The organism is Microcoleus sp. Pol12B5 (assembly GCF_036701335.1).
Lineage (GTDB): Bacteria > Cyanobacteriota > Cyanobacteriia > Cyanobacteriales > Microcoleaceae > Microcoleus.
The window spans coordinates 57672-115342 of the sequence record NZ_JAUBQQ010000005.1 but is presented as its reverse complement, the minus strand read 5'-3'; the positions used below and the strand labels follow the sequence as shown (position 1 = coordinate 115342).

Here is a 57671-nt window from a genome sequence, read left to right as displayed (position 1 = left end):
CGCTAGGGCTAGCCAAGCCGTACATTTTGAGATAAGCGTCGTTGGAATAAATACATTCTTTATTGTTATTAAAAATGGCGATGCCGTCATAAGCAGCGGCCATTGCTACTGATTGTCGCTGGAGTTGGGACTCTGCTTGTTTACGAGAGGTAATGTCGTGACCGACTGAGTAGATTAAACCTTCTTCGCTAAATGGCGATGCCGTCCACAGGAAGTATTTGTAAGAACCGTCTTTGCAGATGTAGCGGTTTTCAAAGGAGATACTGGACGTACCCGCAATTAGTTTGGCTCCTTCCGCTGCGGTAGCTTTTCGATCGTCTGGATGAACAAATTCGATCATTGGCTTGGCAAACAATTCACTAATACTGTAGCCTAAAGCTGTTGACCAAGCTGGGTTTAAACGTTTAAAATGACCGTCAAAACCTACAATACAAAGCAAGTCTAAGGATATGGTAAAAAAACGATCGCGCTCTGTTTGTGCCTGCTTTAATTCAGTGATATCCATCACTAAACCGTCCCAGAGAATATCGCCTGCGCTGCCAGATTTGCTCTCATTAGTGAGCCTTTCTGGTCTCGCAGCTCCTTGCAGCCACTTAACTTTTCCAGATGGTAAAGTCTGCCGCCACTGCTGCTGCCAAGGTTCCAGCGTAGTTGCTGAAATTGCGATCGATGCTTTTAAATCTAAGAGGTCGTCTGGGTGAATTCCGCTGGAAATCAGTTCCGCATTTTGCTCTATTGCTTCTGCCTCTAATTCGTAGAGTTGCCGGCTGCCTGAAGAGATGTAGGGGAAAGACATCTTTCCAGTGGCGGACATTCGTAATTGATAAATTATTCCCGGCAGATTAGCTACCAATTTTTGAAAGCGAGCTTCGCTTTGTTCCAGGGCTTTTTGTTGCTGCCTATATGCGGTAAAATCTCTAATTGTACCCACTATTACTTTACTACCATCTGCTATTTGGAAGACGCTTTTTTTTGTAGAAATTATGTGTTCTTTCCCTGCCGAATCTGTAAATTTTTCTTCGGTTTCCAAGCAGATACCAGTTGTCAATACTTCTTCATCTTTTGTCCAAAAAACAGCAGCTTCTGATTGGGGAAAAAAGTCATAATCTGATTTGCCGATCAGTTCTTGCCGGGATTGACCGACCAACTGACAAAAAGCATCATTTAATATCATCCAGCGGTGTTGCTCGTCTTTGACGAAAATTGGGTCTGGCGTAGCATTTATGGTGTGGTTTAAAAATTCTTCTGACGCTTTCAGTTTGGCTTCGTAGCGGTAACGATCGCTCACGTCCAACACTACTTCGATTATCCGGTCGATAGACCCGTCCAGGCGACGGATGCAGCGCCGGGAAACTCGCGTGTGAACTATTCCGCCGTTTTTTCTGAGCCACCTTTTGTCTAAAATGTAACCGTCGAGCCTACCTGCTAACATCTGAGAAAAATTTTCACAATTAGCCTCCAAATCTTCTGGATGAGTCAACTCTAGCCAATTCTTTTGCACGAGTTCGTAGCGCTCATAGCCCAGCAAATTGCACAGGGCATCGTTAACTTCTATCCAGTGGCAATTTAGAGGAATTTCGCTGTCAATAATTGGAGCGATGATGGCAATGCCGATCAGGGAATTTTCCACCACCGAGCGATATTTTTCTTCACTTTTTCGCAAAGCATCTTGACTGTTCTGGCGTTCTATGGCGTAACGGAGCGATCGAATTAACAGTTCGCTGTCAATTTTTCTTTTTACCAAATAATCCTGTACGCCGACCGCAATCAACCGCAGGGCAAGTTCTTCGTCGTTTTGGGCGGTCAGAACTACGATCGGCACATTTACCCCGTACTCTTGTACCCGAGCTACCGTCTCGATTCCCAGACTATCTGGCAATGAAAGGTCTAATAAAATTATGTCAAAAGTTTCTTGATTCAATCGCTGCTGCGCTTCGCTGAGACGCTCTACTTTCGTCAGCACTATACGCTGCGAGCCACCTATTTCTGACAGCAAATCTTCAATCAGCTCAGCTTCATGAGGGTTGTCTTCTACTAACAGAACTTTAAAGCAGATAGGAGGCAAAGCTAAGTTAAAAACTGCTTTCATAATATTTATTAATCCAGAAAATGTTAAACCAACTTGAATTCTACCTTTTATTTTCAGGGCAGTCATTCAATTGCACGTACACATACATTGACCGTCAGATTAGGGAGGGTAAGCAAGCGCTACAAAAATTTTGTTTAATAATTAAAATTATATCACGCACCAACTAGACTGTCAACGCAAAATAATTTTTATTATAACTGGGCATTTATACCAATTAAAAAAATGCAACTATAGCCCATATCCCCACCCCGATAGTCCCATTTTTTCCCAATTGTTTACTGCTTTCATCGGCTATATTCAATAGTATTACCTTCTAAATTATATCTTCTAGGTTAGGATTTAGAATATAGAAAGTAATTAATTTTACCTCCCTTATAGCTTATAGCTGTGGCCGAAGTTATGTCTCAATTAAGCGAGAGTAAAGTAAAATGTTGAACCTTGGTCTGGTTCCGATTTTACCCAGATACATCCGCCGTGAAGTTCCACAATTTTTTGACAAATTGCTAAACCAATACCTGTCCCAGAATATTCTCTTTGAGTGTGCAATCGCTGGAAAATTTGAAAGATACGTTTTTCATGCTGGGGAGCAATCCCAATTCCATTATCGGAGACATAAATTAACCAGTTTTCCTCCTGTTTACAAGCGGCAATATGAACCACAGGCGGTGCATCGTGGCGATATTTAATCGCATTGCTGACTAAATTTTGAAATAGCTGTACGAGTTGAGAACTATCCCCCATTACCGTTGGTAATTCGCTGTAGGTGACAACGGCTTTATTCTCGCGGATTGCCCCTTGCAGGTTCGCGAGTGCTTGCTCGACTGCATGATTGCAATCTGTCATTTCAAAAGGTTTCCGACTCCGGCCAACGCGCGAATATTCGAGTAAATCGTCAATTAAAGTTTGCATTCGGGTGCAGCCCTGAACGATATTGCCGATAAACTTACTACCTTGGCTGTCGAGTTGGTCTTTGTAGCGTTTTTCTAAAAGTTGAGCGTAACTAGCAATGGTTGCTAAAGGCGCTTGCAAGTCATGAGAAGCCACATAAGCAAATTGTTCTAGTTCTGCATTTGAACGCGCCAATTCTTGGTTAGATTTTAATAAAGCAGATTCGGCGCGCTGGCGGTGGGATATCTCTTGTTGGAGTACCAAATTTTGCTCTTGCAGAGCTTTTTCAACAGCACGACGGGTGCTGATTTCTTGTTGCAAGATTTGGTTTTTTTCCTGAAGAGTTTTTTCCACTGCTAAGCGGCTCGTGATTTCTTCTTGCAGCAGCATATTTTGTTCTTTTAGCTGCTTTTGTAAATTCCGCAGGCTAAGGTGACTTTCGATGCGGGCGAGCACTTCTTCAAACTGAAATGGCTTGCTGATATAGTCAACAGCTCCCACAGCAAATGCGTTTACTTTGTCGAAAACTTCATCTTTAGCGCTGATAAAAATTACCGGAATTTCGCGAGTTTTAGGCTCTACTTTTAAGTGCTGACAAACTTCATAACCGTTCATTTCCGGCATCATTATGTCGAGCAAAATCAAATCTGGTGGATTAGAATTGCAGGCTCTCAAAGCCATTTTTCCGTTAATCACGCAGCGGGGGGTGTATCCCCTCTGAGTCAACATCGTAGACAACAGACGCAGGTTTTCTGCTGTATCGTCTACTACTAAAATGTTTCCTAACGGCGTCCCTGGTTGCTGATTGTTCATTGATTATTTCCCAGTTCCTGTTTTATTCACAAAAGATGTTGGCAGCTATTTTATTTAGGACTTACGAAAAACACCCGGTTTCTAGTAGGAATATTGGGGAAATAAAACGAGGAATCCGCTCATAAACCGGGTGTTTAGCCGTTTGTGCACAAGCAAGTCCTCTTATTATTCGTTTAGCAATCCTCAAATCCCCAGCAGCAGAGTCAGAGCATTATTGCTCCAAGTCAATCCTTTGTCTAAAACTTTAAATCCCGCGACTTCGCACATAGCTTCTAAAGCAGTAGCTGTAGGCAGCCACCAGCACGCCGCAAAATTGTTCATGTCAAAAACTGCTTTCTCAGTTATCCCTATAAGTGGGTTGTTGTTGATGTATAGCTGCCAATAAGCTGTTAAAATAGCTCGTTCGGCGTCGTCCAAAGCGGGAATAAACATTACTCCAGAAGGGGGAAGTTCATAGCGTCCTAACTCATTCTCTATAACTTCTTGGGTAATAGCTGAAGTGAAAACTAAATGCTCGCGAGTTATCTGACGCAAGGCAACTAAAATCTGCAACGGATGGGGGTGATGGTACAAAACTCCTGCACAGTGAACTACATCGTAAGGTTCGCCAATGTCTGCAAGTTGAATCTGAGTGATATCTTGATTGATACAGTGATAATTAGCAATATTTAAACTGGTCATCCGATCGTGAAAATCTTGCCACCAGTTGAGGGATGCCGGCATGGCATCAATCATTGTCAGAGAAACTGCACCGTATTTGCTAGCTACGGATACTTTTTCGCTGACAGTTCCCCACAAGCCACCGACTTCTGCAAAAGTCTTGCCTTTGACTACTCGGGCAATGTAGCGATCTCGAATATCCTTAGCCTCTAACTCTAATAATAGAGTACATTCCCCTGTTTGACGCTGTTTTTCTAAAATCTCCTCTAATTTTGGGGATATTTCTGGATCTTTTGGTCTAATTTCTAATGCCATCAAGTACAACATTATGGCTTCGTTAAGCCGATCACTCTCGGCAAACTTTTGAGCGATTTCGCAGTAAAATTCAGGAGCGTGTGGCGGCTGCATTTCGTGGTGATAGTAGCTAGTTGCTACATCTGAATCTACCAGAGTTCTTTTAATTAGAGCCGCACCTAATTTTATGTAAATTCCCGGTAGAGACGGCTCGATTTGAATCGCACAAAGGTAGGCGGAAACAGCATCGTTCCATGCGTGACTTTCACTAAAAGCATCGCCTAAATTGTAATAAGACCAAGAAATAGTGGGATTAAGTTCTATAGCACGTTGGTAAGCGGTAGCTGCGGCTTTCCACTGTTGGGTTTTTAACAGCACTTCTCCTAAATTGTGGTAAGTCCAAGAGAATTCTGGATCGAGTGCGATCGCCCGCCGATAAGCGAGTGCTGCGTCTGCAAACTTTTGAAGTTTAACTAAAGTCAAAGCTAAGTTATAATGAGACCAAAATAAATCTGCATTTAGTGCGATCGCCCGTTCGTATGCAGCCTCAGCTTCTGACCACTTTTCTAGCTTAAAAAGTGCATCTCCTAACTTGTGAAAAGCTGCGAAAAAATTTGGGTCTACTTCAGTAGCGTGCTGGTAAGCTGCGGCGGATTCAGACCATTCTTCTAATCGATCGCAAGCTGCACCGATGCTGTAGTAAGACCAAGAAAAACCCGGGTTAATTTCAACAGCCGTGCGGTAGGCTATCGCAGCTTCTTCCCATTTTTCTAAATTGAGCAGCACGCTGCCTAAGTTGTAGTATGACAAAAAAGAATTGGGATTTAAATCAATACTTTTTCGGTAGGCAGCCTCCGCTTCGCGCCAGAGTTCCTTAGCTTGCAAAACATTGCCTAATTTGTAATGAAACTCCGAAATCTCCGGCTGGAGTTGAATAGCTTTGCGGTAGTTAACGATAGCTTCGTCCCACTGCTTTAGCTCGCTAGCCGCTTCGGCTATTTTGCAATAAGCTTCGCAAAAGCTGGGGTTTAAATAAATCGTGCGGTGGTAACAAGTCAGCGCTTTATCTGGCTTATTTTGGGCAAGCAAAGTATTACCTAAATCGAGATATTCTTCTGCTATTTCTATCGGTTCCACGATTAGTGCTTGATACCAACAGTCTGCTGCTTCTTCAGCTTGACCGACTTGGGTAAATATCCGGCTCAAATTACGGTAAAATCCTGCAAAGTTTGGTTGCAGGGAGATGGCTTTTTGGTAACAGGCGATCGCCTCTTGCCACTGTTCCAAAGTAGCGGAGAGAGTGCCGAGGTTAGCAAAAGCTTCGGCAAAATCGGGTTGATGGGCGATCGCAACTTTATACCAATACCTTGCGTCTTCTAGTTTACCCTGAGCTTGCAGCGCTTTCCCCAAGGTCTTGCAAGTCTCTGCAGAGTGGGGTTCAGATGCCAAAACTTGTTGGCAAAGTGCGATCGCCCGATCGAAGTTGCCTGTAGCTAAATAAAGTTCTGCCTGTTGCTGAAAATTCACCTGCGCCGTTTCCGAATTCATTTTTTATTTTCCTTTTGAGTTATCATTCCATGTAAAATTATATGCTACACTTTGCCAAAGTTCAAGTTTTTGTAAGTAGAGCAACCGAACACAGAATAATAATGAATGTCCGCCACATTAATCTAAACTAGATAATCATAGGTTAACAGCGAGCTAAATAATGTCAACAGCTACTCAAACACCGCAATTAAGCGTAATTATACCTGTATATAATGGCGATCGCTACATCGTACAAGCGGTGGAAAGCACCCTAGGTCAAACTTTTACTAATTTGGAGATTATAGTTGTAGACGATGGTTCCACAGATCGCACGCAGCAAGTATTGCAGCCTTATTTTGACAGAATTCGCTACATATACCAGGAAAATCAAGGAGTAGCAGCCGCTAGAAATATTGCTTGCCAACTAGCACAAGGGGAGTTTTTAGCCTTTCTAGATGCCGATGACTATTTCCGGCCATCCAAGCTAGAGAAACAACTAGCTTGCTTTGACGCTGACCCCACCTTAGATATCGTGCAAACAGGTTGGGTTATCGTCGATGAAACCGGGCGAGAGATTTCTGCTGTCAAGCCTTGGCAGCAAGCGTCTAAATTAGATTTAGAAAGCTTGATTCTATATAAATGCGTGCGACCGAGTGCGATGATGCTGCGCCGAAAGTGGTGGGAAAAATTGGGGGGTTTCGATTCTCAGTTGCCACTAGCAGAAGATTTAGACTTTGCCTTGCGTTTAGCTTTAAAGGGGTGCAAAGCCGTTTGGTTAGAAGAGACACTTACCTGTTATCGCCAGCACAATTCTAATCTCATGTCAAGCGGTTTTCGCGTAATGAAGAATATAGAAATTGTGATGAAAAAATTCTTCGCTCGACCCGATTTGCCTCAGTCAATCCGGCAGTTAAAAAACCCAGAACGCTATCAATGCTTAAAGTGGCTGGCATGGCGGATGTATCGCGACGGTCATCTAACAGAGATGGCCCAGTGTTTAGAAGAGTCATTGCAATATACGCATTTTTCGCCCACAGAAACAGTCTTGAATTGGCTGGAAAGTTTTCAGATGGCTTCTGAAGAATATGGTGAAAATTTTGACGCTTATTCGCTGAGTAAGTTAGCCCAATGGCAAGAAATAATTCAGATGGTGATGGCTAATCCACCCCAATCTCAACAGAGTTCTATTCCCACACCTTCAAAAAGGCAAGCCCACATTCTACTCTACAACACCGACGATCCGGGTGTGGGAGGATTAGCGCAATACAATCATGCCATTCTCTGTCAGTTAGCCTTATTAGGGTATCGAGTCACTTGCGTGCAAACCAAATATTCTAGCCCCTTGCTTGAGCGAGAACGAGAGTTAGGTATAGAGCACTTGTGGCTGGATTTTAGTGGCCATAAAGATTTACAACGGGTGTTAAGAAATACTCAGGATGCACGAGAGCTTTTTGCTAGCAATCAACCGGATATGATTATTTTTAGCGATGGTTGGCCATTTTCCAATTTTGCAGCTAAACAGGTAGTTATTGAAATGGGAATACCATACATGATGGTGATGGGATTAGTTATGCCAGAACACGCAACTTTTGCCTGCGGGGATGTAGTGCCTTATGTAGAAGGAGTGCTCTACCACTGCCTGCAAGCTAGAGCATTGATTGTTGGCGCTTACGAACATTTGAATTTATTGTGCCAACATTTCAAGTTGCCGAAAGAGCGAGGACAAGTGATTTACTTGGGGCGTTCTCCTGAATATTTTGCACCTCCTAATGCTGCGGCTCGTCAACGCCTGCGACAAGAAATAGGAATTCCTGAAGATGCGATTGTCTGTTTCACATCGGCTCGATTGGCATCGATTAAAGGACACCGATATCAGATCGAAGCAATCAAGCAGTTGCAGCAGTCTCCTGTGTGGTCTAAACTGTATTTTGTCTGGGCAGGAACGGGTGAGGGAAGCGCTGATAATGTAGAAATAGAATTGAGGCAAACTACTAAAGAGTTAGGAGTGAGCGATCGCGTGAAGGCGATCGGACAGCGCTGGGATATCCTAGATTGGCTGGATGCTAGCGACATATTCATTTTGACTTCTCTAGCAGATGCAGCACCTTCTCTTGCAGTTATGGAAGCGATGGCTAAGGGATTGCCGGTAGTTGCAACGGCTGTGGGCGGCATTCCTGAAGGGCTTGCCGAGACTGGGAAATTGTTGCCAGATCCGAATACCGATCCAGAGGGAACCGCGAGGGAATTGGCGCAAACTGTAGAAGCTTGGGCAATGAATCCAGAATTACGCCATCAAATCGGTCAAGCTTGCAAGCAGCGGGCCGAGCAAGTGTTTAAAGAGGAACGGATGTTGGCAGAGTCGATGGAGGCGATCGAAAAAGCTTTAGTTTGCGATGATCGCCAAACAGATCCCTTTGTTACTAAAAAAGAGGTGCAGAGGTCAATAGCGAAAATAGAAAACCTGGTCAACTACAGCTCTTTAGTATGGAAGGCTTGGCAGGCTTACTGTGAAAAAGATCAAAGCGAAATGCAGAAGTCGCTTAAAGAATCTTTAAAATACACACCTTTTTTGAATACAGAAACGCTATTAAACTGGGTAGAATATTTTGGCAATTTTTCGTCAGCTAAAGGGCATACTTTAGATACATATTCTCTAATTAATTCAGGAGAATGGCAACAATTAGTCGAGGAAGTACAGGGAATTGAATCTGTATTTTATGCAGGTTAAAATACCAGATTTACCTTCTTAACTTAGAATTCCTTCTTCTTTCTTTTTCCTTCTTCCTGACCTCTATTACATCCGTTTCAGAATCCGTTCCCGAACCATTCCTTATCACAGATAAAATTCATGTCAATTTCAAATCCGACAGCGCGAGTAAGTGTAATTATCCCAGCATATAATGGATCTCGCTATATCGCGCAAGCGGTAGAAAGCGTCATCAGCCAAACCTATAAAAACTGGGAAATTATCGTCGTAGACGACGGCTCAACCGACGACACCCGCCAAGCATTGCAGCCTTATTTTGACAAAATTCGCTATGTTTATCAGGAAAACCAAGGAGTAGCTGCCGCCCGCAACCGAGGAATTGAGGAATCCCGAGGCGAATTAATTGCTTTTTTAGATCAAGATGACTTTTTCTTGTCCGATAAGTTAGCTGGACAAGTTGCGTTATTTGACGCTCAGCCATCACTAGGAATTGTTAATAGTGGCTGGCGAATGGTTAAAGAGCAAGGCGAAAGTATTTTCGATGTCACACCCTGGGAATACTTGCCTCAGCTAGACTTAAAAACCTGGATTGTTTATATGCCCCTACTTCCCAGCGCCATGATGTTTTCGCGGCAGTGGCTGGAACGAGTTGGTGGCTTTGATTCTCAGTATGATTCAGTAGATGATGCCGACTTAATCTTGCGTTTAGCACTATCTGGCTGCGAAGCTGCTTGGTTGCCTCAAGTGACAGTATGCTACCGCCAGCACGGGCAAAATGTGTCCATCCAGAGAGCGCTAAAACAGGCTAACCTTAGTATTAAGTTAAAGCAAAATTTATTCAGTAGATCCGACTTGCCAGAGGACATCCGCCCATTAGAAAAGCAGGCTTTTTATGAAGCTCTGACATGGATGGCGTGGCAACTTTACTACAGCGGTTATCCGGCAGAAATGACTGAGTATTTGCAAAAATCTTTGGATTATACCCCGTCCTCGCTGACACTAACTATAATAGATTGGGTAAAGCGCCTTATCGGAATTTCTAACACCTACGGCTGCCCAATTGATGGCCTGGCTCTCAGAAAAATACCTGAATGGAAACAGTTAATGGCTAGGATAATTCCTCCCCAAAAAGTGCGTGTCAGTGTCATCATTCCGGCTTACAACTGCGAGCGCTACATTGTCAGAGCCGTAGAAAGTGTTCTCAGCCAGACTTATGAAAACTGGGAAATTATTGTCGTAGACGACGGCTCAACTGACAACACTCGCAAAGTTTTAGCACCTTACCTCGATTTAATTCAATATATCTATCAAGATAATCAAGGAGCAGCCATTGCTCGAAATCATGCTTGTAAGTTAGCCAAAGGGGAGTTTTTAGCTTTTCTAGATGCTGACGACTTCTTCTTACCAGAAAAACTAGAAAAACAAGTAGCTTGCTTTGACGCTGAACCCACATTAGATATGGTGCAAACAGGTTGGGTTATTGTTGACAAAAACGAGCAAGGCCTCTATGGAGTAAAGCCTTGGGAAGAAGCACCCAAATTAGATTTAGAAAGTTTTGTTTTGTACAAATCCGTGCGTCCCAGCGCCATGATGCTGCGGCGAGAGTGGTGGGAACGCTTGGGGGGTTTCGATCATCGCTTGCCGCCAACCGAAGATTTAGATTTTGTCCTACGTTTAGGTTTAAAAGGCTGCAAGTCAGTTTGGTTAAAAGAGATATTAACCTGCTATCGTCAGCACGAAAGCAATATCATGTCTAACGGCTCCAAATTAATGAAAAATACGGAAATTTTGATGGAGCAATTTTTCGCGCGGCCAGACTTACCTCCGCACATCCGTGACTTGAAACGCGCGGAACGTTACAAGTGTTTCGTATGGATAGCATGGCGGATGTACCGCGATGGATATTTGGCAGAAATGGTCGAATGTCTGGAAAAATCTCTGTATTATACTCATTTGACAGGCACTGAAACTGTTTTTAATTGGCTGGAAACTTTTAAGGGGGTTTCAGAACAGTACGGCTACAACTTTGATGCCTATGCCTTAACCAATTTACAGGAATGGCAAGACATAGTGGCGATCGCAGCGAACAATCCTTATCAGTTCCAATCGACCGCCAGTTCGCTTTCTCGGCAGCAGACAAAGCACGTACTCCTGTACACAGAAGACTCAGGAGTCGGCGGTTTGGCTCAGTTTAACCACTCCCTGATGTGTAAATTAGCTGCCGATGGCTACCGAGTAACCAGCGTTCAAAGTCAAGCTTCTAACCCTTTAATTACCGAACAAAAAAAACTAGGTATTGAACATATTTGGCTAGAGTTCGACACGATGAAGGAGTTTTTACGAATTGCTTACAACTTAGATGATGCTCAAAAGATTTACGCCCAGGCTCGACCGGATTTAATTATATTTAGTGACGGCTGGCCGATGGCTAACTTTGCAGCTAAACAAGTTGCGATCGAGCAAAATATACCGTACATAATCAGTCTGGGTTATATCAATCGCAATTATGAGACCTTCGATCGCGGCGATCAAATTCCCTATTTCGATGCAGTTGCCTACCAGTACATGGTAGCCAAAGCAGCAGTAGCAGTTTCCCACGAGAATTTAAACTTGTTTCAAAGTCTATTTAAAGCACGTCTCGAACGGGGAAAAGTAATCTATTATGGCAGACCAAATAGTTATTTTGAGCCGCAGAATCTTTCAAGTCGCCAACGCCTGCGTCAAGAACAAGGAATCCCCGAAAATGCTGTTGTTTGTTTTACGGCGGCGAGATTGACTCCAATCAAAGGATATCAGTATCAATTGCAGGCGATCGCCCAATTGAAAAATAGTCCGATTTGGTCGCAAATTTACTTTGTTTGGGCCGGGCCTGGGTCTACTACTCACGACAATATGGAACCTGAATTAAGAGCAACTGTGAGCCAATTAGGAGTAGAAGAACAGGTGAAATTCTTAGGACAGCGCTGGGATATTGCCGATTGGCTCGACGCCAGCGACATCTTTATTTTATCTTCCGAAGCTGAGGGAATGCCGCTAGCAATTATGGAAGCAATGGCGAAAGGATTGCCCGTAATTGCCACAGCCGTCAGCGGTATTCCCGAAGAATTGGGAGATACGGGAAAGCTACTACCCGATCCTACAATCCATCCAGCAGGAACAGTAAAAGAGTTGGTAGAAACGCTCGAAATATGGGCAGAAAATCCCGAAGCGCGCAGGCTGGCAGGACAAGCGTGCAAAGCGCGAGCCCAAGAACTATTCAAAGAAGAACGGATGCTTCGGGAATATGGAGAAATAATTGAACAGGCATTTGTAAGTGACGATGAGAGCGACAGTTTCTCTATTAGTCCGAAACTCAAAAAGCAGGTACAGCAAGTGGATAGCCTGGTGAAATACTATTATTTAGTGTGGAAAGCTTGGGAGGCTTACGATCGGGGACATATGTCCGAGATGGTGAATAATTTGCAATCTGCTTGGGCTTGCACACCTTATTTTACCACAGAAACTATCTTTGATTGGGTGAAAAATTTTGGTATTTTAGCTGCGGAAAAAGGAGTTACGTTCGATACCAACGAGCTGATTAACTCGCGTTCGTGGCAACAAGTGATAGAATCAATACAGGGTTTTGAAGTGTTGTCATCCGTTCGTTAAAACTGAGTTATTGCAGCATTCTTAGGAACGAGCAAGATGCCCATTCTATTAAACACCAACTACAGAAAAATATGCAACTTACATTCAAGTTCCCACGTATTAATAAACTGTTGCCAATTGGTTTAGCTATTGTCACTGTTCTGTTAATAGCCTATTTGGGACAGCCAAGAGCGATCGCCCAACTGCGATCGAACGTGACAGTAGATTTTGGACAGCCAGCCACCGGTACAATTTCCATGAGTGGCATCCTGCACGGAATCGACACTGCCAAACCACCGGATAGCTCGATAAAACCCTTGCAGCCGAAACTTTGGCGGGCGGGGAGACTCGATATTTACGATCGAGTCATCGCCAGCGGAGCCGAGTTTCAGTTAGTAGTCAGCGATTTGTGGGGCTACGGTAGCAATCCCAATGGGTGGCCTTATCAAAACTACCCTGCATGGGAAGCATTCATCCGACAGTTAGCCCAGCAAAATAAAGGCAAAAAAATTATTTGGGATGTATGGAATGAACCCGATTTAAAAAATCCGTTTTGGAATGGAAGCAGAGAACAATTCTTTGAAACTTACAAAAGAGCTTACAAAATATTGCGGGAAGAACTGGGGCCGTCAGCAATGATTGGCGGGCCAAGCCTCGGCCGCTACAGCAAAGAATATCTTGCCGCTTTTTTGAATTACTGCAAGGCTAACAAACTTGAAGTAAACTTCCTCTCATGGCACGAACTTAACGACACGATGATTTTATTTGTTGACGATCACGTAATTGAGGCTAAACGCAATTTTCAGCAAAGTCCATTTTACAATGAACTGAAATTGCAAAAAATTTACGTCAATGAAATTGTGGGGAACTTAGCGCAGTACCAGCCGGGGGAAATCTTAGGTTATTTGTATAACTTAGAGTATGCAAAAGCTGACGGTGCTTGCAGAGCTTGTTGGGAGAGTAAAGGGCCAAATAAAGTTAGCAATTGCTTCAACAATACGCTGAGTGGGATGGTCACGCCGAATACTTTTGAGCCAAGAGCAGCTTGGTGGACTTACAAAGCTTATGCTGAGGGAGTTAATTCGCGGGTGAGGAGTTGGTCAAATAACAATCGCCTTGTCGCTTTAGCCAGCAAGTCAAATCTTGAAGGTAAAGCACAGATACTTTTAGGTTATTTCGACCCCAATTTTTCCTCAGCAACAACGGTAACATTAAGCATCGGGAATTTGGAACAGCTAGGTATTCAAAGGGGTCAGAAAATCACTCTAAAATTAGAAAAAATTCCCAACAATGAAGAAGGAGCCGTGCAAAAGCTTGTCACCGTTAAAGAAGAACAAGTTTTGGTTGGTAGCGGCAGCTTAGCTTATGTTATCCCTAATTTCAACGTCCACGAAGGCTACTTATTGACGGTTAGCAAGTGAGCTAGCTATCCTATTGAATTGTGGATAACTTGTAGGACACGGCACTACCGTGTCCTTACAAATATATAGCCGCATTCTTACAAATATATAAAGTTTAGCTGGGACTTGTCAAAGACTTTTGAACGGATTCCAACCATTCTCTGACTGTTTGATTTTCGGATTGGGGGTCGTAGTAACACCCTAATTCATCGAGGATGAATGCTTCTAAATCGGCTGGGACGATCGGCATTTCTAACAATTGGCTGAGTTCTTGCGATGCAGCTTCAACACTTTCGGGCGGTTCGCTGCTGCGGTAGTTGTTCACTACATCGCTGGGAGTGTCAGCTTCTAACGGCCAGTCTTGGTGAAAGTATGAACTGAAAAATTGGGTTAAATGAGGAAATTGATTGATCATTGGGGATAGGCTGTGAGAATAAAGTATCCGGGAGGTAATTTGGCGCTGCGCTGAAGGACGATTCTCAGGCGAGATGTTGAAGTTGCTTTGGATGCGCGGCGACGTAGAGTAATGCCAATTATTCTGTTGGCGTTGTAGTCGATCGTATAACGATTGCCTCGACTTTTCACCCAGGAGTCGATCGCACTTTGATTTCTGTTCATTGCTTCTGCAATAGCCGCTTCGGCGACAGAACGATCAGTAAAAGAAGATGCTGCAGAAATTCTCGTTTCGCTTGCGAGTCGCTGTGCTAGTTGTGCTGCTGTTTTACCAACGTGTCTCTCTAAAGTGTGGCCTCCTGCTGATTCGTGAAAGTCTAATCCGCCGCCCGGTATGTTCGGAACAAAAGCTAGGGTGGTTGGTGCTATAGTTGAGCCTTCCGGTGCAACAACCGTGGCATAAACACCAGGTATTGCCGATTGGAATAATATAATTATTGAGGCGATCGCACAGAGGATACCTAAAAACTTTTTTAGGCGATCGAGTTGATTTTTCATTGCTTTTGAATCTATTTCTTATATTTAGTATAGGTATTTGCTGTTTTTTTGTCTATTTATTAATCGACTCTTAATAAGTTAAAAATTGCGCTGTATTCAAATATACTGTCCGCAGGACCCACCCTACTGTTAGTTAGAAATTGCGCGCAGCATTCAAATACGCGGTGCGGTCGCGCGTACCCTAGAATTATTTATAAGAGTTCGTGATTTCTGCGGTTTACAAAGCTTCACTCACTATGAGAAAATGTTAATAATTCTTTGAAAAAACTCCTGATGATTGATGATAAATTAATTTATCATCTTTAAAAATGTGACAAAATGCAAGTAGTTATCCTAGCCGGCGGTCTCGGTACTCGTCTCAGAGAAGAAACAGAATTTCGTCCCAAACCCTTAGTTGAGGTGGGGGGGCATCCGATTATTTGGCACATCATGAAAATCTATGCACACTACGGTTTCCAAAACTTTATTGTGTGCTTGGGCTATCGCGGCAACATGATTAAAGAATATTTCCTTAATTATGAAGCCATGAACAATGACTTTACTATCTGTCTGGGACGCCAAAATATCATCACTTATCACGAGGAACATCTCGAACAAGATTTTAAGGTGACACTGGCTGAAACTGGCGCAGCAAGCATGACAGGAGGCCGGGTCAAACGGATAGAAAAATATATCGATCGCGAGAATTTCATGGTGACATACGGCGATGGAGTAGCTGATGTCGATATTGACGCCTTGATGGATTTTCACAAGTCTCACGGGAAGCTGGCAACTGTCACTACATTTCGCCCGATTTCTCGCTTTGGAATTTTGGAGGTAGACAGCGATAGCCGCGTAGTTCAATTTACTGAAAAACCTCAAATCGACGGCTGGATCAGTGTTGGATATATGATATTTAACCGCCGGGTATTTGAGTATTTGGGGGGAGATGATTGTATTTTAGAACAAGAGCCGATGCAGCGTTTGGCCGCAGACGGGCAATTGATGGCTTACCGTCATGATGGGTTCTTCTTTGCGATGGATACTTTTCGAGAATACAAGTATTTAAACGAACTTTGGGATGAAGGCAAGGCTCCTTGGAAAGTGTGGAAATGAGTGAGTTTGGGAGCGAGACTTTAGGCTCGCTCCACAATAATTTGAAGAAAAATAAGGCAGATTCTACGTTTATTAAGCACACCCCGTGAGCGACGGAGTAGTAGGGACACGGCAGTGCCGTGTCCCTACCTCTGCTATAAAATAATTATAAAAAATGGATTCCCAAGATATTCTCAACAGTACAGAAACTTACCTACAAAAGTGCGTTGCACCTCACGCGGAAATTATCGACAGCGACTCGGAAGCGCTGAAAACCGCAGTTGCTGAATTGGAATATCGATCGCTCTTAGCATTGCGAGTTCCCCAAAAATGGGGAGGTGTCGAAGTTGAACCGGAGAGTTTTTACCAATATCAAGAATTGACGGCTCGATATTCCGGCGCTTTGTCTTTCCTGCAAACTCAGCACCACAGCGCAACTGCCATGCTTGCCAACAGCGAAAATGAAATGCTAAAAAGCAGATACTTGCCCGCGATCGCCCAAAAAGAGTTACGCTTGGGTATTGGGTTTTCGCATTTAAGGCGATCGGGCGATCCGGCTGTCACCGCAACTCCCACAAAATCGGGCTATTTACTGTCAGGAAAAGTTCCTTGGGTAACAGGTTTTCGCTTGTTTCAAAAGTTTATTGTAGCTGGGGTACTTCCTGACAATCGCGCAGTTTTCGGTTTAGTGCCTTTTGCCAATATTGAACGCGAATCGGGTAAAATAGTTTGTAGCGAAATCATGCAGTTAATCGCCATGAATTCGACTAATACTGTGACAGCCACTCTCGATAATTGGTTGCTGGATGAATCGGAAATAATTTCAATTAAACCTGTAGGCTGGATTTCGGAAAACGACAGCAAAAATATACTGAATTTTGTTCCGGCTACTTTTGGCTGTATTCGAGCCGGATTGGATGTAATTGCAGCAGCGGCGGCTGCTAAGAATTCACCTTTTATAACGGCGGCTTGCCAAAAACTAGAGCAAAAGCTCGATCGGCTAAAACAGAATTTCCCACAATCTCAACATAGCTCGAAAGCAGAACAATTAGCGCTGCGATCTCAAGCCATTGATTTAGCCGTGCGTTGCGGGCACGCGGCGGTTGCAGTTTCTAGCGGTGCTGCTAACGGTGTGCTACACCCGGCCGGGAGAGTTTATCGAGAAGCTTTGGTGTATACTGTTTCCGGGCAAACCAAGGATGTGATGGAAGCAACGCTCGATCGACTAATCGAATTTTAGATTTTAGATTTTAGATTGAGTTCGCAGAAGGTCAAAAACTCAACTGTGTTTAATAAATAATAAATATATTTAACCTAATGACAAACAACTTTAAGTCAAATAACTTAAAAACGATCGCCTACAGCAAAATTGTAGACTTAACCCATGCAATTCACCCAAATATTCCCATTTGGCCAGGAGATCCAGCGACAGAAATTGCCACAGTAGCTCAAATAGAAACAGACGGGTATTTCCTGCGAAAATTCTCGATGGGAGAACACAGCGGCACTCACATCAACGCACCCAACAGCTTTTATGTAGGAGGCGCCAGCATTGATAATTATTCCCCGCAGTCGCTCGTTGTGCCGGCAATTGCGATCGACATCCGAGAGCAAAGTCTTGCCAATCCCGACTACACTTTAACAATTGATGATATATTGGCTTGGGAACGGCAGCACAAACTTATAGAACCGGGACATCTAGTTTTATTGTATACTGGCTGGCAAAAAAAATGGGATAATCAGGGAGCATTTTTTAACCGAGACGATCGCGGAATTTGCCACTTTCCCGGATTTAGCAAAGCAGCAACTCAATTTTTGCTATATGAACGCTCGATAGCGGGAATTGGAACCGATACCCACGGAGTCGATACCGGGCAAGATGAAAGTTTTGCGGTTAACAGATTGGTATTGGAAAAGCAGCGAATAGTGCTGGAAAATCTGGCAAATCTTGACTTGTTACCTGCGGCTAACATCACTTTAGTTATCGGAATCTTACGTCTTTTGGGAGGTTCGGGCTCGCCTGTGTCGGTGTTAGCTTTTGTGGCTTAGTGCGGTCAAACTTACATCTTGTACCATTCTCAAGAACAGGCAAGATGCCTGTTCCACAAAGAGTGAATTTTCTTGTGGAACAGGCATCTTGCCTGTTCCTAAATAGGTAATTGAGAATGGTGCCATATTTCAGGTAAAATTAGATAGAGAGAAGTCGAGTAAAAACAATAAGATTAATGACAGAACTGCCCAAGGATCTCAACGAGGCGATCGCCCAATCCCGCATTGCCACCGCCGCTGCCCTCTCGGACGGCAAAAATCTACTGCAAGTCGAATTAGTATTTCCAGAAATCGCCCTGCAAGCACAGTCTATCACCCTCCAATTCCTCCCAGAATTTGAGGAAATCTACCCCGGAGTAAAAGTCTTTTTTCCCGACACCGGTGCGGCAGCCCTCGCGCGCCGCGACTGGGGAGAAACACCGTTTAAAGTCACTGATTTGGGTAGCAGTCGCACCCCTGTTGAAGATAAAATATCACCGGAAGATCAACTTTTCCTTTTGATCAATCCAGCAGCCGTAGAAGTTGCCCAAGTCGAAAAAATTTACATAGCTGCGGCCGGTCGCCCAGTAATTCTACTCAACCCGCGCTTGGAAGATGTTGCCACCATAGGTATAGGCTATGCGGGCCGCCAATTGCGCGATCGATTCCTCAGCAAAATTGAATCCTGCTACTATATCAGACCCCTAGACACTGCTGCTTTATTCCGCTGCTACCCCCAATCCTGGCAAGTGTGGCTGGAAACAAACGACGAATACGAACTAATTTCTGAAACCGCCCAAAAACCTGTCGGAGACGATTTAGAGCGGATTTTAGCCGGTTCTCTGCCAAGCGCCGATCCTGACTCCACCACACCTGCCAAACCCTTAAAAAAGAAAGGTTTTTTGGCAGAACTCCAGACATTTCTCAAAGCTTTGACTCAGTGACCATCGTTAAGGCTCGATCGTATTTTACGGTGTGTCAGCTAGGATTATTTTCGACTTAATCCGTCGGCTAATCGCTGATGCACCCTAAAGAGTCAAATAACTCAAATCTTTGTCTCAGTAACAGCAGTTGCAGAAGCAGAATTAGCAGCTTGCCTGTGTTTCTATCAGTAGCTACGCAAACAGCTACTGGTGAGCTTTACAGAATCTTTATAAAAAGCAGTATAATGGGTGAGACCCCTCCACCGTAAAAGAGGGGAGGCAAATAACAGCAAAATCAGATGCTATAAGCTAGAGATGGGGCTTTTGAGTCAGGGAAGCGGATAAACACAATGGAGCACCGGCGCATTGTTATCGGGGACGTACACGGGCATTACGACGGGTTAATGACCCTGCTAGAGGCACTTGCCCCCAGCTCGAACGATCGCGTCTATTTTTTGGGAGACTTAATCGATCGTGGCCCCAAAAGCGCTCAGGTATTAGATTTTGTGCAGCAAAGCCCCTACCAAACTCTGTTGGGCAACCACGAACAACTGATGCTGGAGGCTTTGTCGGGGACGCCGATGGATATGCGAGCGTGGCAATCTTGGCTCTACAGTGGCGGCGATGCGACAGTAGCAAGCTACAGAGATACAGGGATGATGCCGTACAAACACTTAGAGTGGCTGCGATCGCTCCCTACGTACCGGGACTTAGGGGACATCTGGCTGGTTCACGCGGGCGTTGACCCCCATCTGTCGATCGATGAACAGTCGATCGAACAACTGTGTTGGATTCGCAGGGAATTTCACACCATGTCGAAACCCTATTTTCCCAATAAATTAATTATCACGGGTCACACGATCACCTTTACCTTTCATGGGGTCAGACCGGGCGAATTAGTCAGGGGCGAAGGGTGGTTGGATATTGACACGGGTGCTTATCATCCCAAAAGCGGCTGGCTGACAGGATTTGACCTCAGCTACCGCAGAGTTTATCAAGTAAATGTATTTAACCATCAAGTCCGAATTTTGCCGTTTGACGAAGTTGTTCGGCAATTGAAGCCGCAGCCGATTCCACCCCCGCAAGCTGCGATCGATTATGTTGTTCAACAGCAGTGTTAAATCTATTTGTAGTTTTAGGGTATGTCCGCTTAAGTCCGATCTCTTAAACCGAAATTAACTTGCTGCTGACTTACCCTAGTAACTGGATTTATTTTTTAACGAACCGCGAAGACGCGTTAGCGAAGCGGCGCGTTAGCGAAGCGTCGCGAAGTAAGAAAAGAGAAGAGAAGAGATTGCCTGACTGATTTACATTTCTACGAGCCCAAAAGCCTGCGGATTTCTAGCCTGTAATCCTCATTATTCAAACCTTCGCCGCTAGCAAGATCCGGATCTATAGCCTGTGAAATAGCAGCAATACGATCGCCAGTTGCCGGGTGAGTGCTCAAAATGCTAGGAGGAGAAGGCTTGTTGAGCAACTTTTTCATAAAATCAACCATCCCAGATTGAGCGTAGCCCGCTCGCCCCATAGTTTGCAATCCCAACTGATCCGCTTCATACTCAGCTTGGCGACTGTGGGGGCGCCGCAAAGCCAATTCTACCCCAATCTGAACCGCCTGAGATCGATCGAGCCCTGTCGCCGAAGCTACACCAGAAGCTATGGCCATTTGACGCATTTGTTTAATTGCGTGGCGAGCATTAATGTGAGCGATTTCGTGGGCGATCACACTTGCCAATTCGGCCTCATTGTCCGCCGCCGCCATCAAACCTTTATTCACATAAACAAAACCGCCCATTGTCGCAAAAGCATTAATATTGTCGTCGTCAATCACTTGAAAAGTATAAGGAATATCGGGGCGAGTGCTTTCTTGAGCGAGTCGTTGACCGATGCGGTTGATATATTCTGTAGTGTCCCGATCGCGGTCAATCTTAAACTCGCTGTTCGTTAACTGCTGATTAATTTGTTGGCCAATAGCCACCTCTTGTCGATCGGACATATTCGACAATTGAATAACTTGAATGCCCCGAAAAATCAGTTCAGGCAAAGAAAATGCTTGAGTGGGTTCCGGGGAAACCACCCAGATACCTGCAGCCACAATCAGGGACAGAAACAGATAAATCCCCCGGCCACAAGTATGCCGGCAAGTCAACCAAAAACTTTTTAACATGAGTGATAGGTGCCAGAAGTTAGATAAAATTGTAGGAAAAACTCGAAAAGTCACTAAATAGGCAGACGTAATTTGAGGCTGCTTAGTTGCTATTCTAGCTTTTTGTCAATTTTTAACGGCGCCACCAGCTTATGGGCGATCGAGCCAAGGCCAACCAACCGCCGTCAACTGCCTTCTGGGTTAAGTGCCCCAGTCATGCGGATTTTGGGCGATCGTTGTGGTAATATCTTTTAGCTTCATGACTTACGAATCAATAAAGTATGTCATTGCCAGCGGTAGCTCAGCAATAGCAGCATCTGTTTTTCATCGATGTCTGCGTAAGTCCTGAGCTTGTAAACATACTCCTGTCGCTATCAGTATAATAGGCGATTATGAAAATTTTAGATTCTCAAGGCCGACTGTTCGGCAAACTCAGCATTCTAGACGTAGCTGCCGCTCTGATCGTACTGCTAGTTGCAGTCGGAATCTTCTTCTTTCCCGGCACTTCTGGCGGTTCCGTAGCCCAAGTCGGCACCAGTATCAAACCTGTAGAGATTGATGCAATTGCGATCGGTCTCAAAGGAACAAACGTTCAAGATTTGTTCAAACCAGGTGATAAAATCAATGTGGTGATCCGCAATCAACCCTCCGGTCAGATTACCATCAAATCTGTCAAAACTCTCACCAGAACCCTAGCAGTTCCTCAGCCCAACGGCACTCTGAAAGCTCTCCCCGATCCAAGAGAAGAAGAAGCTTTCAGCAAAAATATGATGTTTACCTTAGAGGGAAAAGGTCAACTTACTGAAAATGGCCCGGTTTTAGGTAATACGAAAGTCAAAATTGGCACTACGCTAGAGCTTGAAGGTAACAAGTACATTTTCAACGCCAGCGTTATCGACGTGCGAGTAAAAGAATAATTAGTAGTCAGTAGTCAGTAGTCAGTAGTCATTGCTAATGGGGAAGAGGGAATTCCTTCTTCCTTCTTGCTTTTTCCTGACATCCGTTACATCTTGTACATTGCTCGTTGCCGAACTTCTTTACCCTTCCGAAAGCAATTTTAAGTATTGCCGAATTAAGCCAATCGTGACAGCGGGAATTTCTAACTGCGGAGTCAAACCTACGTTTTCCAGAGGTTGAAAAACTTTGATTGCTTCGGGGTTGAGATTTGCCAACCGCTGGCCGATATCGGGCCCGGTAAACTGCGATTTTTCTCCCCAAATAATCGCTGTCGGCGTTGTTAGCTGAGTGATGTACAGCGACAAGTCAAAGCACAAATCTCCCCGCACAAAAGACAGGGCGGCATATTCTGCATTTGGTTCCAAAGCAGATGCGAGGTAAGCGTCAACAATTTCTTGGTAAACGCGGCGGGAATCGGCAAATTGACGTTGTTCTAGGAAGCTACGGATGCCGCCGTCTGTGGCGATTCCGGTACTGTAGAGCAAGCGATCTAATATCGGCGTGTTGACTAGCTTAGCGAAGAAACTTGTGCCGTAATCTTGTCCGAAATCCGACAAACCGCTGGGTATGGTCAAAATTAGGGATTTGAAGAGATCCGGCCGTGCGATCGCAGCTCGAATCGCGATCGCCCCTGTTAGCGAAGATGCAATCACCTCTGTCGGACTGCCGCAAGTTTTTTCGAGAAATTCGCTCAAAATTGTGATATAATCTTCAACCTGATAATTTCTTGCCGGATGTTCCGATCGCCCCCAACCGATTAAATCCGGTGCTAAAATTCGATATTCTGCCGCAAAAGCCGGATAAACTTTCGACCATTCGTAGGCACTCGACCCGCCACCAAAACCGTGAAAAAATACTAAGTTCGGCTTATTTTCCGAAGTTGAGGTCGGCAACCCCATCCAAGGCATTTTTTCAGCAGTGTAGTAGACCATTCTGCCGAGAGAAGTAACTATTGATCGCTGACCGAAGCCGAGGGGTACAAGCATAAACTAACCTTAATCGCTGTTATATTTTAGATTCTTTTCCATCGCCCCGTCTTTGTTTAAAAAACTTGCAAAGCTGGTGGCGTTTTTGTAAAGATTGAGTAATGATTTAAATCTATTTTAGTACAGGTGAAGCGTGAAACTACAGACAGCAAGTAAGTTTTGCGATTTGGGCAATTCGGCTGTGTAGTTATCCTTACCCTTGCAAACTAGCGCCGATCGGAGATAATAGCAAAATGATGGGTAAGACCCCTCACCAAAATAGAGTCTGTTCGCCAACCCCGAAAGCAGGCGCTCGGAAAGGAGGACTATTAGAACTCGCTTTCAGGCAGGCGGCAGGTTTGCCGACGCTCGCCAATCACCAATCATTAATCACGATATTTTGCGGAGCAGTGGCTTTTGAGGTCGAAAGTCTTTGTTGGAGGGCGGGCGATGGGGTTTCGATTCCTAATTGCAAGTTTGGCAATCACTGGCCTCGCCGTTATCAATTCCAAAACAGAAGAAACAACTAATCTCAGGGAGGTCTACTAAAATGCAACTGCTCAGAAAAAGGGATCGCGAGGGTTTTATGGTTGATGCGAAAAGTCTTCAATCAGACGGGTTTGCAGAATTTGACACAGCCTATCGAAGCATGGATTTAAACAGCAAAAAGTCTTTGGTCGCCACTCCAGAACGCTCAGGCGCGGCTTCAGATGTGCGATCGCGCGCCACGACGGTACCTGCGATCGTCCGCGTAGCTTTAGAAGACTTGAAATGCTTTGAAGTAGTAGAACACCAGTTTGCACATTGGGGGGTGACTTTTAGCAATGCCGTCGCCATCCAACCTTCAAACCCAGCATTTTTCACTGGTTCTGGGGCAACAGTGTTAATGGGAGCCCCCAAAAGCGGACTGATAGAAGTAACTTTTAAGTATCCAGTTCGCTGGGTGTCAGGACTTGTCACCAGTTCGCGACGAACTGTTTTATCTGCTTGTGACATTGACGGCAACCCAATTGTTCAGGATGAAATGCCGGCGCCCAATCTGGTCGGGTCTAATTCTCCGATCGCCCCTAGGGCTCCCCTGCGCGTAAAAGCTCCGAATATTTATCGAATTAGTTTTTACGCTTTTGACGGTCAGCTAATAGTCGATGACTTGATTTTTGGATTTTAAAGCCATGCCATAAGTAGCGTCCCAAGTCTGCAAACCTTCGAGAAGGGCATTGCGGACTACAGCTTCTGGTTCCCGACTCAGCATCAGGCGAAAGCACTCCGCAGCGCGGGAACGGGCGATCGAACTTTTGACAGATCTCACAGGACCCAACCCACCCTGATTCACCAAATCGGTCATTTGCCGCACAGCAATCAAACGCTTCACTGGGTCAGCATCAGTCAAATCCGCCAAGATGCGATCGAGCGCCACTTCATCTTTTGCGGCCCCCAGACTCAACCCTTGCCGCAGCAACAGCCCTGCAATCGCGATCGTCCCCAAATTCTGCAAAATTAGGCTCAAAGCCATCCAGTGGCTGCTTGAGTCAGCCCAAATCGCCAAACTCATGTAAGCGCCCAAGGTAGCAATCCCGCCGGTGCCGACGGCTAAAACGAACCGACGGTTCGGGCCATCCCAAAATTGCTTGCCTTTTGCCCGCAGCAATTGCCAGTCCCACGACTGCCCTCGGTAAACCAGCATCATTGCTGCTATCCCCAGGCCTGTGGAAAACAGTAACTGACTGTTCCACCACCCCCAAACTGCTGCCAGGGTGACAATTCCCAGCCAACCTTTTGAGCGAGTCAAACTCTCTAGCAGCCATTTGAGAAACGCAGTAGAAACCACAGGCGATCGGGCCCACTCGCTCTTGCCATCTACCCTCCGGCGTCTTGTTGCGGCAGTGCGGCCTGTGGCTGTTGGGGTTCCCGGCGGGCGATCGTCCAAACTAAATTCTCTCAAAGCTTGACCATCAGTTATTTCTAAAGACAGGTCGCTCAACGGAAGATTACCGAGTTCTAAAGTGCGATCGGACACTTTCACAGGCGATCTATTCAGCTTGGTTGTAGTTTTTTTAACTTGATTCATACTGACTTTTTGGAAAAATAACTTAAAGTTATCCAGGCTTTTTTAGCACTGATTTAGATTCTCGGCAAATAAGACTCTAAGGTTCTATGATACCGGAAATTCAACCCCGTGGCGAGTAGCGCAACTGCGCTGAATTCCGAGAAATCCTTACCAAAAATAGAGCAATTGAAGATTTTTGAGAAAATCACGAGAGGTTAACAGCGAATATTTCTGCCTCACTCTGGAGACAGAATGGCGATCGGAGTTGGCATGATGGCAAAAAATCGAAATTTTTTAATTTCCGAAAATAGGGGAATTTTGAGTGATTCAATTCGTCCGCCAAGAAATGCACGACGAAAATTTAGCCTTTTGCCAGCAGGCCCGGACTCTCGCTGCTACTCCGGTGTCAGATGAGGCTGGGTTCAGCTTGACCGCTTGCGGGACGAACCGCAGCCTCCGGGCGGGCCGAGAATCCAGACAGTATTAGTTGATAATTAATAGCAGAAGCATTCCTAAACTGCTAAGATTTTTGAATTAATGGGAGTTGAGTTAATTAAACCGGGTTCGGGTAAAAACGACTCCCTGATGCTCATGGGCAGCGGTTAAATGGCCGGAGCATCTCCAGTCGGGTAAATTAACCGTCATTCTTGTAGAGGCGCCTTTACGCCCGATCGGCAATATCAGCCAGATATCGGCGCAAAAAAGTCCCGACACCTGCATATTATGGTTGATCGACCGGACTAAATAGCAGGAAGCCCATCATCCGCGTTCTAACCCGTAAAGCAGCAAGGCAAACAACCGACCGCGCGAGCGTGTTCGGCAAGTGCGGAGGCTGGAAAAACAGCGGCTTTTGACCAAACTCAGACATAACTGCGGCCCCAAAGTGTGTCTGTGGAGGTTAGGCTAGTGAAGAGAAGAAAAGAATAGTTACGATCGAGACTTGATTAGTCTACCTTGTAATTTATTACTTAGTTGTCAAGCCCAACAGTTTTGCATTCTCGCGATGAGCGAGACTCTTGGCACTTCCAACAAATGGGGAACTCGACCGTCAAAGAGCTTGGGTTTGATGGTAAAGCCCTTAGTAATATGTAAACACCTTATCGATAACTCGCCGGAACAATCTTGCAAGAAAACCCATGTCTAGTATGCAAAACCAATTCACGGTTCACTTCTGGGGCGTTAGAGGTAGCATAGCGTCTCCCGGGGCAGAAACAGTACGTTACGGGGGCAACACGCCCTGTGTAGAAATGCGAGTGGGTGACAGTCGCCTAATTTTCGATGGCGGTACTGGATTGCGGGTTTTGGGACAAACTCTCCTGTCCCAGATGCCCGTAAAAGCTCATATGTTTTTTACTCACTCTCACTGGGATCACATTCAAGGATTCCCATTTTTTGTCCCAGCTTTTATTCCTGGGAACTGCTTTCACATCTATGGGGCTATTGCTCCTAATCAGGCTACTATCCAGCAGCGCCTCCATGACCAGATGCTGCACCCCAATTTTCCGGTACCCCTGCAAATTATGGGGGCAGACCTGAAATTTAACGATATAGAAGTGGGCAAACCGCTGGAAATTGGAGAGATTAAGGTGGAAACTGCTTTGCTGAACCATCCTGGGGAAGCTATAGGCTACCGCGTCAACTGGCGGGGGTATGCGGCTGCTTACGTGACTGATACCGAACATTTTCCCGATCGTTTAGACGAAAATGTGCTGTATTTAGCTCAAAATGCTGATGTGCTGATCTACGACGCTACTTATACCGATGAGGAGTATTATTCGGAGAAGAGCAGCAAGGTCGGCTGGGGACATTCGACTTGGCAGGAAGCTGTGAAGGTGGCAAAGGCTGCTAATGTCAAAAAGTTGGTGATTTTTCACCACGACCCGCTGCACAATGACGAGTTTTTAGACAGGGTGGGAGAACAAGTGGCTCAAAGGTTCCCGAACAGTTTGATGGCGCGGGAAGGTTTGTCGTTACAATTGCTGCCTCCTGATAACGATTTGTCTGAAGCGTCGGTGCAAGCGCCTCAAGTTCATGTCTGAGGGATGTGAGATTGCCAGATGGTTCTGAAGTCTTGATCTGTGAAATCGGAAATTTAAGCGAGGCCTGACCGAAAGCATCCAGGATACAAGCCCCCGGATTCATCCGTCCAGAAATAAAAAACCTGTATCCGATAGAGGAGTCCCCGAATTTATCTGTGGGGTCAATGCTTCAATTCTTTAATCTAAAATCGAAAATCGAAAATCGAAAATCGATTGACCTCACTCACAGATGGATACCGTGCCACGTACTCCTGTCGTGGAAAACCAAAAACTTTAGACCCAAGTTCAACCTTCCAGATTTATCTGTGGAGTAAAATCTAAAATCTAAAATCTAAAATCTAAAATCGACTGGCGATCGCAATCTGGCTAAGTATGTCAAAATTTTAAGCGTGTGGGTAACTTCTTCTTGTACCGCTGCTCTGACTCCAACTTCTGTTGCCTTGGGAAACTTTGATGGTTTGCACCTAGGGCATCGACAAGTCGTGCAGCCAATTTTAAATCGATCGCCTGAGCAAAATTCTGCGACGATTCTTGCGTCGGGGCCAAACTTGCGCTCCTACGCTGGCAGAGATGAAAATTTGGAAAGCGAACCTGCGGCGACCTGCTACAACGACTCAGCAGCACCGCCCGATCGAGCCGGCAGCAGCCATAATTTCGATAGTTTGATAGCCCCCAAGGCAGATGGCAACAGCCTCTCTGGGATCGATTCTGATGGGGTCGATCGGCTTTACAGCACTGTGGTGACATTCGATCCGCACCCGCAAGAATTCTTTACGGGTCAACCGAAAAAACTGCTGACGCCTCTGGCAGAAAAGGTAGAATTGCTCGCAGCAATGGGCGTCGAGCAACTTGTGCTGCTGCCGTTCGATCGAGAATTGGCGGCTTTGACTGCTTCTGAGTTTGTCGAGGAAATTCTGGTGCGACAACTAAAAGCGAGTCGAATTAGTGTGGGGGTGGATTTTCGGTTTGGACGGGGACGCGCTGGGACGGCTGTGGATTTGCAGTCGATCGCCTCTGGTTACGGTATTGATGTTGCTCTTGTACCCCTGCACAATTGCGGTGAGGGCGATCGGATCAGCAGTTCTGCAATCCGTGAAGGTTTGGCATCCGGCGAGCTCACAAGAGCGAACCAGTTGCTGGGGCGACCTTACAGTTTAGTCGGAACTGTGGTTGGGGGACAGCGGCTGGGTAGGACGATCGGATTTCCTACTGCTAATATCGAACTGCCGCCGGAAAAATTTTTGCCACGTTTTGGCGTGTACGCGGTGCGAGTCTCGGTGAAGCAGGGAGGGGAAAAGATGGAAGATGGAAGTTCTTCCTATCAGCCGGAAAATGCCAAATCTCTAATCCCCGGAATAGCACCAACTTTATTTTTTGTCAATGGGGTGATGAATGTTGGCTGCCGCCCGACAGTAGACGGCCTGCAACCCACTGTGGAAGTTCACCTGTTAGATTGGTCTGGGGATTTGTATGGTCAAACCTTGAGTGCGAGTTTGGTAGAGTTTTTGCGACCCGAACAAAAATTCGCTTCTCTGGAAGCTCTCAAAACTCAAATTCAGGCAGATTGCGATATTGCTAGAAGCCTCTTAACTGCTAAAGTCTAATAATTATGTGATCTAGAACAGGCGATCGCTTTTAAAAATGGTGCAAGATGAGTCAGACTAAATTCTAGTTGTACAAATACGAAGTCCGCAAGGCAAATACTCAAGATTTTGGCAATCTTGATATCTTTTCAACAATTAGCAATTAGCAATTCGCAATTAACAATTAGAAATCAGGGATATGAGACAACATATTGAGCGGCTCAAACAAAATCTAGGCAAAACTATTGTTGGCAAAGCCGATGCTATTCGCTTGGTGTTGGTAGCGGTGCTTTCGGGCGGACACGCGCTGCTGGAAGACGTGCCTGGTGTGGGAAAAACGCTGCTGGCGAAGTCTTTGGCGCGATCGATCGATGGGAAGTTTCAGCGGATTCAGTGCACTCCCGATTTGTTGCCGACGGATGTCACCGGTACTAATATTTGGAATCCGCGCAGCGGAGAGTTTGAGTTTTTGCCCGGGCCAGTTTTTGCTAATGTTTTGCTTGCCGATGAAATCAATCGGGCGACGCCGCGAACTCAGTCAGCTTTGCTGGAAGTGATGGAAGAAAAGCAGGTGACAGTAGATGGAGTTTCTCGAAATGTTCCCGCGCCGTTTTTTGTGATTGCGACTCAGAACCCGATCGAATATCAAGGCACTTTTCCGCTACCAGAAGCGCAAATGGATCGGTTTACTTTGTCTTTGACTTTGGGCTATCCCGCTGCTTTGGAAGAGTTGCAAATGTTGGAACGGCTTTCTGATAGTTTTGCTGTTGAAGATTTGCAGCCTTGTATTTCTTTGGAAGAAGTGCAGGAATTGCGCCGTTTGTGCGCTGGTGTGAAGGTGGAAGCCTCTTTGAAACAGTATATTGTAGATTTGGTGCGATCGACGCGGGAGGATGAGGAGATTACTCTGGGGGTGAGTCCCCGGGGTGCGGTGGCTTTGCACCGGGCATCCCAGGCTTTGGCATTTATGGAGGGCCGGGATTTTGCTACCCCGGATGATGTGAAATATTTGGCGCCGCACGTACTTTCTCACCGGTTGATTCCGGCGGGGGGAAGAAGGGCTAAGACGATTGTTGACAAGTTGTTGCGGTCGGTTCCTATTCCTTAAAAAGTTTGTAAGTAGGTTGTTTTATTTAAAGGAACAGGCAAGATGCCTGTTCCACAAACAATTACAGCTTAATTAAAGGAACAGGCAAGATGCCTGTTCCACAAACAATTAATTTTCCTGTGGGGTGGGCATTCTACCCGCCCTTGAAAGACTTATTAATAATGATGCAAGATGTCAGTTAATCAATAGGTTTTGCACCATTCTCAAGCACTCTTAAACAGCGCGACTAATTTTTTTGCCTCTAAATCAATATTGTGTTGTTGAGCAACCCGTTCAGCTCCTGTTTTCCCCATTTGTTCTAGCTTTTCTAAAGGTGCTTCCAATACCGCGCGCATCGCTACGGCTAATGCTTCTGCGGAACCGGGAGGAACTAACCAACCGCAAACACCGGGTTCTACGAGCTCCGGGATGCCAGCAACATAAGTGCTAATTACGGGTCGATTAAGAGCGAGGGCTTCCATAATTACGACGGGCAAACCTTCAGCAAAACTAGGCAATACCATTGCCCGTGAAGCTAAAATCTCTTGCTGAACTCGATCGCCACTGGCCCAGCCGGTAATTTCTATATGGTTTTGCAGGCCAAGTTGCTGAATCTGCTTCTCAATATCCGATCGCAGCGGCCCGTCTCCTACCAGTACCAACTTAAACTCTAAGCCTTGAACTGCTAACTTGCTAGCAGCCTCTAGCAATAACAAATGCCCTTTTTGTTCGCTGAGCCGCCCAATGCAAGCTAAGCGCGGTGCTGCGGGTATGGGGACGTAGGGTGCTGCTAAAAATGCAGCATCTACGCCGCAGTGTATGACGTGAATTTTTGACCAAAAAGTGCGATCGCACCATCGAAAAAGCTGACTTTTACCGAAGGAACTAACTGCTGCTACAAAGGTCGATCGTTTAATTTTTTCGTCTAAGGAAAGAAGAGTCGCTTTATCAAATTCTTCAGGGCCGTGAACGGTGAAACTGTAAGTCGGGCCGCCAAGCACGCGGCACAGCATTGCGACGGTTGTGGAATTTGTCCCGAAGTGAGCGTGAACGTGTGCGATACCCGATTCTGCAAACCAATTTAAAAGAATGCAAGCTTCTGCTAAATAAGCTAGATGCAGCAAAATCCCCCGTTCCGAGTGCCAGCCAACTTTGAACATTAACCGCACAGCTTCGATGAATCGAATTGGTCTAGTTGCGGCAACGCGCAGCAAACCCCACGCTAACCCCTGTACACCAACTCCTAAGATTACTTTAGTCAATTGTTGCTCTAGTTTGTCGGCCTCATCAACGAGTTCTGATTCGCAGGATCGGATCGAAAATCGTGCGACTTTCATGCCGCAATTTTCAACCGCTAGGACTTCTCTGCGGACAAAGCTGTGGCTGACTTTGGGATATTGGTTGACTAAATAAGCGATGTTCATGAACGGGGAGAAAATTTTATGGTAAAACTTAGATTAGTTTAGCCTTTGGCTGCATTCCCTGGGCAACAAATTTAGCTGATTTGTTGAGCTTATTTGAGCAGGGGCGGAGGGCGATCGCTTTTGACGGGATGGGGGAAGTGACAGCGGGGCGATCGCTATTTCGGTCAGAGCAAATCAATCCACACATTTTACATTTCAATACAATAGTCAGGACAGTTTTTAGGTAGTAGCCACAAACCCTTGATTGTAACGCAGGCAGCTCGATCGCCGAATCGTCATGAAAGCCTTTTTTACGGTTGGCAATCAAAAACTGTCTGAAGTATTTTCATATGCAAACCACTCCCAATCAGGTTTAACAGCCCCCAGATTGTCTCAATAATTGGTAATTATTTAACGTGCAATTCCATCTAATTTCCTATTGTCACCTAAATTTTCCCGAAAATCACCAGCCCGAAAAATAATCGCCCAAATCCCCAAAAAACCAGCAACTCTCGCAACTCTCACAACTCCCCCAACTCTCACCACCAAAGATTTTTCTGAGGCGACTTGCTCTGCATCTACCCAAGATGACAGCAAATAAGGTAAAGTAAACGGCACAAGAGTCTAGAACTCTCCAACGACCGCAACTCAGCAAACTCGCCCCTGACCAGCAAAACTGGCCGGTACAGGCGGCATTAACCGCTAACCGTCAACCTCTAACAACCGACAAAAATGCAAACCTACTACTACGTTTTAGCCAGCCAACGCTTTTTGCTAGAAGAAGAAGCCCTAGATGAAGTGTTTAAAGAAAGAACCCGCAACTACAACGAACAAGAAAAACAAATAGACTTCTGGTTGGTCAAACAGCCGGCTTTTATAGAAGCACCGACAATGGCAGAAGTTAAAGCAAAATGCCCTCAGCCAGCCGCCGCTATTATTTCTACCGATCCAGTCTTCATCACCTGGTTGAAACTGCGATTAGAATATGTACTGACAGGTGAATTTCAAGCACCGTCAGCAACTATTCCCGATGCCCTCGCATCCCTACAGACAGCATGAATAAAAGAGCAAAATATCCGACAAAACAACTAACAACAATTAGGGGTAAATTGTACAAATTTATTTTGTCTCTTCCCCTATTTTCTGCTACTTCGATCGCCCTTTTGGTATTGACAATTTTATCGAGTTCTGTTAAAGCTCAATCGAGCTGCCAACCGCCCCAGTCCGATGAATATCTACTGTTAATTGTCACCCCAACACCCGAACAGCAAGAAAGAGCAAAACGCTCTTTCCCTGGAAATACTAACAACACAGTTTGTCGGTACATCAATGACACGGTGACGCGAGTTGGTGGCTTTCGCGACTCGCAAATCGCCAGCGATTGGGTTAAATACATCGAAGATGTTGTCGGATTGCAAGCTTACGTAGTACGATCGCCCGCAGCGGCACTACCCCAAAATTTGCCAGTCTACAACCCTCAGCCAGCACCAGGTTCTGAACCAATCACCCATCTTTCAACAGGCAATCTTGCCTTCAATCCCCAACCCCTGGGCCCTGGTTATGCAGTGTTAGTAGATTACTTCAACCAACCTGAATTAGCCGCCCAAGTCAGGCAAGCATTAGGCACGCAAGTAGGCTTAGCTTCCTACGGCCAGCGTCCCTTTTTATTCGTCGCTTATACAACGGATCAAAACGCCGCTACTGCTGCAGTAAAAACATTGAGCGATCGAGGTTTTTGGCCGATGTTAGTAGACAGCCGCCGAGTTACCGTAATTGCTCCCGCTGTTCGCTAAAAGATAAGCTACTCCCACGATCGTTCGGATCGTGAAATCGCTACTACACTTGCCTCTCGTCCTAGCAGAGGGGGATTAATAACAATTATTGTGGTTGTTCGGACTCTAGCGGGCTGCTTCCTAGCTGACTTTCTGCCCGCTTTTTTGCTTCCATTGCCGCTCCGTAATCCGGTTTGTAGCGAATTGCTTTGTCATAGGAGGCGATCGCATCTTCGTATCTTTTTACCGCCACAAGTGCATTGCCGCGGCTGTACCAAGCTTCCGAATAGTCAGGTTTGACATAGACGGCTTCATTGTAAGAGACTAGCGCATCTTCGTACCGCTTTAAATTGTACTGAGCATTTCCTCTGTTGTACCACACTTGATGTTCTTTCGGGTTTAAATCTAAGGCTCTGCTGTAACACTCAATTGCTTGTTCGTACCTGCGCAGTTCGTGGTAAGACCAGCCTAAATTATACCAAGCTTGATAATAATCCGGTTTTAATTTAACAGCTTTTTCGTAAGCTTCTACCGCTTCTTCATGCCTCCGCATTTTTAGTAAAGCGATGCCTTTACTGTACCACGCTTGATAAAAATCTGGCTGAAACCGCACGGCTTTTTCGTAGGCTTCAAAAGCTTCTTGGTTTTTGTTCAATTCTAGGAATACATTGCCTAAATTGTACCAAGCTTCAGAATTATCGAATTTAATTTCAACTGCTTTTTGATAGGATTCTACGGCTCGATCGTACTGTTTTAATTTTTGGTAAGCTTGCCCGCGATTGTACCAGGCACGGTACAAGTTAGGCTGAAATTGTACAGCTTTTTCGTAGGAGGCGATCGCTTCTTCGTACCGCTGCGAATCTAAGAGAACATCGCCTCTGCCTTCCCACGCTGCGGCATAGTCGGGCTGGATTTTCAAAGCGTTATCAAAAGATGCGATCGCCTCTTGAGACTGTTGCAACTTATCCAAAGCATAACCGCGTCCCGTCCAAGCTTCCAAGTATTCCGGCTTTAATTCTATTGCTTTATCATAAGCTGACTGCGATTCTTGGTATTTTTTCAATTCGTACAAAGTTTTAGCTTTTTCCTGCCAAACTTCCGCGTAGTCCGGTCTGAGAGTTATTGCTCGCTCGTAAGCTGCCAGAGCTTCTTCAAATCGGCTTAAATTATAAAGAGTATTGCCTCGGTTGTACAGGTCAGTTGCATTGGCAGAATTAAAAGTATTTACACCATAAATTGAGCCTATAATACTGATACCAATTAAACTGGCGATGGCCAATATTTTTAAATAGAGTTTTTTTCGGGATTTGAGGGGCTTATTGACAGCAGCAACCGGAGGCAATACAGGAACTGTACCGCTGAAAGAATTTTTCAATTCTTTAATAGCTTGCAGCGTTTCGCTGGCACTAGAATAACGTTGCCGAAAATCGTACTTTACCATTTTATCTAAAATGTTTGCAAATTCAGGACTGACTGATGTTTTGTCCTGCCAAATAATTTCCTCTGTATCGGGGTTCCTTGGCATTTGGTGAGGATTTATGCCAGTGAGGAACTGAATTGCGATCGCACCGACGGCATAGATATCGCTGCTGAGTTTCGGGTTGCCGTGAGCTTGTTCGCTGGGCATATAACCGGGAGTACCGATGCTGACACTCAAGCTATTCTTGGGCTGAGGAGTGGTGATTTGAGTAGTAATTTCTTTGACTGCGCCGAAGTCAATTAAAACTAATTTTCCGTCTATATCTCTGCGGAGAATATTGCGGGGATTGACATCGCGGTGAATCACATTTTGTTGGTGTACAAAGTCTAAAATTTCGAGAAGTTCCTGCAATATACAAATCACTGCATCTTCCTGCATGACTCCCGCACTTCCCCCTTGGTAAGGCGAACCCCCCCCAGCCCCCCCTTGGTAAGGGGGGGAGCCAAGTCCAGCCCCCCCTTGGTAAGGGGGGGTTTGGGGGGGTATAATTTCTTGACTTAAATCGTGGCCTTCTATAAATTCTTGAACGAGATAAAACTCTTGATTCTCTTCAAAAAAAGCAAAAAGTCTGGGAATGCGATCGTGATTTCCCAACTTGTACAAAACTTGTGCTTCCGTATCGAATAAACGTCTTGCTACCTTTAGAGTTTCGGGATCGGTTGCGTGAGGTTTAAGCTGCTTGACGACGCAGAGGTGATTGCCTGGTAGCTGCTTATCTTCAGCTAAATAAGTTTGAGCAAATCCGCCGCCTCCCAAGTGACGAATAATGCTGTAGCGATTGCCGAGTGTTATTCCAAGCATGAAATTCACCTAATATTTCCTAGTCGTTTGGAGAATTAGCTTTCAACCAAGCTGTCACATCTTCCGCCTTTTAAAAATCTAACATGGCTTATCTAAATTTTTTAATTAGTCGAGCGAATACTGGGGAGCCCGGGCTTCAATAAAATAAATTACAGGTTGGAATCCCTTGTGCAATTCTTCAATCATTAATTTAGTTACATCAGTTATTCCTGTGTTGTACAAAGCTAGCTTGTCCAATGTCGGGCGATTGAAAACTGGGATTTCAATAATTACAGACGTGCCGTTGTTGAGTTTTGCTATCACCTCTAAGTAGCTATCTTTGGCTGCGAGGTAAGGTGCGCAGTGCGAACTTTACTGTGACACTCTCTTTGCTTTCTTTCTTGTTCCCTCCCCTTAGTAAGGGGAGGGTTAGGGTGGGGTTCTATATTTTTGCTGGCGTTGGGATGCTCCCACTCTAACTTAACTTTGAACCGATTTCAAAATTTCATCATCGAGTGAAAAATCTATCTCAGCTTTGTCCCGCCCCGAAACTACATAATCATTCTGAAAAGAATCTTTCAATCCAGAAAGTAAGTCAAATTCCGGATGCCAGTTAAGCTCGGTGACAGCTTTATTAACTGAAGCGAAAAAGTGCTGCAATCTCATCGGAAAAGCTTTCTTTTTGCCGACGAAGTCAAATTGTTTCGGATCGTAGTGTACAATCTTAATAGCATCAGGGGATTTGCCTGCTGCTTGAATGCAGGCGCGGGCTAAACCGTCAAAGGTGACAAATCGATCGCCCGAAACGTTGTAAATTTGCCCGATCGCCCTTTCGTTGTCCAAAACCGCCGCCATTGCTTTAGCCAAATCCTGACAGTGCCCTAACTGCGTGAAGTGCATTCCATTACCGGGAATCGGAATCGGTCGATCGCGCGCAATGCGATCGAAAAACCAAGCCTCCAAATCGTTATAATTTTGTGGCCCGTAAATGTAAGTCGGGCGAATCGAAGTCCAAGGCAAACCCGATGCTGCCAAGTAAGTTTCTGTTTCGCATTTACCCAAATGCCGGCTTTTAGGATCAGTAGCGTCCCCTTCCATATGAGGCATTTGATCCGACTTCAAATAAACCCCCGCAGAGCTCATGTAAACAAAGTGCTGCACCCGCCCTTTAAATATTTCAGCTAAAGGCTTTGTATCGCTGAGTTCGCGGCCATTGTTGTCAAAAACAGCGTCAAACTCGACCGTCGATAACTTTTCTTTTAGTTGTTCGACATTTGTGCGATCGCCCTGAATCTGTTCCACGCCCGGAACCGGTACAGGCTTGTTGCCCCGGTTAAACAACACAACTTCATGCCCTTGTGCTGCTAAAATCTTAGTAAGATAAACCCCGATAAACCGAGTACCGCCCATCATTAAAATTCGCATTATTTTCGATGCTCCTTACAGTTAGTGTAAATATCTTACAATAAAGTTATGCCTTACGGAAAAACCGGGTTTTTTACGAAAAAACACGGTGACAGCCATCAGCCCTGCTATAAAAACCCGGAACGCTTGAGTTTTTGTGCGCCCGTCCTGAAAGTAAGTCCTCGGCTTTAGTTGCATGGTGCGATCACTCAAAATAAACATAATTTCCAGTTGCCTAAAATAGCCCTATGCAAGTTCCCCGGCTGCATCCAGAAACAATCGAAGAAGTCAAACAAAGAGCCGATATAGTAGACGTTATTTCCGGTCGCGTCGTGTTGCGAAAACGCGGCAAAGAATTCGTAGGTTTGTGTCCCTTTCACGACGAAAAATCTCCCAGCTTTACAGTCAGCCCAGCCAAACAAATGTACTATTGTTTCGGCTGCGGTGCAGGTGGCAATGCTTTTAAGTTTCTCATGGAATTGGAGAAACGTCCTTTCAGCGAAGTAGTATTAGAATTAGCTAAAAATTATCAAGTCCCTGTCAAGACTGTCGAACCGGAACACCGACAAGAATTGCAGCGCCAAATTTCTTTGCGGGAACAACTGTATGAAATCTCAGCACTAACAGCCAAGTTTTACGAACACGCTTTGCGGCAAAACCAAGGAGAAGAACCCTTAGCATATCTCAAATCAGAGCGCAAGCTCAGCGAAGAAACTCTCCAACAATTTCAATTAGGTTATGCACCCCAAGGTTGGGAAGCACTTTACACTTATTTGGTAGAACAAAAAAACTATCCGGCGCAATTAGTAGAACAAGCTGGATTAATTGTACCACGCAAATCGGGAGGCAGTGGCTATTACGATCGCTTCCGCAATCGCATTATGATTCCCATTCGTGATACCCAAGGCAGGGTCATAGGTTTCGGCGGCAGATCTCTCGGCGACGAACAGCCGAAATACCTCAATTCTCCCGAAACAGAACTCTTCGACAAAGGCAAAACTTTATTCGCCTTAGATACAGCGAAAACAGCGATTAGCAAAGCCGATCGCGCAGTGGTTGTGGAAGGGTACTTTGATGCGATCGCACTTCACGCCGCCGGCATCTCCAACGCCGTCGCTTCCCTCGGCACAGCCTTAAGTTTAAATCAAGTGCGGCAGTTATTGCGCTACACTGACTCCAAACAAATTATCCTCAACTTCGATGCTGATAAAGCAGGGACTCAAGCAGCAGAACGCGCTATTGGAGAAATAGAAAAACTCGCTTATCAAGGAGAAGTGCAACTGCGGGTGCTCAACATTCCCGACGGCAAAGATGCCGACGAATACCTCAAAACTTACTCCCCAGAACAATATCGAGAATTGCTCGAAAATGCTCCGTTGTGGATCGACTGGCAACTGCAACAAATGCTCGTCAATCAAGATTTGAAGCAAGCCGATACTTCCCAGCAAGTTACCAAAAAAATCATTAATTTATTAACCAATATCACTGACGACAATCAGCTAGCACATTATCTGCAAAAGTGCGCCGAAATTCTCAGTAAAGGGGATTTTAGACTCACAAAAATGATTGCTGAAAACTTGCTAAACCAAGTAGTCAGCGATTGGGCAAAGCGGCAGAGTCAAGACGAATCCTTGACAATGCCCATGTTAATTAGAAACAAGCTGAAGCCGAACAAACAATATAAAAAACAGCGTGCAAGCGGCGAAAACAAAAACTCAAAATCAAGCTTATCTGCCGTAGCCCGCAGTCTTTTAGAAGAGGCAGAAGCGCAATTATTGCAGATTTATTTGCACTGTCCTGAATACCGCCAAGATGTCAGAGAAGCAATAGAAGCTAGAGACGTGCAGTTTAGCCTTTCTCACCACAGATTTTTGTGGCACCAGATTGTGAATGCTGAAATATTGCACAAAATGTCTTTACAAGTAGCCCCTTCAGAGTTAATATTAAAATTACAAGATAGCTTCATTGAATATCCGAATCAACTAAATCAAATCTCGCATTTATTTCACTTAAATGAGTTCTCAGAAAGAAATGTTTATCGCGCACCTCTAGTCATTAGATCTGCCCTCGCCTGTATCGAGCAAATTATCAGCATGAAGCGCCGCCGAATTGCACTCAATATGTGGGAAAAAGCCAAGGCAGCTAGCAGTGGCGAAGAAGCTATAGAATATCACCAACTATTCTGTGCCGAACAAGAATGGCTCAAGGAATTAGAGAGGCTGCGTCAAGTTAATTTTTACGATTTAACCTCCGTGCCTTGGGGCTAATACCCTTTTAAAGTTTAGATTTTAGAGTTTAGATTGGGGATGACTCGTTCGAGATAGGTTTGAAGCTTGCCTGGGGTTACATTTTTTTTACTGGTATAAGGAATAAACTCCTTACTACGAACCCGTTTGTAGTAAGGAGTTTATTCCTTTATTCAACGCTCCTTTTAATAATCGCAAAAAAGAGTTTCGCGAGTATCTCTACCTGTCACCGGATTAGTACCTTTTGCCACTTTACAAAGTTTTTCGATCATATCGTCTCGCAGCAGTGTCTCTGTAAAATCAGCACCGTCAATGACAGATCCTTCGAGTCTGGTATTGTAAGCGAAAGCACCCTCAAGGATAGCATTAGTTAAATTTGCTTTCATCATGCGAGCTAAATCTAAAGTAGCACCCGTGAAATTAGCGCCTTCAAAATTTGCCTCTTCCATATTGGCAGCAAAAAAGCTGACGCCCCGCAAATCTGCATTAGTAAAATTGCTATTGCGAAGATTAGCTTTATTAAAACTGTCGTCAGTCAGAACTTGTCCACTAAAATCAGCGCCGACTAGAATTTCTTTGTCGTGATCCAAAGCGAAAGCAGGTGCGGGATTAATGCCGATCGCCCCAGCGACAATTACTGCTAAAATAACAAAACTCAGCAAGAAAGTATAAATATTTTTGCGATGTTGGCGAATTCGAGAATTCATAAGTTAAAGCTAATGGACAGCCGTGACAGTTCAGAATTGAATTCTACCAGAAAGCGCGTCAAGCGTAGCTATCCCGTAGGGAATCGCCCGCTCGCGACGGCTGACTCCAATTCCCCCGAATCCCCCAACTCTAGGGATATCGGCACATTGGGAGAAAACTTAGTCGCCGACTGGTTGCAGCAGCAAGGTTGGGAAATCCTGCACCGGCAGTGGCACTGTCGCTGGGGAGAGATTGACATCATTGCACTCGGAAGAGATGAAGAAAGCGCAAAAAACCGAGTTCTTCCCAATTACCAATCCCCAACATTAGCATTTGTAGAGGTAAAAACTCGCCGCCGGGGAAATTGGGATGCTGGTGGAATGCTGGCTGTTACCACCACAAAACAAGCCAAACTTTGGCAAACAGCCGAAATATTTTTAAGCACTCGTCCAGATTTAACAAATAGTTCTTGTCGCTTTGATGTCGCCCTAGTCAGGTGCGAACCTTCACAACAAAATACTAAGCGAATATTACCACCATTAACAGCAGCGCACTCTCAATCCACCGTTGCAGGAAACTACCGACTCACGCTGCAAGAATACATTCGCTCGGCTTTTAGCAATTAAAAATATATAATTAAAATTTAGAGGGTAAAATCTCAAAGCCATGCCACTAGGTAATTGTTAATTGTTAACTTGCCTAGGCTGTCGCGCATTTCTCTCTTGAGCTTTAACGGATCTGAAAAAAGCGTTAAATCTTCTCCCGCTTTCCCCTTCTCTCCCTCTCCTGTTCTGTCATCACAGTTAATTTATATGCGTAGCAATCTAGGCGAGAGTTTCTGGGCAATACCCCAGGCCCTTGACAAACTGCTGGCGAAACGCTTCAATTTCTTTGCGGTCAGGGCTGCCGTGACAAACCACTGCCACCTGGTAGCGGCGCATCACGCTCAGTGGCGACTGTCCGGTTTCCAAACTCCACAGCGCCATTTGCAAGCGAATTTCAGGATCGTAAGGAATCCCGAGTTCGTTCATAAAAGCCCGAAAATCCCCGTGCATTTCGGGAGTTAAATATTGGCTCATTTTCACCTTTACCACCCAGCCGTCAATTTGGTGAATAACAGTGATAAATTGCAAGGGAAGATGATGAGCCGTGCGTAGGTAATCCACGACTCTCAGAGTAAGGCTAGTATTGGCGATGTAGTAGAGGTATTCCATAACGATCCTTATGAGCAAAGCTGATGCTACACCTCTATCCTCGCGGGCTATACCCGCCACCACAAGGGGAAAAGCACCCGACTTTGCATGGGGGTTTTTACCCAATTTGTTACCCAGTTGACAGATCGATCGCACAGGAATTCACTTGATGACAGAGATGGACTGGTCTTTGGACGGCTACGACTACGAACTTCCGCCCTCGCGCATTGCCCAAAATCCCGTAGTGCCGAGGGACAGTTCTCGCTTGCTGGCTGTAGATTCTCCCAGCAGCCAGCAACACCGGATTTTTAGGGATTTACCCGATTTGCTGCAACCGGGCGACTTGCTGGTGCTCAACAACACCCGCGTGCTGCCAGCGAGGCTCTACGGGCACAAACCCAACGGCCCGGCTGTGGAGATATTGTTGATGGAAGAACGGCAGCACAACTGTTGGCTGGCTTTGGTTAAACCGGGGAAACGCTTAAAGTTGGGAGCAAAAATTGAGTTTGATCCCATCGCCCCTGCGTGTGAGGACTCGACCACAGCTCCTTGCTGTTGCCTTCCCAATGCCACGATGCCCGATCGTCGTCGATTGACTGCAACAGTTATAGAGAGGGACGACGCAACAGGGGGACGGCTGTTGGAGTTTGACATCCCCACAGATGAGAATCTGGCGAAGTTTTTGGACGAATACGGCCACGTACCTCTGCCGCCCTACATCGAAAATTCCCAAGCTTCAGCGGAACAGTACCAGACTGTTTATGCCGATCGGCTTGGGGCCGTGGCTGCCCCCACAGCAGGCCTGCACTTCACCGAAGAATTGTTCAGCCGCTTGGAACAGCGGGGAATCGAAAAAACTTTTGTCACCCTACACGTCGGAGTAGGGACGTTTCGCCCCGTGGAGGTGACAGACGTGACGGCTCACAAAATGCACGGCGAATGGGTGGAAGTACCCCCCGCCACCGTTGAGAAAATCCGGGAAACTCAAGCCCGAGGCGGGCGGATCATTGCCGTGGGTACAACAGCAGTGCGAGCTTTAGAGGGAGCCGCCGCCGCGAGTGGCGATTTTTCCTTGCAACCTTTTTGCGGCCCGACCAATTTGTTTATCTACCCTGGTTACAAGTGGCGGGTTGTAGAGGGGATGATTACCAATTTTCACTTGCCCCGCTCTACTTTGATGATGATGGTAAGTGCGATGATTGGAAGGCCTCGGCTGTTGGATTTGTACCGAGAAGCGATCGAGCAACAGTACCGCTTTTATTCCTTTGGCGATGCCATGCTGATTTTACCAACAGCAAAAAAGGATTGATCGATCGGGCATCGGGTTCGCCCCATGCCCGGTATTCCGTTTCTATTCTTCCTCCTCTTCTTCATTGCCGGGATACACGAAGCTGTTGGAACGCCCAGTCAGAACCGACTTGCCCAGAGATAGAGCTTTCTGAGCTGCCACTACAGCTTTGCGCTTCCATGTGGCCTTACGCATATTCTTCTTGGATTTGGAGGTTTTCTTCTTAGGGACTGCCATGACGCTAAATACTTTCTGCTTGCTTATATAGACAAACAAACATTCTAGCCGATTTTGCCGGCAATACTTACTCGAAAAACGGCAACAACTGCTAGGTCAGCAATATCAAGTAGTAGGGTGCGTCAGCGATTAGCTTCTGGAAAAATAGACAAAATCCCCTAGGCAACGCACCCGCAGCAGCTAAAGTTCGTGAAAGTGGTAGATCACGACGCCAGTTACGGCATCGTTCTCGATACTCACATAACCCGTTTTGAGCATTGCCGTGAAAGCCTCTTCCACTTCGGCAAAAGTAGCGCCGGTTGCCATCACCCCTTGGGTGACAGATAATCTTCCGTTCTTGGTATAAGCTGCCTTCAGGAGTTTAACCCCTAACTGGTCTGGAGTTGGCTTGGGGTATGTCGCGGCGATCGCCCCGCTGACTGGATATAGCGGTATACCTTCGCGAGATACGCCGAGTTTGCCCCTGAGACTGGCATTGCGTTCGTCCACCATGTTCGGCAGCAGCAGCAAGTCAAACAATTGCCCAAACCCAAACAAACCAAAGGTAAACAGCCACAGCAAACCCGTACCAATCTTGCCGTTGTAGAGGCGGTGGAGTCCGAATGGGCCGAAAAAACAAGCTGCCCATAAAAGGTAACTAACACCTAAATTGCTCATTTTCTGACCGTCCTGCCTGATAATTCTAAGAATTGGAGTCCCTGTATACATTTTGTACTTTCTATCTGGTCTTTGAACAGTTTGACACCAGCAGATATTTGTGCATAGTCCGAAGTTATTGTTTATTTACTACCAATTCCCCATGCCCTATGCCCCATGCCCCATGCCCCATGCCCCATGCCCCATGCCCCATGAGTAATTTTGCGTAGCAATTCTTAACGCCCGCAACATATTTGCGCGGGCGAGAGCTTGGTAAACTGGAGGGCGTGGAAATTACAGCAGCTTAGACCTGGATTCCACACGGAGCGCCAAACCAAGCGCGCCGCCAGCGCTGGCCGGAAATACACGAGCGCGATCGCCCGCAGTACCCGACAATGGAAACAAGCGAGTAGTTATAAGCAGAAATCCAATAAAAATATGGTAGATTCCCTCAAAAAACCCACTTTTGAAGAACTGCGGCCGGGAGTGAAAGCCCCAGCCAAAGAAACTATTCTCACGCCGAGATTTTACACAACAGATTTTGACGAGATGGCCAAAATGGACATCTCGGTAAATGAAGCCGAACTAGAAGCAATTATCCAAGAGTTCCGCGTTGACTACAACAAAAACCACTTCGTGCGGGATGAGGAGTTCGCTCAATCTTGGGATCACATTGACGGCGAAAAACGCCAGTTGTTCATTGAGTTTCTAGAACGTTCATGCACCGCTGAGTTTTCTGGGTTCTTGCTTTACAAAGAATTGGGACGCAGGCTCAAAGACAAAAATCCAGTGCTCGCCGAGGGTTTCAACCTGATGTCGCGCGACGAAGCGCGGCACGCCGGATTCCTCAACAAAGCGCTGTCCGACTTTAATTTGTCCCTGGATTTAGGTTTCTTGACAAAGAGCCGCAGTTACACATTCTTTAAGCCGAAGTTTATTTTCTACGCGACTTACTTGTCTGAAAAGATCGGTTATTGGCGCTACATCACGATTTATCAGCACTTAAAAGCCCATCCTGAAGACCAGATTTATCCGATTTTCCGATTCTTTGAAAATTGGTGCCAGGATGAAAACCGCCACGGAGATTTCTTCGATGCCGTGATGAGAGCTCAGCCTCAGATGTTGAACGATTGGCGCGCTAAGCTTTGGTGCCGTTTCTTCTTGCTGTCAGTGTTCGCGACAATGTATCTCAATGATATCCAGCGCGCGGGTTTTTATCGATCGCTCGGTCTCGATGCTCGCGAATACGACATCGAAGTGATTAAAAAGACCAACGAAACAGCAGGCCGCGTATTCCCCGTCATGCTGGACGTGAACAATCCAGAATTTTATGAACGGCTGGATGTTTGCCTCAAGAACAATCAGAAGTTGACTGCAATTGTTGCTTCTAATACTCCGAAATTATTGCAATTCTTCCAAAAATTGCCTTTGTATCTGTCGAACGGCTGGCAATTAGTGAAGCTGTACTTCATGAAAACAATTGAATCACCTTCAGTACAGGGCGCTGTGCGTTAAGTTTTGATTTTTCATCCTCTGTGACGGCGGTTCTGCGACAAGCAGAACCGCTTTTTTTTGGTATCCAGATTCACCGCAAAAAGTTCTCGCCCGACTTACAGTCGCCCGGAATTGGAATTAATGCTGGTTTCTTTCATAAAATTTATCGCCATTCCCCCTGAAGGTTAAAAGCCGCCCAATAATAAGGAGAACGCCACTTTTCCTGCTTCCACATTTCGAGTTGCGCCGCCCTTAAAGCAGCCGCTGGCGTTAACCCTTTTTGCAGCATTCCCTGATAGAAACTCGACATTAAGTTAGCCGTTCCTTCATCATCCACATTCCATAAACTCACCACAACTCGCTTCGCCCCTGCATACATAAATCCCCGCGTTAATCCTACCATGCCCTCGCCTTGGATGTTCTGCCCTAATCCGGTTTGACAGGCACTTAACACTACTAAATCGGCTGCTAACTTCAGATTGAAAATATCAGTAAGTCGCAGGAATCCGTTTAAAGGGTTGCCCTTTTCATCTATCAGCGACAAGATGATTCCTGATAGTTCCGGGTTAGTGCTATTCGCTAAACCGTGAGTGGCAAAATGAATGATTTTATATTGGCTTAAGTTCTGACTGGTTGCTGCGGCGCGGCTGGCTGCAAAATCCAAAGATGCGGTGCGAGAATTGGCCGGAACTAACGCTTGAATGATTTGAGCTTCTTGGCGTGTAAATTTTAAACGGCTCAACTGTATGTTATTGGCGCGGCTAGAGCGGCTTAAACCGAGATTTACTGATTCTATTGCTTGGGGATTGGCGCTATTAGACTGGGTTCTGACTCGTTCATCGTCACCGCTAAAAACTGGATCGGCGAGCATTGCTAAAGTCCGAGTTGGGGGTTGTCTGTCATTGTAGTTTTGTCTTAAGATTCCCAAGGTGGAGGCGGAAGGCAGCAGCACGATTTCATGGTCTACAATTAAAGGCGGATTCGGATTTTTACCGGGTGTTTCGGGGAGCGAAAGGGCGGAAAAGGGGAGGTAATTGAGAATGCCATCGCCAACAATCAGCAGGCGCTTTTGACCGAGTTGTGCTGCTACGGGCTGTAAAATAATTTGACTAAGCGTGTTGTTAGCTTCAGCAACTCGAGCGGGAATGTTTCGGTAGAGCGGGCTAGTCACAGCATTGCGGAAATTGCGGGCGGCTTTTTCGATGTCAACCTGTTTGGGCAATTCATAACTGGTTATACTGGTTTTAGTCACAGCCCAGAGATAGCTACGATTTTTCCCTAAAGAATACTGGAGTAAAATGGTATTGTCATCGAGGATTTGTTGTTGAATCTGTGCCAGCGTTAGAGGTTGCGGTTGGGTGAGGGTGGCGTACCGGGGACTGGTGGAGCGGATTTGGGCTTGAATGTCCTGATATTGTCCTAGTAAAGTTTGCCGTTTTTGGTCTAATTCTGCTTTTTCTGCGGGGGTATGATTGGGGCGGCTTATAGTTTCGATCCGCCGTGTTTCTAAGGCATCGAGTTGCTGTTGTAAATTGCGTTCTTGCTGCAATAATTCCGGGGCGACACCTTGGCGAATATCGGCGTTTGCTTCTTGAAGAAGTTCTAGGAGGCTGCGGGCGCGGGAACTTTCGCTGGCTTCTAAGGCTTTGCGATCGTAACCAGAGTTGGGATTGGCTTTGTGCAGTTCCATTAACAGGTCAATGTATAACTGGTAATAGTGTTGTACGGTGGCAAAGTATGAGATGCGGAGCTCGTGGTTGGTAATTTTTGTGCGGAGGTTTTCGATGATTTTGATGGAGGTTTCAATGTCAGTGATGGCTGCGATTAAATTGCCTCGATCGCCTTTGAGAATAGCCCTATTGTAGAGGGTGAGGGCTTCCCCAGGACGATCGCCCACAGTGCGAAACAGCGGCAGGGCTTGGTTGAAATATTCTTCTGCTTTCTCCAGTTTTCCCAATTCTGAGTAAGTATTACCTACATTGTTGAGGCTGTTGGCTTCTCCACGCCTATCGCCCGCTTTTTGTCTCAAATCTAGGGCTTGTTTGTAGTAGTCGAGGGCTGTTTGTTTTTCTCCCAAATCTGAATAGACTAAGCCAATATTGTTGAGGATAGTGGCTTCCTTAGTCCGATCGCCCATAGCGCGGAATAAGGTAAGGGCTTGGTTAAAATACTCTTTTGCTTTCTGTTTTTCTCCAAAATCTTTGTAGGCTAAGCCGATGTTGTTGAGTGTGGTGGCTTCCGCAGTGCGATTGACCGAAGATCTATCGCTGTTTGCGGGTAGGTTCGAGATGTTGCTGAGGTTGATACTTGCTTCAGGGCGATCGCCCATTTCCCGAATTAAGGAAAGGACTTGGTTATAGTAGTCGATGGCTTGCTGTTTCTCTCCCAAAGCATAGTAGAAGGCGCCGATATTGTTGAGGATGAGGGCTTGCATCTGGCGATCGCCTACAGTCTGAGACCCAGAAAGGGCTTGCTTGTAGTAGTTCAGGGCTTGCTGTCTTTCTCCTAATCTATTACTAATCAAGCCCATTATATTCAGCGTCTTAGCTTCCTTGTCCCGATTTCTAAGCATTTGATAAAGCGAACGCGCTGCATCAAACTTTTGCAATGCCTCCTGGTAAGATGCTGCTGTTTCCCGATCGAATAGTCGCCCAGCTTCCTCAACCAATCGCTCGGCTTCATCTGTTTTTTGATTTAATCGTTGTTTGTTTTTCTCAATTAATCGATCGGCTTCTCCATCCGGGATTTGATTTCTACTGACATCGAGGGTGGTCAGATATACCAATCCCGCTAAAGGTTTGATATCTGCGATTTGATTTCTACTGAGGTGTAGGGCGGTCAGATTTGTCAATCCCGCTAAAGGTTTGATATCTGCGATTTGATTGGATTCGAGGAAAAGCAGTATCAGATTGGCAAATCCCGATAATGGTTTCACATCTGCAATTTTATTGTCACCCAAATAAAGAAAATTTAACTCAGTCATTCTCGATAAAGGTGTCACATCTAAAATTTGATTAGATGCGAGGGACAGCTTTGTTAGATTAGTTAATCCAACTAAAGGTTTTACATCTACGATTTGATTGGCTTCGAGGAAAAGGTCTGTCAGATTAGTCAGCCCCGATAATGGTTTCACGTCTGAGATTTGATTGAAATTGAGGACGAGAGAGCTCAGATTAGTCAGTCCCGATAAGGGTTGCACATCTGTTATTTGATTTATACTGAGGTTGAGCCTTCTCAGATTGGTGAATTTTGATAATGGTTTGATATCGACTATTTGATTGTCAGCTAGGTAAAGTAGTGTGAGATTAGTCAGTCCTGATAATGGTTTCACGTCTGAGATTTGATTGTCACCCAAATAAAGAAAATTTAACTCAGTCATTCTCGATAAAGGTGTCACATCTACAATTTGATTAGCTTCGAGTGACAGCTTTGTTAGATTAGTTAATCCCGCTAAAGGTTTTACATCTACGATTTGATTAGCTTCGAGGAAAAGGTCTGTCAGATTAGTCAGCCCCGATAATGGTTTCACGTCTGAGATTTGATTGAAATTGAGGACGAGGGATCTCAGATTAGTCAGTCCCGATAAGGGTTGCACATCTGTTATTTGATTTGTACTGAGGTTGAGCTCTCTCAGATTGGTGAATTTTGATAATGGTTTGATATCGACTATTTGATTGCGAATTAGGGAAAGTTCTGTGAGATTAGTCAGTGCTGTTTGAGCGCGATCGCACTCTTGTGTTTTTGCTTTTGATAGCAACACCTCCACCGTATGTCTGGTTTCAGGGGGCAAATTCTCTTTGTTTGTACAAAAATCAGCAAAGCTTTCAAATGTTTGGGGATTTGGCGCGGCAGCAGATCCCATCAGGATAGTCGCACCTACAGCTAACCCCCAAGGCCCCCAAATCGAAAGTATGGGATTCATAAGCACTCGCTCACAAAAGACATGATAGCTGCTATCATAATCTATCGCACCTTGTGATGCACCCTTTTCCTTCCTGCTTGCCAATTAGATCGGGAGCATTTGATGAAACAATAGTCGCTACTCCTTCTCGCTGCACTCTCCAAGCATTATTAGAAACCGGGTTTAAGAAACCGGGTATTTCAAAAAAACCCGGTTTCTCCTCAAAAATTCTGTTTCGGCGCAAGTCCTATTTTACGTTACTCTATACTCAGGAATTTTAAATTAGCGATCGCCCTCAAATTTAGTATCTATTATTTGCTGCTGTTTTATGAAAATCAAGAAAAAACAATTTAACAAATCGAATGTTATTTTCTCCCTAGCAATGCTCGGCATCTTTCTATTTTCCTTAACTCTCCGCTTTTGGGAACTAGAGCGATTTAACACTTTAGTATTTGACGAGGTTTATTACGCTAAATTTGCCAACAATTATCTCACAAAAACTCCTTTTTTCAACGCTCACCCGCCTCTGAGCCAGTACATAATTGCGATCGGCATTTGGATTGGCACTCACCTTCCCTTCGGCAAAACAGCCGTCAACAGTATGGCTGGTTCCCTGCTTTCTCCTTGGGATTACCGTTGGCTGAATGCTCTTACAGGTTCCTTTATTCCGCTAGTTGTGGGAACCCTGGCTTATCAGCTAGTTCCGCGCCGCACCTTTGCTTTTATTGCTGCTTTATTGATCGCTTGCGACGGTCTGTTTTTAGTTGAGTCTCGCTACGCGCTGAACAACATTTATCTGGTTTTATTTGGAATTTTAGGTCAGTTATTTATTTTAAAATCCGTAGAAGCCGAAGGCAAAAAGCGCTGGCTTTGGCTGGTACTCGCCGGAATAGGTTTCGGCGCATCTGCGGCTATCAAATGGAACGGATTATGGTTCCTTTTCGGTACTTATCTAATTTTAATCTGTGCTTGGGTCGTTCGTTTTATCCAGGGTAACAGAGGAAATGAAGAACAAAGCCGCGAGGTAGATTCACCTCTAATTCCTGCCGAAAGTCCAGTACAAAAACTGACTAAACTCAATTTTATAGAACTCTGCTTGAGTCTAGCTATTATTCCTATTCTAGTTTACAGCATCTCTTGGATTCCTCACCTGCACTTTAATCCAACTCCCAATTTCTGGCAGATGCAAACGGAAATCTTGACTTATCACCAGCGGATTAAAAGTGGCCCAGATGTGCATCCTTACTGTTCCGCGTGGTACGGCTGGCCGTTGATGCTGCGCCCGATAGTTTACTTCTTCAAAAAAGCTAGCAACAATGCACAATCAGATCCGGTTTTGCCGCCTTTACCTGAAGGTGCAACTGAGGTAATTTTTGACGTTCATGCAATGGGAAATCCCTTCCTTTGGTGGCTGTCAACCTTAGCTTTACTGCTAGTAATAGGAGTTTTAGTTCACCGAATTTTGGTGTGGCTGCAAACGCGCAACGAGGCTTCTGTTGAAAGGATAGAACAGCAGCAGCCGATTTTGTTTCCGCCGACTGCTGAAATGTGGCTGGGGTTATATTTAATAGTTAATTGGGCCGCTAATTTGCTGCCTTGGGTGAAGGTGACTCGCTGCATATTTTTATACCATTATATGGGCTGTTCTGTGTTTTCAGGCTTAGCACTTGCTTGGTGGGTTGACAGGTGGCTGCACAGCCCTCAAACTAGACTCCGAGGGATGGGGGTAACAATTATTTTTCTGGTTTTGGGTGCTTTTATTTTCTGGATGCCTATCTATTTGGGACTGCCTTTGTCGAAGTGGGAATTCAATATTCGGATGTGGCTGCCGTCTTGGGTTTAAGTTAGAAATAATTCTTTTATGAACGGGCTCTCCGGCCCGTTCCACAAGAAAATTAAGTTTTGTGGAACAGGCATCTTGCCTATTCCTAACCAAGGTGCAAGATGTAAGTTATAACATTTATGACAAAGGTGAGTTTGCGAAAGCAAGCATTATTTTTGATAGAGTGCTCGATAAACTGGTTCACCCCGTTTCAGAGTAGCAATTTCTCTTTCTGTAGCCACAGGCAGGGGATTTTCTGCTAACCATTCGCCGCCATTTTGACGTTTAAAAATCGGGTGAGATGAAAAGCGATCGCACATTTCTCTTTCTACTTCTTCAATATCTGACTGGATAAAAACTTCCCCACCAATTGCCAGATAATTTGCCAATTCATTGACTAATTCCTGCTGCACCACCCGCCGTTTGTGGTGCTTTTTCTTGAACCACGGATCTGGAAATTGAATGCTAACTCGCTGCAAAGTGCCTGCGGGTAAAGTTTCTAAAATTGGCTTCAGGGAACTATTCGCATTGCAAAACAAATAGTGCAAATTTGTCAAGCCTTTTTCGTCCCGCCAAAGATTCGCTTCTTCTACCAGAGGTTCGCGAATTTCTAATCCGAGAAAGTTCCAGTCTGTTTGGATTTGCGCCATGTGCCACAAAAACCGTCCTCTGCCGCAGCCAATATCTAAATGCAGCGGTAAATTTAAGTCGGCATAGATTTTAGTCCAATCCGGGGGACTTGCAGATGCTTGATATCTAATTGATAGGGGATTGACGTGTTCCCGCACTCTTACTCTTGCCAATTTTGCTGTCTCCTGAATGTAATTTTGAACCGCTGATGAAGGCAGATGAACGTGGATTAACGCAGATAAATATTGATTTTTGCGATCTTAGCCAATACTTTTTAATTAATGAGCAATCTTAAATTGCAGAGGGACAATTTTAAATTGCTCATTATTGCATTAGGCTTCTGGTTCAAGGCCTGCTGCTCTTAATTGGGCGGCTAATCTTTCCGATCGTTCTCGTTCTTGTTCGGCTTGCTGTTGAGCGATCGCCCTTTGCTGCCTTTCCCTTTCTACCATCTCTGCTCCCCACAATAACATTTCTCCGCTCTCATCCCACCACCGCAACCAATATCCCGTTCTTTCGGCTTTTGTTCCCTGCCAAACCCCCAGAAATAACCCAACTCCTGCAATCCAATAACGGCCGTTTAAATCTGGTGGTTGTACTTCATACTTTCCTGATGAATCCAACTGGTAGACTTCTAACACTCCAGCGGCAGGCTCAAAAAGTGCATAGATTGAAACTCGCAATACTTGTTCGTAAAAAAAACCATTTTCCCTGCGGATAAGTTTGTTTGCTAGAATATTCATCGTTGGGACTAGCTGACAAAAATTCCATGACAATCGCCGGAATGTCTCCTTCTAAGTTTGGAGTGTAACTGCGGCGAATTTCTTGACTGGAAAGCGGCTGGACGTTGCGGGCATAAAACCAATCTGGAGCTTTAATAACTAGCTTGCCGTTTAATGTAGCGCAAATTCCCATGTTTGGGGCAACTAATATTCCTGTTACAATTAGCCCTGCGATTTCTAAGATTTCGCGCAAGGCGGCGGCTACCAAGGGTTGGTCGATATTTTCCACTGGTTGCTCGTCTAAAATGAAGTCGTCTGGCAATTTTTCCCAGGTAATTTTTAAGTCGGCTGTACTGACTGTCATTGTATTTCACCTCTGAATGAGATTATTGGAGCGCGGCTCGCAATACTTCGCGATGAAAGAGCGATCGCTCTACTATAAATTTTATCCTGTCTGACGATAAGGCGTCGCCGTTAGCATAGTGTTCGATCCAGGTTTTGCTGATTAAATAAGGATCGTCTGGCAATTCTGATAATAAGTATCCCGGCATTTCTAGCTCTTCCATTAACTGGCTGACTTTCGGATCGTAGCTGAGGGCAAAACAGCGGCATTCTTCCGATGCTGCCATAATTAAACTGTGGTAGCGCATCCCGATCGCCATTTCGACTCCCCGGAACACTCCTTTCAATTTTCTCGGATCGTCTAAACTGAGGATGCGACTCCTTTTGGGCAGGGCTTCGTGCAAATGTTGGGCAATTTCTAAGTCGTGAGACGCTTGAAAAGGCAGCAGCAAAATTAAGGTGCGAGTTGCTTTTTGAAAGTCAACTAAAGCTTGAGTTAAGATTGATAAACGGGCGGTAGTTAGTGTAGGATGAGAACGCAAACAAACAGCTACTCTGGGCGCAGGTAAATCCCACAAACCCGACACGGGCGAGTTCTCCAAAGCCCACACCGGATCGGGCGCTAAAGTAAAGGGAATTTTCCAATCTGCAAGTAAAGTAGCTGAACCTTTATCCCGCACGCTGACGCCGGTGCATCCCGCAAAACAGCGCTGAGATAACTTGCGAGTCATTTCGCGCTTCAAAGGCCCAATTCCCTGGGCCCAGGCAACAGTTTTTAAGCCCATCTGCTGCGCTAATCCCATCAAACCACCATAATAGAAAGGACTCACAATGCTAGTAGCGTCTTGGATTAAACTACCGCCGCCCCAGATTAGGGCGTCGGAGGTGCGGAGTGCTTCGAGAACTTGAAAGGCATTCATGCGATCGCGCGCAGCTACCCCGTACCGCTGATTTGTCTCAACAGGATTGCCAGACAGGACGATCGGCGTCACGCCATCTGGTAACATTTGCAGTAGCGATGCCAACAGCGCCTCGTCGCCGCCGTTGCCTTTACCGTAATAGCCGCACAAAATTGCTCGCATTTCTACTCTTTTGTTTGTTTGTGATGGAGAATCTAAGTATTTTAGATTTTAGATTTTGGATTTTAGATTTTTTTGAGATTTGAAATTTGATAATACTACTACCCAAAAAAACGCTACTGTCAGTAAGCTTCAAGGCTTTACGTCATCAGTCAGCTCAAATCGCAAATCTAATAAAATCTCGAATCGCTAATCTAAAATTGTATGACCAGCCCAAAAACAGGTACAAGCCCCGACTTAAGTCGTGGATGCTCCTAAAATTTTAGACCAAAGCTCAAGCTCCAAGATTCATCTGTGGAGTAAATCTAAAATCTAAAATCTAAAATCTAAAATCGACTGACTCATCATACTTTATATGACCGTTGCGTAAGTCCCGATCGATAAATCTTTCATCTTCGTTCACAATACAAAAAATGCACGCTTTGTCAATTCCCACCTGGATTATTCACGTCTCTAGCGTCGTCGAGTGGATTGCCGCCATCTGGTTAATTTGGACTTACGGCGAAGTCACTCAAAACCGAGCTTGGTGGGCCCTTTCCGCCGGAATGCTGCCCGCTCTCGTCAGCGCTATGTGTGCCTGTACATGGCACTATTTTGACAACTCCCCAGCCCTAGAATGGATAGTTACCCTGCAAGCGGCGATGACTCTCTTCGGCAATTTTACTTTGTGGGCGGCGGCTTGGTGGATTTGGCGATCGGCTCAACCCGAAAAAATTAAAGATTGAAAAAGAGGTAAATATTTTGAAAAAAATCACTATTTGGGTCAAATTAGCCACGAGTTCGCTGTTGTTAACAGCCGGATTTTTGCTTCCTAGCAAAGCCAGCAACACTTCCTTGCAACTCGCTCAACAGCCCAACTGCAAAAGTCCTCAAACTACACAGGAGCAGAATGCGTGTTCCAGTCAGGAGTTTCAGGCAGCCGACAGGAAACTCAATCAAGTATATCAGCAACTTCAGCCGAAACTCAACAGCAAACAAAAGCAAAGATTGATAGTAGCACAGCGTAGTTGGCTCAAGTTTAGAGATGAATCTTGCAATTATGAAATGGGGCAGTTTGAAGGCGGTTCTTTGGCTGCTTCTACCTACGGTTATTGCAGGGCAAGAGTGACGCAAGAACGGATTAAAGATTTGGAGCGTTATTTGCAACAAGCAAATTTGTAAAAGTTCGATCGCTATTTAGGGAGGTGCACACTGCTAACCCTAGGATATGGCACTCTGTTTTTTTTGCACTTACCTAGTTAGCGAGAGAATTAGTAGCAATTAAACCTGCCTCAATCAACAAGTGATCGAGACTGTCAACCAGTCCATCAAGACAATGTAAAATTTGGCGATCGCCTGCAGGTAACGAAATAGAATTAGTTAGACTGTGAATTTGGCTTTCCAAATCTTCCGGCAATTTTGAACACAAAGCTGTTGCCCTTTCTACCAGACGCTTTTCGCCCGGATGAGGGATAGAATTAACAGCAAAAATAATATCAAAATAACTGCCTAAAAAAGCGGCTGTTCGGTGGATAATACTTACTGAATCGCGGCGCAAAACAGCGGATTCTAGCTGGTGGCGAAATGAAAAAATCTGGTGGCGCAAAATCGGATAATTTTTGGCAATTATGGCTTGACGGAGTTGTTCTGGATAAGGTCGATCGACATTGGCTTGAAATTGCTGAAACCAACCGTCTCTGTCATACAATGATACTGAGGTGAGAATGTTCCACCAAAAACAGGTTGAATAACCTACTGATGCTTGATATTTTACCAGGATGCGATCGAGTTCTTCTTCGATCCATTCGGGCCTGCGGTACATAATATCTATACCGCAGCCAGTGTTAATATCTATCCACTCGTCTCCGGGTTCCCAAAATTGATTGTTGATTGAAATGCGATCGGAAAATTGTCTCGCTATCGCCTCCCGTATGTCAACAGGAATTTCCTCTTTAACATATACGTAAAAATCAAAATCCGATGACTCATCCGTAACGAGAGTTGTTCGAGAACCTGCTAAAACGACGGCTACAACTTGAGGCAAACTGCTAAACTGCTCCCCAATAGTTTGAGCCAGTGGGGGAATTTGTTCGAGAGCTAGTTGATAATTGTGCGGCATTTAATTACCTTGTTTTGCACTTAAAAAATCACAGCAAATGCTTAACTCTAGCGATCAAGATTTTAACGCATAACTTTGAACTCCTAACTCAACAATTGATAATTGTTAACAAATACGGCGGAGGCGAACTGATGCGCTGCGGTCTCGTATCCCCTACCAAAATTATCTCAAAAGTAACATAAAAGTTTGTTTTTTATTTTACACTTTGACACGCGGATAGTGTAGAATCTAAAATCTAAAATCTAAAATCTAAAATCCCTATGTCCTTCGTTGGTTTGCACATTCACAGCGATTATAGCTTACTAGATGGGGCTTCTCAGCTACAACAGCTCGCAGAACGGGCGGTGGAATTGGGGATGCCCGCGATCGCCCTTACAGACCACGGCGTGATGTACGGCGCGATCGAACTCATCAAAGTTTGCCGAAATAAAAATATTAAGCCGATTATTGGCAATGAAATGTATGTCGTCAACGGCGACATTGAAGTAAAAGTTCGAGGTAGAAGAAAATACCATCAAGTTGTTTTAGCTAAAAATACCCAAGGTTATAAAAACCTCGTCAAACTAACCACAATTTCCCACTTAAAGGGAATGCCTGAAAGAGGTATCTTTGCCCGCCCCTGCATTAACAAGGAACTGCTAAAACAATACTCCGAAGGTTTAATTGTTACCAGTGCTTGTTTGGGTGGCGAAGTTCCCCAAATGATTCTGCAAAACAAGTTAGATGCTGCCCGTGAAGTAGCCAGTTGGTATAAAGAAGTATTTGGGGAAGATTACTATATAGAAATTCAAGACCACGGTTCCCCGGAAGACCGGATTGTTAATGTTGAAATCGTTAAAATTGCCCGCGAACTCAAGATTAAAATAATTGCCACCAATGATTCTCACTATATTTCCTGCAACGACGTAGAAGCACACGATGCTTTGCTGTGCATTAACACCAACAAACTGATTGAAGAAGACAAGCGGATGCGCTACAGCGGTACTGAATATCTTAAGTCCGCCGAGGAGATGGCGCAACTGTTTCGAGATCATTTGGATGATGAAACAATCAAAGAGGCGATCGAAAATACCCTAGAGGTCGCAAATAAAGTATCGAGATACGAGCTCACAGGAGAAGCTCGAATTCCCACAATTCCAATTCCTCCAGAACATACAGCCGATACTTATGTAGAAGAAATATCCTGGCTGGGACTGTTAGAACGCCTCAAAGCCCGCACCAGAAATGAAATCCCCCCAGTCTACAAACAAAGACTAGAATACGAACTGAAAATGCTTCAGCAGATGGGCTTTTCGGAATATTTTTTAGTAGTTTGGGACTACATAAAATATGCTAGAGACAACGATATTCCAGTAGGGCCAGGACGCGGTTCTGCCGCAGGTTCTCTAGTTGCCTACGTCCTCAAAATCACCAATATCGACCCCGTACACCACGGACTACTATTCGAGCGATTTCTCAATCCCGAACGGAAATCTATGCCAGATATTGATAGCGATTTCTGCATAGAAAGACGGGACGACATGATTAAATACGTTACGGAAAAATATGGTAGCGAGCGCGTAGCGCAAATTATTACTTTCAACAGAATGACATCAAAAGCTGTCTTGAAAGATGTTGGGAGAGTGTTAGGTATTCCCTACAAAAAAGCCGACGAAATGGCTAAACTAATTCCCGTGTCCAGGGGAAAACCGGAAAAACTTAAAGTGATGATTTCCAATGACACACCTGCACAGGAATTTAAAGACAACTATGAAAATACAATTTGCATAAATGCAGAAACTGGTACTGAAGTCCCCGTTCGTCAGTGGATTGACATGGCAATTCGCATTGAAGGAACTAACAAAACCTATGGTGTTCACGCGGCAGGTGTGGTAATTTCCTCAGAGCCGTTGGATGAAATTGTACCGCTGCAAAAGAATAATGAGGGTGCTGTGATTACCCAATATTTCATGGAAGATTTGGAATTTTTGGGGCTGCTGAAAATGGACTTTTTGGGATTGAAAAACTTAACAACGCTCCAGAAAACTGTTGATTATATTAAGCAAACCCAAAATCTAATTGTCGATCCAGAAATGCTACCTTCTGATATAGAGCGCAGAGCTCAAGAGACTTTTGGCAGAATCAAAAAGTTACCCGATGATGTAGATAAAACCTATAGACTTTTAGAAAGAGGAGATTTAGAAGGTATTTTTCAGCTAGAATCATCTGGAATGCTGGATGTAGTGAAAAAACTCAAACCTTCCTGTCTGGATGATATTTCTTCTATTTTGGCACTTTACCGACCTGGGCCGCTGGACGCAGGTTTGATTCCTCAGTTTATTGACTGCAAGCATGGTAAAACAGTTGAGTACGATCATCCGCTATTAGAGCCGATTTTAAAAGAGACTTACGGAACGCTTTGCTTTCAAGAGCAAATTATGCGGATGGCTCAAGATTTGGCGGGCTATTCTTTGGGTCAAGCTGACTTGCTGCGGCGCGCAATGGGCAAGAAGAAAGCTGATGAAATGCAGAAGCAAAAGGAAACATTTATCGACGGCGCAACTAAGAATGGAGTCAGTCAAAGAATTGCTGATAAACTGTTCGCGCAGATGCTGCAATTCGCGGAATATTGTTTTAATAAATCCCATTCAATGGCCTATGCGTATATCACTT

44 protein-coding genes and 1 pseudogene (2 of these 45 cut by a window edge) are annotated in these 57671 nt (G+C 45.2%); 24 read left to right on the top strand and 21 right to left on the bottom strand.

Going from position 1 to position 57671, the window contains the following annotated elements:
• The 3 genes from QUA24_RS04805 to QUA24_RS04795 all read right to left on the bottom strand — a co-directional run.
• Positions 1 to 2155, bottom strand: the 5' portion of a protein-coding gene (locus tag QUA24_RS04805; protein WP_333227645.1) for a PAS domain S-box protein. The gene continues 3107 nt to the left of window position 1, outside the view; the window shows 2155 of its 5262 coding nt (coding positions 1-2155); its start codon is at positions 2153 to 2155; its stop codon lies beyond the left edge, outside the window.
• Positions 2156 to 2497: 342 nt separating this feature from the next.
• The gene (locus QUA24_RS04800) at positions 2498 to 3790 is read right to left on the bottom strand and encodes an ATP-binding protein (RefSeq protein WP_333227643.1); all 1293 of its coding nucleotides are present in this window, start codon (positions 3788 to 3790) and stop codon (positions 2498 to 2500) included.
• Between the two features lie 183 nt (positions 3791 to 3973).
• On the bottom strand, positions 3974 to 6292 hold the full coding sequence (locus QUA24_RS04795; protein ID WP_333227641.1) for a tetratricopeptide repeat protein: 2319 nt from the start codon (positions 6290 to 6292) through the stop codon (positions 3974 to 3976).
• A gap of 160 nt (positions 6293 to 6452) precedes the next feature.
• On the opposite strand from QUA24_RS04795, the gene QUA24_RS04790 reads away from it, so the two are divergent.
• The 3 genes from QUA24_RS04790 (at position 6453) to QUA24_RS04780 (ending at position 14026) form a co-directional block, all read left to right on the top strand.
• The gene (locus QUA24_RS04790) at positions 6453 to 8999 is read left to right on the top strand and encodes a glycosyltransferase (protein WP_333227639.1); all 2547 of its coding nucleotides are present in this window, start codon (positions 6453 to 6455) and stop codon (positions 8997 to 8999) included.
• A gap of 120 nt (positions 9000 to 9119) precedes the next feature.
• Positions 9120 to 12626, top strand: a complete 3507-nt coding sequence (locus QUA24_RS04785; RefSeq protein ID WP_333227637.1) for a glycosyltransferase — start codon at positions 9120 to 9122, stop codon at positions 12624 to 12626.
• Between the two features lie 71 nt (positions 12627 to 12697).
• Complete coding sequence (locus tag QUA24_RS04780; protein WP_333227635.1) at positions 12698 to 14026, top strand: GH39 family glycosyl hydrolase; 1329 nt, start codon at positions 12698 to 12700, stop codon at positions 14024 to 14026.
• A gap of 94 nt (positions 14027 to 14120) precedes the next feature.
• On the opposite strand, the gene QUA24_RS04775 is transcribed toward QUA24_RS04780, so the two are convergent.
• Both QUA24_RS04775 and QUA24_RS04770 read right to left on the bottom strand, forming a co-directional pair.
• Complete coding sequence (locus tag QUA24_RS04775; RefSeq protein ID WP_333227634.1) at positions 14121 to 14420, bottom strand: contact-dependent growth inhibition system immunity protein; 300 nt, start codon at positions 14418 to 14420, stop codon at positions 14121 to 14123.
• Entirely contained in the window at positions 14417 to 14956 is a 540-nt protein-coding gene (locus QUA24_RS04770; RefSeq protein WP_333227632.1) for an RNase A-like domain-containing protein, read from the bottom strand. Before QUA24_RS04770 ends, QUA24_RS04775 begins: the two co-directional genes overlap by 4 nt.
• 318 nt (positions 14957 to 15274) lie before the next feature.
• Here QUA24_RS04770 and rfbF point away from each other — a divergent pair, with 318 nt between their 5' ends.
• From rfbF to QUA24_RS04745, 5 genes are all read left to right on the top strand, one after another.
• The gene (gene rfbF / locus QUA24_RS04765) at positions 15275 to 16051 is read left to right on the top strand and encodes a glucose-1-phosphate cytidylyltransferase (protein WP_333163238.1); all 777 of its coding nucleotides are present in this window, start codon (positions 15275 to 15277) and stop codon (positions 16049 to 16051) included.
• A 154-nt stretch (positions 16052 to 16205) separates the two neighbouring features.
• Positions 16206 to 17270 (top strand): acyl-CoA dehydrogenase family protein, encoded by a 1065-nt coding sequence (locus QUA24_RS04760; protein WP_333227630.1) that lies wholly within the window; start codon positions 16206 to 16208, stop codon positions 17268 to 17270.
• A 77-nt stretch (positions 17271 to 17347) separates the two neighbouring features.
• A complete protein-coding gene (locus QUA24_RS04755; RefSeq protein ID WP_333227628.1) occupies positions 17348 to 18079 on the top strand; it encodes a cyclase family protein in 732 nt (243 codons plus the stop codon).
• A 176-nt stretch (positions 18080 to 18255) separates the two neighbouring features.
• A complete protein-coding gene (locus QUA24_RS04750; protein ID WP_333227626.1) occupies positions 18256 to 19002 on the top strand; it encodes a DUF1995 family protein in 747 nt (248 codons plus the stop codon).
• 329 nt (positions 19003 to 19331) lie between these two features.
• On the top strand, positions 19332 to 20102 hold the full coding sequence (locus QUA24_RS04745; RefSeq protein ID WP_333227624.1) for a metallophosphoesterase family protein: 771 nt from the start codon (positions 19332 to 19334) through the stop codon (positions 20100 to 20102).
• Between the two features lie 194 nt (positions 20103 to 20296).
• Here the strand turns inward: QUA24_RS04745 and QUA24_RS04740 are convergent, their stop codons facing one another.
• Positions 20297 to 21148 (bottom strand): M48 family metallopeptidase, encoded by an 852-nt coding sequence (locus tag QUA24_RS04740; RefSeq protein WP_333227622.1) that lies wholly within the window; start codon positions 21146 to 21148, stop codon positions 20297 to 20299.
• Between the two features lie 371 nt (positions 21149 to 21519).
• On the opposite strand from QUA24_RS04740, the gene QUA24_RS04735 reads away from it, so the two are divergent.
• Positions 21520 to 22044 carry a DUF4330 domain-containing protein gene (locus QUA24_RS04735; RefSeq protein WP_333165398.1) on the top strand — a complete coding sequence of 175 codons (525 nt, stop codon included), beginning with the start codon at positions 21520 to 21522 and terminating at the stop codon, positions 22042 to 22044.
• Positions 22045 to 22164: 120 nt separating this feature from the next.
• On the opposite strand, the gene QUA24_RS04730 is transcribed toward QUA24_RS04735, so the two are convergent.
• Positions 22165 to 23070 carry an alpha/beta hydrolase gene (locus tag QUA24_RS04730; RefSeq protein ID WP_333227620.1) on the bottom strand — a complete coding sequence of 302 codons (906 nt, stop codon included), beginning with the start codon at positions 23068 to 23070 and terminating at the stop codon, positions 22165 to 22167.
• A 565-nt stretch (positions 23071 to 23635) separates the two neighbouring features.
• On the opposite strand from QUA24_RS04730, the gene QUA24_RS04725 reads away from it, so the two are divergent.
• Positions 23636 to 24217, top strand: coding sequence for a hypothetical protein (locus tag QUA24_RS04725; protein WP_333227618.1), 582 nt, complete (start codon positions 23636 to 23638; stop codon positions 24215 to 24217).
• Here the strand turns inward: QUA24_RS04725 and QUA24_RS04720 are convergent.
• Positions 24185 to 25117, bottom strand: coding sequence for a hypothetical protein (locus QUA24_RS04720; protein ID WP_333227616.1), 933 nt, complete (start codon positions 25115 to 25117; stop codon positions 24185 to 24187). The genes QUA24_RS04725 and QUA24_RS04720 overlap by 33 nt on opposite strands.
• 301 nt (positions 25118 to 25418) lie before the next feature.
• On the opposite strand from QUA24_RS04720, the gene QUA24_RS04715 reads away from it, so the two are divergent.
• The 4 genes from QUA24_RS04715 to QUA24_RS04700 all read left to right on the top strand — a co-directional run bounded on the left by QUA24_RS04715 (position 25419) and on the right by QUA24_RS04700 (position 29826).
• Positions 25419 to 25583 (top strand): hypothetical protein, encoded by a 165-nt coding sequence (locus QUA24_RS04715; RefSeq protein ID WP_333227614.1) that lies wholly within the window; start codon positions 25419 to 25421, stop codon positions 25581 to 25583.
• A gap of 649 nt (positions 25584 to 26232) precedes the next feature.
• Positions 26233 to 27135, top strand: a complete 903-nt coding sequence (locus QUA24_RS04710) for an MBL fold metallo-hydrolase (protein WP_333227612.1) — start codon at positions 26233 to 26235, stop codon at positions 27133 to 27135.
• 389 nt (positions 27136 to 27524) lie between these two features.
• The gene (locus tag QUA24_RS04705) at positions 27525 to 28739 is read left to right on the top strand and encodes a bifunctional riboflavin kinase/FAD synthetase (protein ID WP_333227610.1); all 1215 of its coding nucleotides are present in this window, start codon (positions 27525 to 27527) and stop codon (positions 28737 to 28739) included.
• A gap of 178 nt (positions 28740 to 28917) precedes the next feature.
• Complete coding sequence (locus QUA24_RS04700) at positions 28918 to 29826, top strand: MoxR family ATPase (protein WP_333168446.1); 909 nt, start codon at positions 28918 to 28920, stop codon at positions 29824 to 29826.
• Positions 29827 to 30029: 203 nt separating this feature from the next.
• Here QUA24_RS04700 and QUA24_RS04695 read toward each other — a convergent pair whose 3' ends face one another.
• Together QUA24_RS04695 and QUA24_RS04690 are read right to left on the bottom strand one after the other, a co-directional pair.
• Positions 30030 to 31229, bottom strand: coding sequence for a glycosyltransferase (locus QUA24_RS04695; protein WP_333227607.1), 1200 nt, complete (start codon positions 31227 to 31229; stop codon positions 30030 to 30032).
• A 390-nt stretch (positions 31230 to 31619) separates the two neighbouring features.
• Positions 31620 to 31826 (bottom strand): hypothetical protein, encoded by a 207-nt coding sequence (locus tag QUA24_RS04690; RefSeq protein WP_333227605.1) that lies wholly within the window; start codon positions 31824 to 31826, stop codon positions 31620 to 31622.
• Between the two features lie 114 nt (positions 31827 to 31940).
• Here QUA24_RS04690 and QUA24_RS04685 point away from each other — a divergent pair, with 114 nt between their 5' ends.
• Positions 31941 to 32267: an MgPME-cyclase complex family protein gene (locus tag QUA24_RS04685; protein ID WP_333227603.1), complete on the top strand. Its 327-nt coding sequence runs from the start codon at positions 31941 to 31943 to the stop codon at positions 32265 to 32267.
• A complete protein-coding gene (locus tag QUA24_RS04680) occupies positions 32264 to 33001 on the top strand; it encodes a hypothetical protein (protein ID WP_333227601.1) in 738 nt (245 codons plus the stop codon). Before QUA24_RS04685 ends, QUA24_RS04680 begins: the two co-directional genes overlap by 4 nt.
• An 85-nt stretch (positions 33002 to 33086) precedes the next feature.
• Here QUA24_RS04680 and QUA24_RS04675 read toward each other — a convergent pair whose 3' ends face one another.
• Entirely contained in the window at positions 33087 to 35261 is a 2175-nt protein-coding gene (locus QUA24_RS04675; protein WP_333227599.1) for a tetratricopeptide repeat protein, read from the bottom strand.
• A gap of 459 nt (positions 35262 to 35720) precedes the next feature.
• The gene (locus QUA24_RS04670) at positions 35721 to 36665 is read right to left on the bottom strand and encodes an NAD-dependent epimerase/dehydratase family protein (protein WP_333227597.1); all 945 of its coding nucleotides are present in this window, start codon (positions 36663 to 36665) and stop codon (positions 35721 to 35723) included.
• Positions 36666 to 36892: 227 nt separating this feature from the next.
• Here QUA24_RS04670 and dnaG point away from each other — a divergent pair, with 227 nt between their 5' ends.
• Positions 36893 to 38911 (top strand): DNA primase, encoded by a 2019-nt coding sequence (gene dnaG, locus QUA24_RS04665; protein ID WP_333227595.1) that lies wholly within the window; start codon positions 36893 to 36895, stop codon positions 38909 to 38911.
• 164 nt (positions 38912 to 39075) lie between these two features.
• Here dnaG and QUA24_RS04660 read toward each other — a convergent pair whose 3' ends face one another.
• Positions 39076 to 39597, bottom strand: coding sequence for a pentapeptide repeat-containing protein (locus tag QUA24_RS04660; RefSeq protein ID WP_333227593.1), 522 nt, complete (start codon positions 39595 to 39597; stop codon positions 39076 to 39078).
• A 12-nt stretch (positions 39598 to 39609) separates the two neighbouring features.
• Between QUA24_RS04660 and QUA24_RS04655 the strand changes: the two genes are divergently transcribed.
• Entirely contained in the window at positions 39610 to 40203 is a 594-nt protein-coding gene (locus QUA24_RS04655) for a YraN family protein (protein ID WP_333227591.1), read from the top strand.
• Between the two features lie 198 nt (positions 40204 to 40401).
• Here the strand turns inward: QUA24_RS04655 and QUA24_RS04650 are convergent, their stop codons facing one another.
• Positions 40402 to 40791: a hypothetical protein gene (locus QUA24_RS04650; protein ID WP_006632408.1), complete on the bottom strand. Its 390-nt coding sequence runs from the start codon at positions 40789 to 40791 to the stop codon at positions 40402 to 40404.
• 148 nt (positions 40792 to 40939) lie between these two features.
• Here QUA24_RS04650 and queA point away from each other — a divergent pair, with 148 nt between their 5' ends.
• Positions 40940 to 42079 carry a tRNA preQ1(34) S-adenosylmethionine ribosyltransferase-isomerase QueA gene (queA, locus tag QUA24_RS04645; protein WP_333227589.1) on the top strand — a complete coding sequence of 380 codons (1140 nt, stop codon included), beginning with the start codon at positions 40940 to 40942 and terminating at the stop codon, positions 42077 to 42079.
• A gap of 42 nt (positions 42080 to 42121) precedes the next feature.
• On the opposite strand, the gene rpmF is transcribed toward queA, so the two are convergent.
• Together rpmF and QUA24_RS04635 are read right to left on the bottom strand one after the other, a co-directional pair.
• On the bottom strand, positions 42122 to 42295 hold the full coding sequence (gene rpmF / locus QUA24_RS04640; RefSeq protein WP_006632406.1) for a 50S ribosomal protein L32: 174 nt from the start codon (positions 42293 to 42295) through the stop codon (positions 42122 to 42124).
• A 180-nt stretch (positions 42296 to 42475) separates the two neighbouring features.
• Positions 42476 to 42952: a TM2 domain-containing protein gene (locus QUA24_RS04635; RefSeq protein ID WP_333209224.1), complete on the bottom strand. Its 477-nt coding sequence runs from the start codon at positions 42950 to 42952 to the stop codon at positions 42476 to 42478.
• 417 nt (positions 42953 to 43369) lie between these two features.
• On the opposite strand from QUA24_RS04635, the gene acsF reads away from it, so the two are divergent.
• Positions 43370 to 44446, top strand: coding sequence for a magnesium-protoporphyrin IX monomethyl ester (oxidative) cyclase (gene acsF, locus QUA24_RS04630; protein ID WP_333227742.1), 1077 nt, complete (start codon positions 43370 to 43372; stop codon positions 44444 to 44446).
• Between the two features lie 142 nt (positions 44447 to 44588).
• On the opposite strand, the gene QUA24_RS04625 is transcribed toward acsF, so the two are convergent.
• Positions 44589 to 48347: a CHAT domain-containing protein gene (locus QUA24_RS04625; protein WP_333227587.1), complete on the bottom strand. Its 3759-nt coding sequence runs from the start codon at positions 48345 to 48347 to the stop codon at positions 44589 to 44591.
• A gap of 307 nt (positions 48348 to 48654) precedes the next feature.
• On the opposite strand from QUA24_RS04625, the gene QUA24_RS04620 reads away from it, so the two are divergent.
• On the top strand, positions 48655 to 50169 hold the full coding sequence (locus tag QUA24_RS04620) for a phospholipid carrier-dependent glycosyltransferase (protein WP_333227584.1): 1515 nt from the start codon (positions 48655 to 48657) through the stop codon (positions 50167 to 50169).
• 149 nt (positions 50170 to 50318) lie between these two features.
• On the opposite strand, the gene trmB is transcribed toward QUA24_RS04620, so the two are convergent.
• The 3 genes and pseudogenes from trmB to csaB all read right to left on the bottom strand — a co-directional run bounded on the left by trmB (position 50319) and on the right by csaB (position 52924).
• Positions 50319 to 50951: a tRNA (guanosine(46)-N7)-methyltransferase TrmB gene (trmB, locus tag QUA24_RS04615; protein WP_333209314.1), complete on the bottom strand. Its 633-nt coding sequence runs from the start codon at positions 50949 to 50951 to the stop codon at positions 50319 to 50321.
• A 159-nt stretch (positions 50952 to 51110) separates the two neighbouring features.
• A pseudogene (locus QUA24_RS04610) lies at positions 51111 to 51864 on the bottom strand (Uma2 family endonuclease).
• A 22-nt stretch (positions 51865 to 51886) separates the two neighbouring features.
• Complete coding sequence (gene csaB, locus QUA24_RS04605; RefSeq protein ID WP_333227582.1) at positions 51887 to 52924, bottom strand: polysaccharide pyruvyl transferase CsaB; 1038 nt, start codon at positions 52922 to 52924, stop codon at positions 51887 to 51889.
• A 410-nt stretch (positions 52925 to 53334) separates the two neighbouring features.
• Here csaB and QUA24_RS04600 point away from each other — a divergent pair, with 410 nt between their 5' ends.
• Both QUA24_RS04600 and QUA24_RS04595 read left to right on the top strand, forming a co-directional pair.
• Positions 53335 to 53646, top strand: a complete 312-nt coding sequence (locus QUA24_RS04600) for a DUF2499 domain-containing protein (RefSeq protein ID WP_333154630.1) — start codon at positions 53335 to 53337, stop codon at positions 53644 to 53646.
• A 16-nt stretch (positions 53647 to 53662) separates the two neighbouring features.
• On the top strand, positions 53663 to 54082 hold the full coding sequence (locus QUA24_RS04595) for a lysozyme inhibitor LprI family protein (RefSeq protein WP_333209216.1): 420 nt from the start codon (positions 53663 to 53665) through the stop codon (positions 54080 to 54082).
• Positions 54083 to 54155: 73 nt separating this feature from the next.
• Here the strand turns inward: QUA24_RS04595 and QUA24_RS04590 are convergent, their stop codons facing one another.
• Positions 54156 to 55019, bottom strand: coding sequence for a DUF4037 domain-containing protein (locus QUA24_RS04590; protein ID WP_333227580.1), 864 nt, complete (start codon positions 55017 to 55019; stop codon positions 54156 to 54158).
• Positions 55020 to 55279: 260 nt separating this feature from the next.
• Between QUA24_RS04590 and QUA24_RS04585 the strand changes: the two genes are divergently transcribed.
• Positions 55280 to 57671, top strand: the 5' portion of a protein-coding gene (locus QUA24_RS04585) for a DNA polymerase III subunit alpha (RefSeq protein ID WP_333227578.1). It continues 1439 nt past the right edge of the window; the window shows 2392 of its 3831 coding nt (coding positions 1-2392); it begins with the start codon at positions 55280 to 55282; the stop codon falls past the right edge of the window.

Coding starts and splice junctions, on each gene's coding strand:
- QUA24_RS04800 (WP_333227643.1), bottom strand. CDS start 3,790: ATGAACAATCAGCAACCAGGGACGCCGTTAGGAAACATTTTAGTAGTA.
- QUA24_RS04795 (WP_333227641.1), bottom strand. CDS start 6,292: ATGAATTCGGAAACGGCGCAGGTGAATTTTCAGCAACAGGCAGAACTT.
- QUA24_RS04790 (WP_333227639.1), top strand. CDS start 6,453: ATGTCAACAGCTACTCAAACACCGCAATTAAGCGTAATTATACCTGTA.
- QUA24_RS04785 (WP_333227637.1), top strand. CDS start 9,120: ATGTCAATTTCAAATCCGACAGCGCGAGTAAGTGTAATTATCCCAGCA.
- QUA24_RS04780 (WP_333227635.1), top strand. CDS start 12,698: ATGCAACTTACATTCAAGTTCCCACGTATTAATAAACTGTTGCCAATT.
- QUA24_RS04775 (WP_333227634.1), bottom strand. CDS start 14,420: ATGATCAATCAATTTCCTCATTTAACCCAATTTTTCAGTTCATACTTT.
- QUA24_RS04770 (WP_333227632.1), bottom strand. CDS start 14,956: ATGAAAAATCAACTCGATCGCCTAAAAAAGTTTTTAGGTATCCTCTGT.
- rfbF (WP_333163238.1), top strand. CDS start 15,275: ATGCAAGTAGTTATCCTAGCCGGCGGTCTCGGTACTCGTCTCAGAGAA.
- QUA24_RS04760 (WP_333227630.1), top strand. CDS start 16,206: ATGGATTCCCAAGATATTCTCAACAGTACAGAAACTTACCTACAAAAG.
- QUA24_RS04755 (WP_333227628.1), top strand. CDS start 17,348: ATGACAAACAACTTTAAGTCAAATAACTTAAAAACGATCGCCTACAGC.
- QUA24_RS04750 (WP_333227626.1), top strand. CDS start 18,256: ATGACAGAACTGCCCAAGGATCTCAACGAGGCGATCGCCCAATCCCGC.
- QUA24_RS04745 (WP_333227624.1), top strand. CDS start 19,332: ATGGAGCACCGGCGCATTGTTATCGGGGACGTACACGGGCATTACGAC.
- QUA24_RS04740 (WP_333227622.1), bottom strand. CDS start 21,148: ATGTTAAAAAGTTTTTGGTTGACTTGCCGGCATACTTGTGGCCGGGGG.
- QUA24_RS04735 (WP_333165398.1), top strand. CDS start 21,520: ATGAAAATTTTAGATTCTCAAGGCCGACTGTTCGGCAAACTCAGCATT.
- QUA24_RS04730 (WP_333227620.1), bottom strand. CDS start 23,070: ATGCTTGTACCCCTCGGCTTCGGTCAGCGATCAATAGTTACTTCTCTC.
- QUA24_RS04725 (WP_333227618.1), top strand. CDS start 23,636: ATGGTTGATGCGAAAAGTCTTCAATCAGACGGGTTTGCAGAATTTGAC.
- QUA24_RS04720 (WP_333227616.1), bottom strand. CDS start 25,117: ATGAATCAAGTTAAAAAAACTACAACCAAGCTGAATAGATCGCCTGTG.
- QUA24_RS04710 (WP_333227612.1), top strand. CDS start 26,233: ATGTCTAGTATGCAAAACCAATTCACGGTTCACTTCTGGGGCGTTAGA.
- QUA24_RS04700 (WP_333168446.1), top strand. CDS start 28,918: ATGAGACAACATATTGAGCGGCTCAAACAAAATCTAGGCAAAACTATT.
- QUA24_RS04695 (WP_333227607.1), bottom strand. CDS start 31,229: ATGAACATCGCTTATTTAGTCAACCAATATCCCAAAGTCAGCCACAGC.
- QUA24_RS04685 (WP_333227603.1), top strand. CDS start 31,941: ATGCAAACCTACTACTACGTTTTAGCCAGCCAACGCTTTTTGCTAGAA.
- QUA24_RS04680 (WP_333227601.1), top strand. CDS start 32,264: ATGAATAAAAGAGCAAAATATCCGACAAAACAACTAACAACAATTAGG.
- QUA24_RS04675 (WP_333227599.1), bottom strand. CDS start 35,261: ATGCTTGGAATAACACTCGGCAATCGCTACAGCATTATTCGTCACTTG.
- QUA24_RS04670 (WP_333227597.1), bottom strand. CDS start 36,665: ATGCGAATTTTAATGATGGGCGGTACTCGGTTTATCGGGGTTTATCTT.
- dnaG (WP_333227595.1), top strand. CDS start 36,893: ATGCAAGTTCCCCGGCTGCATCCAGAAACAATCGAAGAAGTCAAACAA.
- QUA24_RS04660 (WP_333227593.1), bottom strand. CDS start 39,597: ATGAATTCTCGAATTCGCCAACATCGCAAAAATATTTATACTTTCTTG.
- QUA24_RS04655 (WP_333227591.1), top strand. CDS start 39,610: ATGGACAGCCGTGACAGTTCAGAATTGAATTCTACCAGAAAGCGCGTC.
- QUA24_RS04650 (WP_006632408.1), bottom strand. CDS start 40,791: ATGGAATACCTCTACTACATCGCCAATACTAGCCTTACTCTGAGAGTC.
- queA (WP_333227589.1), top strand. CDS start 40,940: ATGACAGAGATGGACTGGTCTTTGGACGGCTACGACTACGAACTTCCG.
- rpmF (WP_006632406.1), bottom strand. CDS start 42,295: ATGGCAGTCCCTAAGAAGAAAACCTCCAAATCCAAGAAGAATATGCGT.
- QUA24_RS04635 (WP_333209224.1), bottom strand. CDS start 42,952: ATGAGCAATTTAGGTGTTAGTTACCTTTTATGGGCAGCTTGTTTTTTC.
- acsF (WP_333227742.1), top strand. CDS start 43,370: ATGGTAGATTCCCTCAAAAAACCCACTTTTGAAGAACTGCGGCCGGGA.
- QUA24_RS04625 (WP_333227587.1), bottom strand. CDS start 48,347: ATGAATCCCATACTTTCGATTTGGGGGCCTTGGGGGTTAGCTGTAGGT.
- QUA24_RS04620 (WP_333227584.1), top strand. CDS start 48,655: ATGAAAATCAAGAAAAAACAATTTAACAAATCGAATGTTATTTTCTCC.
- csaB (WP_333227582.1), bottom strand. CDS start 52,924: ATGCGAGCAATTTTGTGCGGCTATTACGGTAAAGGCAACGGCGGCGAC.
- QUA24_RS04600 (WP_333154630.1), top strand. CDS start 53,335: ATGCACGCTTTGTCAATTCCCACCTGGATTATTCACGTCTCTAGCGTC.
- QUA24_RS04590 (WP_333227580.1), bottom strand. CDS start 55,019: ATGCCGCACAATTATCAACTAGCTCTCGAACAAATTCCCCCACTGGCT.